Below are 57,671 nucleotides of genomic sequence, written 5' to 3' on the forward strand. Positions count from 1 at the left end.
AATTGTATATGTTCAGAATCCTGACGGAAGTTGGACTCCAATTAACGGAAGAGACGGAAGAGACGGAAGAGACGGAGTAGACGGAAGAGACGGAGTAGATGGAAGAGACGGAGAAGTAGGAGTAGGTTCTGGAGTAGGAGCTCCTGGGCCAGCAGGTACGCCTGGCGCTCCCGGAAAAGACATCAAGATTTATACGGATACTGAAACGAAAATTGTATATGTTCAGAATCCTGACGGAAGTTGGACTCCAATTAACGGAAGAGACGGAAGAGACGGAAGAGACGGAGTAGATGGAAGAGACGGAGTAGATGGAAGAGACGGAGAAGTAGGAGTAGGTTCTGGAGTAGGAGCTCCTGGGCCAGCAGGTACACCTGGCGCTCCTGGAAAAGACATCAAGATTTATACGGATACTGAAACGAAAATTGTATATGTTCAGAATCCTGACGGAAGTTGGACTCCAATTAACGGAAGAGACGGAAGAGATGGAGTAGATGGAAATCAAGGTATCCAAGGTGTAAAAGGAGACCAGGGAGATCAAGGTATCCAAGGTGTAAAAGGAGACCAGGGAGATCAAGGTATCCAAGGTTTGAAAGGTGATCAAGGAAATCAAGGTATCCAAGGTTTAAAAGGTGATCAGGGAGATCAAGGTATCCAAGGTTTAAAAGGAGACCAGGGAGATCAAGGTATTCAAGGTTTAAAAGGTGATCAGGGAGATCAAGGTATTCAAGGAGTAAAAGGTGACCAAGGTATTCAAGGTATCCAAGGTTTAAAAGGTGACCAGGGAGATCAAGGTATTCAAGGTGTAAAAGGAGACCAGGGAGATCAAGGTATCCAAGGTTTGAAAGGTGATCAAGGAAATCAAGGTATCCAAGGTTTAAAAGGTGATCAGGGAGATCAAGGTATCCAAGGTTTAAAAGGAGACCAGGGAGATCAAGGTATTCAAGGTTTAAAAGGTGATCAGGGAGATCAAGGTATCCAAGGAGTAAAAGGTGACCAAGGTATTCAAGGTATCCAAGGTTTAAAAGGTGACCAGGGAGATCAAGGTATTCGAGGTATCCAAGGTATCCAAGGTATTCCAGGAGAAGCTGCAGGAAAAGGAGATAAGGGAGATCAAGGTATCCAAGGTATCCAAGGTTTAAAAGGTGACCAAGGAAATCAAGGTATCCAAGGTTTAAAAGGTGATCAGGGAGATCAAGGTATCCAAGGTTTAAAAGGAGATCAGGGAGATCAAGGTATTCAAGGTTTAAAAGGAGACCAGGGAGATCAAGGTATCCAAGGTTTAGCCGGAGTAAAAGGTGACCAAGGAGATCAAGGTATTCAAGGTCTTAAAGGAGATCAAGGTATCCAAGGTATTCAAGGTCTTAAAGGAGATAAGGGAGATAAGGGAGATCAAGGTATCCAAGGTATTCCAGGAGAAGCTGCAGGAAAAGGAGATAAAGGAGATCAAGGTATCCAAGGTCTTAAGGGAGACAAAGGAGATCAGGGTATCCAAGGTATCCAAGGTCTTAAGGGAGACAAAGGAGATCAGGGTATTCAAGGTATTCAAGGTTTAACTGGAGCAACTGGTGTAGGTCTTAAGGGAGACAAGGGAGATCAAGGTATCCAAGGTCTTAAGGGAGACAAAGGAGATCAAGGTATCCAAGGTATTCAAGGTTTAACTGGAGCAACTGGTGTAGGTCTTAAGGGAGACAAAGGAGATCAAGGTATCCAAGGTCTTAAGGGAGACAAAGGAGATCAAGGTATCCAAGGTATTCAAGGTTTAACTGGAGCAACTGGTGTAGGTCTTAAGGGAGACAAAGGAGATCAAGGTATCCAAGGTCTTAAGGGAGACAAAGGAGATCAGGGTATTCAAGGTATTCAAGGTATTCAAGGTGTCGCTGGAATTGGTGGAAAATCTACTGCTGGAACAAATGTAACAATTACAGGAACTGGAACAGCTGCAGATGCATACGTGATAAATGCCGTAGTGCCACAACAAGCAATTGACGAATTTACGGCTACTGCAGGACTAGTAACATTTACACTTTCAGCAACGCCATCATCTTTGTCTAAAGTGAAAATGCACATTAATGGAGTTCGTATTGATAATAACGCGATTGCACTAAGTGGAAAAGTAGTTACTTATACACCGGCAAGTAATGGTTCATATAGCTTGATGGCTGGTGATAATATTATTATTGATTATTTAAAATAATATTCTAAAGCTTAAAATACACACTCTTTTAGGTAAAATTAAAAGAGTGTGTAAATCTAAAAGAGTGAAAAAATGAAAAAGATATTATGTATGCTTTTGCTAGCCCCAACTGTTTATATAACGGCACAAACTTCAGAAACACCAGAAACCGTGGTTACTCAAAATGGAAAAAAAGTTACTTTCTTTCCAAATCTTGAACCAGCTTGGTATTTAGGTGGAAATGCAAATGGTGCTTTAAAGTCAATTGGAACGAAAGACAACTTTAATCTTCCATTTATGACTAATAATACAGAAAGGATGACTTTAACGACCGGCGGTTTTTTAGGTCTTAATACAACTACGCCCCAATCAGCATTTAATATTGTTAACGATAATGTAGGTGATGGGTATGATGATCTTAGTATAGTTTCATATGGTGATAATTATTCTGGAGCAATCTTTTTAAATAGCGCAAAGAACACAAAAGCTGATCCTAAAGCGATGGATGTAAATACAGTAATGGGTACTATCGCATTTAGAGGTTGGAATGGCACAAGTTATTATGATGCCTATTCAGGAATAAGAGGTTATTATATGGGTACTAAAAATAGTGATTTGAGGTTTTATACTAGTAATACGGAAAAACTAAGAATCACGGATGTTGGAAATGTAGGTATAGGTCGTCAAGATCCTACGGTAAAGTTAGATGTATATAACCAAACAGCTGGAGCTGTAAAAATTGTAGATGGTACACAAGGCGCTGGTAAAGTACTTACTTCAGATGCAAATGGTTTGGCAACATGGCAGTCGCCAGTAAGCGCTAGTACCTTTATCGCACCACAAGGAACTAATCTTAAACTTACTTATGATACATGGAACTATTCAAAACGATCTTTATCACTTTCAAAAGGTAGATGGATTATTACCTTAACAGATAGAAGTTTTGGTTTTGCGCCAGGAGCTACCTATGCAGATATGATTGCAGGATGGTCTTCAAGTGCTAGTAGTTATATCCCTTCAACTCTTTTTGCAAATGGTGGTCATACTTGTGTATCAACTCAGGCAGTTCCATCTGGAAATAAATATCTAAATTGGAATTATACATTTGTTATAGATGTTACAACTCCAACTACGATATACCTTTTCTTTAATATTTCTTCTGATGTTAGAACGGGTAACGTAAGCATCTATAATGGAGAAGGAGGACTTTATTCAACCGCATACGGAGCATTAATTGCACAAAAAGTTATGGAATAAAATGATAATATAGCCATAGAACGTTGCCCTAATATAATTTGATCGATACGTTTTTTAAGAGAATCAATAATTTTTGAATTTAAAAAGAAACATTAAAAAATGAAAAACCTACTATATAGTTTAATGTTGATGCAAAGTTTTTTTACGATTGCACAAACAAATCAAATAGCAGTTAGCCCAAACGGAAAAAAAGTGAGTTTTTTTCCAACTCAAGCCCCAGCCTGGTATTTAGGAGGAAATACGAATGGTGCTGCTGAAGCAATAGGAACTAAGAATAATTTTGATTTTCCATTTTCAAGTAAAATAGATAGTGGTGGTTTGTTTGGTTGGCAGACTATGAAGTTGACAACCGATGGTTTCTTAACCTTTGGCTCAAGAAAACCTGAAACGGTGTTACATATTGTTGATCATCTAAAAAATGATGCTTATGATGATATTAGTGTAGAAACACATAGTAATACAGCTACTCCACATTTGTTTTTAAACCGTGCACGAGGTACTAAGGCTGCTCCCGAAACATTAGCTGCAGGGGATAGGATTGGGGGGGTAATCTTCAGAGGATTCGATGGTTCTATAGAAGCAAATAGTGAGACACCTTTTGTTTTTAGTGACTTAGATAATTCTGGTGTACTTAAAGCATATGGAGGTATAAAAAGTTATTATACAGGAAATTCACTCAGCGATCTTAGATTCTATACTACAAATAAAGAAGCCGCAAGGATTACAGATAATGGAAATGTTGGTGTAGGAAGTGTTAATCCAGGTGCAAAACTTGAAGTAAATAATGGTACAACAGCAGGTGCGGTTAAAATTGTAGATGGTACGCAATCTTTGGGCAAAGTACTGACTTCAGATGCAAATGGACTAGCAATATGGAGTGAGCAAGCAATTACAACTATTGTAGGAACAAGGCCAAGTACTTCGATTGATTTTTCAGCTGGAAATACTGAAAATGCTATCGGCGGTTCAATCAATTTGCCTGTTGGCAATTGGCTTGTAAATATTGGCTTGCTTGTTAGGGCCAAAACAGGAGAAAGTGTCAAACCCAATACATGTTATACTGGGAGGTTTACCTTATCGAGTAGCAATACACAAAATATTCAAACCGGATTTAGTTTTATTGGAAACAATTTGATTTTTCAAACTACCAGTACAGGAACAAAAGTTCCGTCTAATTATCCATTATTTGCATCAGGAGTTATTAGAGTAAATATTACAACACCTGTAACCTTATATATCTGGAATGCAGCATCAAGTCATACGGTTTACGGATGTGGCGAAATTGGATCCATAGGAAATAATGGTGAGAATTACATTTATGCAACCAGAACACAATAGATAATTAAAAAAGAATTTTTGAATTATACATTGAATTAAAAATGAAAAAAATACTATACAGTTTACTATTAATGCAAAGTTGCCACATGATTGCTCAAACTCAAGAAACTGTGGTTACGCCAAACGGAAAAAAAGTTACCTTTTTCCCGACTACATCACCAGCTTGGTATGTGGGTGGCAATACAAATGGATATATTGGGTCACTTGGAAATATTGATGATTTTGATCTTTCGTTTATAACAAATAATAAAGTCAGGATGACACTAACAAAAGAAGGTTTGTTAGGAATTAATACAACTACACCCGCAACAGCATTAAATATTGTCAATGATAATTTAGGTGATAATTACGATGATATTAGTCTGGTTACATATAATGGTTTTGGTAGTACTGAGGCAGCCCCAAATCTTTTTTTAAGCCGTTCCTTAAACGTTGGTGGTGGTGGTGAACTTTGGGAATTAGCAATAGGAGATCTGATTGGAGGAGTGGCTTTTAGAGGATTTAATGGTTCTAATTTTGACAAAGCCTATTCAGGTATGAGAAGTTATTATACAGGACCTTCACGCAACGATCTCAGGTTTTATACCAGCAATAAAGAAGCTGTAAGGATTGCAGATAATGGAAATGTAGGGATTGGAAGTATTAATCCAACTGCAAAACTTGAAGTAAATAATGGTTCAACAGCTGGGGCAGTTAAAATTGTAGATGGTACACAAGGTTTAGGCAAAGTACTCACTTCAGATGCAAATGGTCTGGCAACATGGAAAGATCAGGCAGTTACAATTATTGAAGGAACTAGGCCAAGTACTTCAATTGATTTTTCAGCTGGAAATACTGAAAATGCTATTGGAGGTTCAATCAATTTGCCTGTTGGCAACTGGCTTATAAATATTGGCTTGCTTGTTAGAGCGAAAATAGGAGAAAGTGTCAAACCCAATACATGTTATACCGGAAGATTTACTTTATCCAGCAGTAAAACACAAAATGTTCAGACAGGATTTAGTTTCGTTGGCAGCAATTTGATTCTTCAAACGGCCAGTACAGGAGTAAAAGTACCACCTAATTATCCACTATTTGCATCAGGAGTTATTAGAGTAAATGTTACATCACCAGTAACCTTATATATATGGAATGCAGCATCGAGCCATACTGTTTATGGATGTGGCGAAATTGGATCAATAGGCAATAATGGCGAGAATTACATTTATGCAACTAAAACGCAATAGATAATTAAAAAAAGAAATTTTAAGAAATATATTAAATAAAGATAAAGTGAAAATGAAAAAATTACTATATAGTTTATTATTACTGCAGAGTGCTTTTATAATGGCACAAACTTCTGAAACAGTAGTTACGCCAAACGGGAAAAAAGTTACTTTTTTTCCAACTCTCTCGCCAGCTTGGTATGTGGGAGGTAATACAAACGGTGCTTTAAAATCATTAGGTACTAAAGATAATTTCAACCTTCCGTTTATAACAAACAACGTTGAAAGAATGACATTAACGACTGCTGGTTATTTAGGTATTAATACAAATGCACCATCATCGGCAATAAATATTGTTAACGATAATATTGGTGATGGTTATGATGATCTTAATATAGCTTCATATGGTGTTGGATATTCTGGATCTATATTTATTAACAGTGCAAATAATACTAAAGCTAGTCCTGCAGCGATGGATGCTGGTACTACAATTGGTCAAATAGCATTCAGAGGTTACAATGGATCAAATTATACAGCAGCATTTTCGGGAATGAGAGCTCATTATATGGGTACTGCAAATAGTGATCTTAGATTTTATACTAGTAATGCAGAAAGACTAAGAATCGAGGATGGTGGAAATGTAGGTATTGGTACTACTAATCCTTCTGTAAAACTTGAAGTAAACAATGGTGCAACAGCAGGTGCAGTTAAAATTGTAGATGGTACACAAGGTTCTGGTAAAGTATTAACTAGTGATGCAGATGGAAAAGCAACTTGGCAATCTTCTGTAAATGGTTATGTAGGAAGTATAACGCTTGGAAATGGTACAGGTTATGTACTTAGAGGAGATGGTGATTGTACTATTGATTCATATGAAACGGAAGGGATTACAAGCTCAATTAAATTAACTCCTGGTATGTACATTTTATATTGTACATCTATGCCTTATCATTATCCTATGTCAGCAGCACATGAAGCAGCAGGAGATAAGGAAGCATCAGGTATTAGTATTATTCCCGTAGCAACAGGGGGATTAACATTAAAATCTACTGGACTTTATACTGTTAATACTGCTATAAGAACTTATACAAATAATGTTACACCTATTGTTATTGAAGTGTTGACTACAGGAAATTTTGCACTCCGCTTTATGCCAAGACTAGATTGTCAGCAAGCTGCATTCAATTTTAGTGCAATGTATTTCACAATGAACATTTTCAAGGCTTAGATTCATAAATATCCTTAATGCTTTTTTTGCTAACAGTAAGCTATTTTGTGAGAACTGATATCCTTTTATCCCTTTAGTAAGTAAGATTTTCCATTTGCTAAATGGAAGATGTAGCATTATGTCCCATCACGATGTTTTTCCGTCTTCATTGGATTATAGTTGCAAGATGGCTCCTTTACTTTTGTCCTGTTAAAAACAAGTTGGATTTGTAGTTGACGGTCAGTAAAAAGTTTTTTAAAAAAGAAAGGTAATGGGAAAAAGGATGAAAAATATAATATGTGCAGTAATGCTTACCATAGGAAGCTCTGTGATTGCACAAACAAAAAAAATTGTTAGTACATATGGTGAATTGTTAGATTATCCACCATCATCAATAGTTTCAAACTCTTTAGATGGGGTTAATTTAACAACTACCGTTAATGGTGTTACAGGATCCCCTGTTGATATCAGTGTTATTGAGCCATGGTGGGTAATGGAAAAATGGGAATTGCCTGCAACTTCGATGTTTCAAAATATTTGGCATGCTGGAAGTGTTGGTATTGGTGGAGGTTATGATTATTTAAATTCAAAATATAAATTTCAAGTATCTGGAAAGTCTATTTTTAAAAGAACAGGTACGTGGCCAAGATCAGTATTAACTATTGATGATGGGTATCAAAAAGAGGGGTATGTGTATACAACTGATAAGGATGGTAATGGAAGCTGGCGCGAGAATGGTGTGCTTCTGGTTGAAGGGATTGTGGGTGGCGACCCTATCAATTTTCCTGCTGGAGGGGCAGATAGCTGTCTTCTTTCATGGCGAATTACTTTGCCAAAAGGAAAATGGCTTGTGAATATGGGCGTGTTGATTAATCCTAAGATTGGAGAGACTACAGTGCCAAATAGTAATTATGCAGGAAGATTTACACTATCATCTGATTATACTTACATATACAATTCATTTAAGTTTTACGGAAGTAAATTTATTTATAATACAGCTTCTACAGGCTCAGTTCCTGGAAAATATCCCTTGTTTGTATCGGGTGTCTTTAGGGTTGAAAATACCAGTGATGACCCTATTCATATTTATGTATGGAACAGTTCTTCTGTAGGAGGAGCTAAAGGAGGAAAAGAGATAGGAGGTATTGCCAATGACAGTGAAAATTATTTTTACGCTACCAAATGGACTGATGGTGATTTTTTTGCATATCCAGAATGATGTCTTTAACGAATTATAAAATGTGTTAAAAAATATTGAAATAAAATTAACTATGAAAAACAACAAAAAAGAAATGCTTCTCTCAATGACTGCTGTCTTTATGACGTCGTTGGGATTTGCTCAAACAGTAAATACTGGAGAGTTGTTTATTGCCTCAGGCACTCTAATGAATAGTATGCAGGAAGTAAACAATACAGCTACAGGAGAAATCGTAAACGATGGTGATTTGTATTTATACAGTCATTATAACAACGACGGACTTGTAGATTTTTCGCCAGAGGTTACAACTGGTATTACAAGAATGCGTGGTACATCTGGATTTCAAAATATTTCAGGCAGTGTCCCGATGATGTTAAATAATATTGAATTTAATAATAACAATATACAGCCAGCTTTTCATCTTTCAAATGAGATTAGAATTTCAGGTCAGGCAGCATTTGAAAATGGTGTTGTAGATAATGAAGAATATGAAGGCCTCGTAGTATTTGAACCAAATGCAACCCATATCAAGGTTCGCAACGAAAGTCACGTAGATGGATTGGTACAAAAAAATGGTAAAAGTGCCTTTACATACCCAATTGGAGATGGAGGATATTATCGTCATGCCCGTATCTCAGCGCCACAAAAAAATGAAGATGCTTTTACAGGTAAATATTATTTGAAGAATTCAGATTTTGAATATTCACATAATAGCAAAGATGATAAGATAAGCATTATAAACAATGCTGAATATTGGACTCTTGATAAAACTGCAGGCAACGATAATGTTTTTCTTACCCTGAGCTGGAATGAAGACACAACTCCATTTGAGATTTACGGTGCTCCCTACGATGAAATTCATATTGTTCACTGGGATGAAAGCAAAAGAAAATGGATAGACCTTGGAGGTGCTGCTAATAGTGCAAGCAAAGAAGTAAGTATGGTAGTTGATCCGCTGCAGTCTTACGGGATATTTACTCTAGCACGTGTCAAAGCAGAACTTAGTGATCTTGTAATATACAATGCTGTATCTCCAAACGGAGATGGAATGAATGATTATTTCAAAATTGATGGAATTAAGAATTATCAAAATAATACAGTAGAGATTTATAATCGTTGGGGAGTAAAAGTTTTTGAAACTAAAGCTTATGATACAACAGGTAATACTTTTCAAGGATATTCAGAAGGTCGTGTTACTATAAATAAAGATAAAAAATTGCCTGTAGGAACCTACTTCTATATTATTAATGTTCAAGATTATAAGGAAGGAAAAGATTTTAAAAAATCGGGTTACTTATACATCAGTTATTAAAAGTATTGTGGGATATGATATCCATGATTGACTATAAATGTAAATGAAGATGTAATCTTGGATATCACATCTTTATGCTAAAATAATTTAAAATGAAATTAAAAAACAAAATACAGAAATATATACTTTTATTTTTGGTAGCTGGGTGTGCAATGACAGCAAATGCCCAGCAGGAGTCGCAGTTTACCCAGTATATGTACAATACAGTAAGTATAAATCCCGCTTATGCAGGATCTAGAGATGTATTGAGTATAAATGGTTTATATAGAACCCAATGGGTTGGATTAGAAGGAGCGCCAAAAACGGCAACATTTTCTTTGAATACTCCTGTAAATGATAGAGTTGGTTTGGGAGTTTCGGTACTTAGTGATAAAATTGGACCATCAAGCGAGACCGGTGTGTCTGCAGATTTCTCATACAACATCGTATTAAATGATACCTATAGATTGTTTTTTGGACTTAAAGGAACAGCAAATTTTTTAAACATTGATTACAGTAAATTGGAAATTTATAACCCAGAAGATCCAAATATGCAGCAAAATCTTGATAAGAAATTCTCGCCAAACGTAGGTGCAGGAGTCTATTTGCAGTCAGATAAGGCTTATGTTGGTTTGTCTGTTCCTTCAATTCTAGAAACAACGCAATATAATCATGGGGCGGTTTCACATGTTAAGGAAAAAATGCATGCTTATCTTATAGGAGGTTATGTGTTTGATTTATCAACAGAAGTAAAATTTAAACCTGCTGTTTTATTAAAAGCGACAGTTGGTGCGCCTTTGCAGGCTGACGTATCGGCAAACTTCCTGTTTAGTGATAAGCTGACATTGGGAGTTGCTTACAGATGGGATGCAGCTTTTAGTGCATTGGCTGGTTTTCAAATTACTCCAGGCTTAATGGCTGGTTATGCTTATGATTTCGATACTACAAATCTGGGTAATTATAATTCTGGTTCGCACGAGATTTTCCTTCGTTTTGAAGTATTTAAAAACAATCAACGCATTTTTAACCCGCGTTTCTTTTAAGAATTATAAGCCATAGAAATCATGAAAAAAAAGAATATATATGTTTTAGGAGCATTTTTGATTTGTCTTACCTCATTTTCACAAGGGAAAAATTCAAAACTTGGGAAAGCTGATAAGTTGTATGAGGAAAGAGCTTATTTTAAGTCCATTGAAGTTTATGAGAAAGTAGCTGATAAAGGTTTCAAATCTGTTGAATTGTTCGAAAAATTAGGAGATTCATACTTTTTTAATGCCGAATATGCAAAAGCAAATAAATGGTATGAGGAATTATTTAAATTATCAACAGATGTTGCGCCAATTTATTATTATAGGTATTCTCAAACCTTAAAATCAGTTGGTGATAACAACAAAGCTACTGAATATTTAAAAAAATTCTCAGAATTAAATGCTTCAGATAATCGTTCATTGCAATATGCGAACAACAGCAATTATCTTGCAGATATAACAGATAACTCTAAAAGTTATGTTGTTGAAAATGCTAGTATTAACAGCAGTTTTTCAGACTATGGTGCATCTATTTATAATGATAAATTGATTTTCACTTCTAGTCGTACACCTGAAGATGTAAAATCTAAAAAAGATAATTGGACTGCAGATTACTATTCATCATTATATTCTGCTTCATTGTCAAAAGATAATAAGGTAAGTAATGCTGAATTTTTTGCAAAGGAAATTCAGACCAAGTTGCATGAGTCAGATCCTGTTTTTTCTAAAGATGGAAAAACGATGTTTTTTACAAAAAGTTATGAAACAAAAAAGACAAAACTTAAAAAAGCGGTAGTTCTTAAGATATACAAAGCAACTCTTGTCGATAATAAGTGGTCAAATGTTCAAGAATTGCCTTTTAACAATGATTTGTTTAGCTGTGCACATCCTTCACTTAGTCCGGATGAGAAAACATTGTATTTTGCGTCAGATATGCCGGGCGGATATGGCGAGACTGATTTGTACAAAACTACCATCGATATAACAAATAATACTGTTGGGCTTCCTATAAATTTGGGAAGTAATATTAATACACAGGGTAAAGAAACTTTTCCTTGGATAGGTTACGATAACAAGTTGTATTTCGCATCTGACGGCCACCTTGGGCTTGGAGGGCTTGATATTTTTGTAGCAGAAAATGGACAAGAAAATTATAATCAGAAAGTGATTAATATTGGACAGCCAATCAATAGTAAATATGATGATTTTGGCTTTATCAAACTTCAGAGTTCCAATGCAGGATTTTTTACTTCCAATAGAGAAGGAGGTATGGGTAAAGATGATATTTATCTTTTTAAAGAGCAAGCAGGAAAGCTGAATATTAATGGCCAGGTAATTGACATAATGACAAGTATGCCGATTGCAGCAGCTCAAGTTGTAATCTTTGATAAGAATCATAACGTAATTGGTACAACAAATACTGATAATTTAGGAGGTTTTTTAGCTACTATAGATCCAAAAAAAGATGGTGTTTTTTATGTTAAAGTAGAATCTCCGGACTATGAAATAAAAGAAGTTGAAGTAATTACAAAGGAGATCGATCCTAAAAAAGGAATAGTTTTAACGGTTACAAAAATTAAAACGCCTTTAAATCCAGGTACTGATTTAGCAAAAGTATTAAATATTAAAGAAATATATTTTGATTTGGACAAGGCAAATATTCGACCTGATGCAGAAGTTGAACTTCAAAAAATTGTTCAGGTATTGAAAGAATTTCCAAATATCAAGATTGCAGTCCGTTCACATACAGATAGTAGACAAACTAATAATTACAATATGAATTTGTCTGAGAAAAGAGCAAAAAGTACACGTGCATATATAGTAGCAAAAGGAATTTCTGGAAGCAGGATAACAGCAAAAGGCTATGGAGAAACAATGCTTCTTAATAAATGTTCTGATGGTGTTGAATGTAGTGAAGCAGAACATCAGTTGAACAGGCGTTCTGAATTTATAATAGTTAAATAGTTATTATAGTTTGTTTTTTAAAATCAGGAACTGAAAGTATTAAAATGAATATTATTCGTTTCTGATTTTTATTTTAAAGGTTATAAAAAAAGCTGTCAAGTTTATACTTGACAGTTTTTTTTTATTCTGCTTTTTTTAAATGGAATAATGTTTTTTGACTAAAATTCTTATTTAATTAACTGAAGAAAAAGCTTATTGCTTAATTTTTAGATAGTTATTGTGTAATTAATGGTTATTTGTTAAATTTAATGTGCAAAATATAAATACAGATTATGTTAACCATTAAGCATTCTTATGGCGCAGATTTGGACTGGATTGAATCATTTGCTGCAAGTTTTGGGGGTAAAATAGAGGGGAATTTTATTAAGGTCCCAGAGGAAATAAATACGGGTTTCAGATATTTTATTGATTGCGGTGATGATTTTGTTATTTATTATATTGATGTTGTTTATAAGACAGAAATACATTTTATTCAATCCCATACAAAAAGCGATTTTATCTGTCTATATTATAATTTAACAGAAGGAAAGGCTGTAAAAGCATTTAACGACTTTTCTTTTAATATGGGGAGATTTGGATATGATTTGGCCTTAATTGATAGCACATTGGAAACAGATTTTTATGTTGCTCCAGATGCAAGATCTTTTGGGATCTGCATTTTTGTTAAAAAAAGCAAGCTTAACACATTTGCACAAAATAATGTTTTGTTTGCACAAAATGTCGAAAAAGTAATGAATCCGGAGAAAAATACTTTTATCAAATTTGATAGAATGTCTCCTGAAAGCTTTCATTTGCTATCTGATTTAAGAAAATTGGAAGTCGGCAGTGCGGTCTTTAACTTAAATTTAGTTGCCGCGGCATATAGTCTTGGTGCAAATTATATGAATCAGGTGTTTAACAACACCATTACTACCGAGAAAGTAAATAAGGATGATCTTTCTAGCATCATTGCAGTACAGGCTTATTTGCACGAAAATGTTGACGGTTTTTTCCCATCTATAAAAACGATGGCTGATAAAGCTTTTATGTCTGAATCAAAATTTAAAGCCTTATTCAAAAAGATAACCGGTACAACACCTCATTCTTACTTTATGGATAGTAAGCTGAGAAAAGCGAAAGAACTTCTTGAAGAGAAGAAATATACGATATCGGAGACTTGTGATGAATTGAAATTCACTAATTATTCTTATTTTATTTTTAAATTCAGAAAGCATTTTGGAATATCCCCAAATACATTTATAAAAAAATTATAGCATTATGTATCGAAATAATCAATTTTATTGTGTGCATCCTGATTGGCAGCAACAATATGCAAGTGAGTATAATGCGGATATATTAGAAAACAAGATATTGCAAATATCGAAAGATCTGGGAGAAGGGCATATTTTTTATGCACAGGCGATACCAGGAATGGCTATATTGTATATAGACTGTAAAATTAACCAGCCTCTGCAAGTAAGAAGGCTTGAAGAAAATACCTATCGTTATATTTTTCACTATGATTTAAGTGATGGTACTAATTTTTTGATAATAAATAATAAAAAAAATAAGGTTGGGATTAAAGTCAATAAAGAAATATCGGTTTTTAATAATCAAATAGAAAGCTATTTTGAACCAGCAGTTGGAAAGCGAACTTTTGTACTTCGTCTTTTTGTCGATCAAAAGCTTATGGGGGAGTTTTTAGAAAGTATTCCAGGTAATGATAATTATGATGAACTGAAAATAAAACTAGCTGGAGCTAAAAATGGTATGTTTTCTGAGAGTATAGATGCAAATAGTTTGTTATTGTTTTTATCAATTAAAGAAAGATCAATGTTTGAAGAATCATTTCATCCTTTTATTAAAGGAGTATCTCTGCAATTGCTAAGTCTTTTTTTTAAAAAAATAACGAATCCAAACTTAGCAGAAAGTAGTCATGCAATAACACAAAGAGACGGTTTAATTAATGCTAAAAATTATCTTTTAAACAACCTAACGGAGAAATTTCCATCAATTTCTTTTTTGGCTGAAATTTCAGGGATGTCTCCAACCAAATTTAAAATCTTATTCAAAAAAGAATTTAATGATACTTGCAAAAACTTATTTATCCAAGAAAAAATGAATCTTGCAAAAACGATGTTGACAAGTGGCGAAAATAATAATTTAACTGAAATTACTTTTGAATTGAATTTTAGTAAGATTAATCAATTTTCATCTTTGTATTTTGAAAAATTTAATAAAAAACCTATAGAAGATTTTGTAAAAAAAAGAAAGGAAGATGCTGAGTGAATTGATGTTTTTATTGTTTTAGCTCAAATAACAACTATAGATGTATTTAAAAAAAATGTCCTCAAATAGTATGTTACTTTTGAGGACTAATTCTGAAGACAATATATTATTTTTAAAACCATGGTTTTTTTCCAACTTGATACGTTTGGTAAAACTCTTCATCAGTTTTTGTCAAATACATTATTCCCTCAATGAATCCAATAAAACCACCAAGGCCACAGGTAACAAAAGTTGCTACTATTTGAATGATCCCTTCTTTTTTATATCCTAAATAAAATTTGTGGACACCAAATGAACCTAATGCAATTCCCAGAACACCTGCTGTAATTTTTTTATTTTCAGACCTACCGTTTTCAACTTTTGTTTTTTCCATTTTATAACATCTTAAAATTTCCTACTCTTTGGATTTTCGGTTCCTCCCTATTTTAAGGTGCAATATTATAAATGGATGGACTTTTAGATTGGATTTTGGGGCTTTTTTTCCATCAATAAAAGACATTTTTGCTTCTTTTGTAAAGCTTTATTTAGCGATAATGTTGCATGTCTTCAGATGTTTATGTTAAGGCTATTTGATACAGTGCAGCATAATAAAAAAACAGAGCTTCATATATGGACTCTATTGTTTACTTCACGGAACTAATTTTAACTGGCGGCTTAATCATTCTCTTAAGCATCCAAAAGAGACAAAATAAGGTTAGTATTGCAGTTAAAATTAAAAGAGGCATGTATCCGATTTTTTCAATAAAATAGACATACCATTTTACAAGTCTTGGTCCCGCTGATCGATATTCTTCACGACTGTATGCGTAATATGTTATGAAACTTCCAACTCCGGCTACAAAAAGGGTAATCAATCCTGGAGTAACGGATGCCTCGAGCGAGGAAAGATATCTTTCTTCTCTTTTAAATCCCAATGAATTGAATTTGTTTTCGAACGATTTTTCTGCTTCTTTAGCGATTTGCGTATTTTGAAAACTGATTTGATCATATGATGTCTTGTCGGCTCTTTTAACACTAAACGATATGTATGAATCGTTTTCTGGTTCAAATTCATATTCGTAAACATCATTTATATTTATGAAGTTATCATAGTGGGTTTCATTAATTATTCCCTTGTCTATTTTTTCAATACAAACTTCCGCGTCTGATTAGGTTAAATCTCCAATGATATAATCCTTATAAATTAATACAACGTGTTCTCCTTTTCCATTAAAAATTGCTTTACTTTTTGAATCTGAATTCATGTTTCTATTTCTATTAAATTTATTAGTAATGAATTTTATTTGAGTATATAGTCACTTTTCTAATAGTTTTATCGTTGTGAATAAAATGTTTTGTAAAACATGGTTTTTAGAAAAGCTTTTTGGGATCTGCTATTTCATATGTTTAAAATAAAACGCAAGGGAAATATTAAAAAAGCGTAGAAAACAAGGTTGCTGCAAACATGATTATTATAAAACAAGCTATATTGACTCCTAAAACTTTTAAATATTTATTAACTGGAGATGTGGTTGTTCTAAAAAGGGTATAATTAATAATTGTTGCTGCTCCTCCTATAAAACCTCCAATTGCACCTCCGCTTAGTACTAATACTATTGGTAATGCGCCAATTACATATTCGTACCATTTTAATTTGCTGGCCATAGGATATTTTTTTTCCGCAATTGTTAATGTTTTTGCAGAAATATCTGGAAAACTTCCTTTTGGAAAGGCTTTCACGATTTCCTGATTAGTAGTTGTAATAAGAAAGGGCTTGCCTTTTTCTTTGCTTTGTTTAACGATAATTCCATTTTGCTTTAATACTGATTTTCCAGTAAAAATATTTTCTTCGTATTCAAAATGATCATTTGGGAAATCAGGAAGTGTAAACTTAAAATTGTTTTTCATTTTACATGTTTATTTGCATGCCAATGTTCTCTAAATGAGTACAAAAGTATTTTGATTTATATTTTGCAAATATATTTTGACTTACTAACAGCCACATGAAGTATGGGTTTAAAAAATATAGAAATAAGCCTTAATTGATCGAATTTAGATTGGGTTTGAATTCTGTTTATAATAATGATTGATGAAGATGTTTCGTTTTATTTGGATATTCGTTAAACGGAGTTATGATATATTGGTTGTTTATCTATCACTATCATATCTTCAATTGTTATTTTCAACGTCCCACCATCGATCATACGATTGTGCTGTACGAAAGGCAAGTAAAAGTGCTACAATTGTTCCTGTAATTGTTGTTATTGATGAGGGAATTACTATTTTGGCAAGAAATGTGAAATGATCTATTAAAGCTATAATTGCAGCCATATATTGCAATTAATAAAATATCCTTCCAAATGTGTTTTAAAAAGTACAGAATGGATTTATAAGTTATTTTAACTACCATTTTAGTACGTTTTTATTAGATATGAGTAATATAGATATTTGCTTTTTCTAAATTATTGTTGACGATTAATTTCAAAAAAAAAATTTCTTATAATTTATTGATAGCTTTTTTTCTTTATTCGTTTTTACTTGTAATAAATGATAATTGACTTTTATTCTTTTGTTAGTAACATATTTTTTGAACAAATAGTTAATAGTATAAAGATACAATTTTGGTTTAAAATTAAATCAAAATATTTACTATTAAGTGTGTAATTATTTCGGTTTTTCCATCATAAAAACAAATATTCAATTATCTGTAATTGGTATAGAAAATATAAAAGCCTTTAGTTTATATAAGGAATTATATAGACTTATTTTAATTTTTTTAAGTCTTTGTCTGTCATTTTCAAAGATGATTTGTATTCTACTTTTGTCAAAATATTTATAGTAAAATAAAAAGATTGTTAGAGACTTGTTTACTAATAGTAGATATAAAACTGTATCAATTTTATGAAGAGTATAAATTTAATATTTTGAAAAATGAAGATGTTAAAAAAGGAAAATGTTTTAATACACGATGAGAAAAGAGTTTTCTTGAAGTTGTTTAAAAAGGAACTTTCAAATCAGTTTAATTTTAGTGAAAATTCTGTCTTGGATAATGATCAGTCAGAAAAAAGTGAACGTTATATATCTGTTGTTTATAGTAAAACCGAATTAATTGATTTTTTGCGAGTGACTCCAAAAGGTACAAATATCTTAGTGTGTCTATTTAATGAGGAACTTTATGACAATGGCTCATTTATGCAGGAAATCAATAGTCTTGTCTCATTAAAAAAATATGAAACAAAACCTGGTATAATTAGAGAGATCCAACAACATTTTCAAAAAACTCCAGAAATAAGAGAACAGTTAATTAAGTCTGGACTTGAAGCTTCTTATATCAGAGAAGCACATTTTGACGGCTTTTACAAAGCGCTTTTTCTTTTTTCATAATTTTTAATCTACAGTTATTAATTCTTTTTGCATTGAATTTTTTTCCTCGCACTTATATTTTATTGTAAGTAAATAGTTATGATTTTGAAAATGAAGGTATTGAAATGTCTTAATAGCTTTCTTTTTTGTCTTTTGCATCTCGTTGTAGTTTTTTGTTTGATTTTAATTTGCAGAATATTTTTAATTTAAAAACATGAAAAAGATTATTTTAACAGCGTTTGCTGTTTTTCTATGCGGATTTGTAAAGGCACAAGAAATTAAATATGGTATTAAAGGAGGCTTGAATGTTGCGAATCTCTCGGAAAATTTTTATGCGTCTAACTCACCAAAAACGGGATTTCATATTGGAGGTTTTGCACAGATAAGATTGTCAGAAAAATTTGTTTTTCAGCCAGAGGTCTTATTTTCTACACAAGGTACAAAAGTAGATAATGCAAGTATATATGACGGTCAAAATAGGTATTTTGGAAGTGTAATTCAGAACTTGAATTACATAAATGTGCCGCTAATGTTTAAATACTATGCTATTGAAAAATTTTCTATTGAGGCCGGCCCTCAAATAGGTTTTTTGACATCAGAAACAACTAAAATAGAAGTGCATGGTGTTAACGAAACTAAAATTGACGCAAATAATTCTTATAAAAACTTTGATTTTGGTTTGAATTTAGGGGTAGGTTATGATATTACAAAGAACATTACCGTTGGAACGAGATATAATTTAGGACTATCTAATATTGGAAAAACAGTTGTGGAAGGATATGGACCTCCTAAGGCGCATAATAGAGTATTTTCATTGTCCGTAGGTTATAAGTTTTAATTTTTTTACCAATCTTACTCTATAAATGAAATGAGCAAAAGATTTATTACTTCTTTGGTAATGAAATTTTTTAGAAAACGAATAACGCTTATTACGGATTTAGTATCCAAGATAAGCGTTATCGTTTTATTAGTGTTTATAATTTGAGCATATACATATGTTTTTGTGCTTGTTAGGAATGTTTGTTTATCAACTATAATTGTTTGCTTTACTAGTTCGTCGTTTCTTTATATTTAATTATATGAACTCTTCAAAAATTATTTTGGAACTCATTTGGAAAAATTAATGATTCCGAAAAAAAAACAAACATATGTTGCCACGAAACTAATTAGTTATTTTTTTTTGATCCAATAATTCCTGTACTTCCAAAACATTTTCTACTTTGTGATTTTTTATCTTAAATATGACAGGAACTACTAATGTAATTTCATTAAATATTTTTCTGTCGACAGTAATGATGGGAAAGTTTATTTTTAATTCAGATTGTGTTTTTTTCCATTTTTCTTGATCTTTATATTTGGAAGTAATACCAACAATATTGATAGAATATTTTTCTTTTAATAGATTGATCTTTGCTATTGCCTTCTTACAATGAATACAAGATGGAGAGAAAAAAAACAAGTATTGAGAATCATTGATTTTTTCATTGTTTATGTTTAACTCTTCGACTGTAAAGCCAATTTTCTTTTTTGAGAAATTCTCAATATAATAGGTATTATATTTTAGTGATAAGAAGACAATTATTAAAGCGGTCATTGAGGCAATAAAAATTTTTAATAAACTTTTATCTTTATTGTATTTGGCATTTTTAAAAATGTAATACGATAGCAAAATCAGTACAGCATTTCTAAGCAAAAAAAGCGAAAAACTATCTGGATTTAAAAAATAAATTCTGCCAAAGCATCGACATGATTCTATTTTTAAGAAAAAATGTCCAATCGTATTAGCGATTGTCATTAAAATGACAAAAACAATAGAAAGAAAAGCAGATTTTTTCAAGAATAAAAGAAAAATAAAGCATACAGCGAAGAAAATTTCGCTAAATAAAATGATATACGATATGTAATAAGGAAGCCCATACTTTTTCATCGTTAATTCAAAACTACTTAGATCAAAATATTTGCCAATGGCTGAGAGTAAAAATATGGCTCCTAATAAAACACTGCAAAATGTTACCAAATTTGATTTACTAATTAAAAAGTCTTTCATTTTTGTTTTTTAAAATAATTAAACAATAGGCGAATAAGTAACATATAGAAAACCACTGGTATGAGTAAGTGTGAAACATTTGACATGCTTAAAGAAACTTCTCGGTTTATCACTTTTGTTGCATAAGTAAAAATATCTACAGGAAAAGTGATTAGAGAATTAGGATTTAAGATAAAAAGGTAAAATAAAAATATTACTATAAATGAATTACTAATAAGGGCATAAACTAGTAAAAAAAAGTCCTTTTGTTTCATTTCAATAACAAACTTATTTTTTATAATTTTCTTTAATAACCCATTAGATTTCTCTCTAAGATTTGGTGTTCTTATATAATCAGAAAGAACCCAATAACCGTCTGTCCTGAAGAAAGGGTTTAGGTTATACAGCGTTTTAAATAAAATAATTGAAGAAATTATAAGCAAAGGCTTGATTGCTGTTATAATGCCAATTATTACCAATAATGTACCAAGTAATAATTCAAAATAAATACCTGCCAGATTTACAATTATTCTTTTGTTGACGTCAAATTTCCATGCGCTCGAAACATCAGCATATAATACAGGTGTAAAGAGGTAAAAACCAACCCCGATACCACTATGGCTTCCGCCAAATTTGTATGTTGCTGATACATGACCAAGTTCATGAAATAAGCTGCTTATAACCATTATTGCAAAGTAAAGCGTAAAGTATTCAAATGAAACATTTTTTATATTTCTTACGATTTCATCATAATTTAAAACAAATGTTAATGAAGTTATTAAGAGAGATATAGTTATCAAAAATTTTAGAGCCTTATTAGAAAAAAGAAATAAAAAAGGTTCTGATATTATTTTTGCTGTTTTGGCATTAATTACAATAAAATTTAATTTTAAATAAGAAGGCTGTTTCTTTACATTGAAAGTTGTTTCTTTATTTTCGATAATATTGCAATTACCAAGTTTGTTATACAACAATTCATAGACTAACTCATTGTCAAGCTGCGTTTCGAATTTTTTGTTAAATCTGGTTACGATTTGAGAAATTTCACTGCGATTATCTACTAATTTTAATAAGTTGAACATTTGAGTACTAATCTTAAAGTGAAAATTACTTTCGGTAAGCGTAACTATGTATTCGTTATCTCTTTGAACAATGTCTATTTCAGGATTAATTTTTGGAACTAAATTGGCATATGTTACCATTGTTACTAGAAGTTATTATAAGTTGTTAAAGTGTTTAAAACATAACTGGAGCTTATTACTTTGCTTTTGTACGGTTCATTTAATTTTGGCTTTATAAAAGGAACTGCTTCCCAGGAACCGTCCTGTTGTTGTGTATTTTCAAGGAATGCTATTCCTTTTGACAATGTTATCTGATTGTTTTCTAATTTTTCATATAACATAAGAGTACTCAAAGCTAATGCTGTACTTAGAGGATCAGGATGACCTGCTGAACTCATGGCCCAACCACCATTTTTTTGTTGGCTTTTAGTAATATAGTCTCTGGTTTTTAAAAGTATTGGAAGATATTTGTCGTTTAAATCCGGGTTGTTTCTCAGCACTTCAAAACCTAATCTTACACACAACATTGTTCCGTACTGCCATCCATAATACCATCTTGAATTCCAAAAAGAGTCATTTTCGATTTTTGAAAAAATATAATCCGTGCCATTTTCGATCACGCTTTTGTATTTTTCATAGCTGCAGATACTCAAAGCATATAAAAAATTAGCCATTACGTCGATATCAGGACCAGATCCCCATTTTGTATCATTAAACTTTTTTTGTGTTTTTTGTTTCTCAGTTTGATTTTCTTTGGGAATTATCCAAGTTTCAATTCCGCCCGTTTTTTCATTGTAACAATCATCAAGTAGAATTTTGATGCCATTGATGCAGTAATCATCTACAATATTTTTTTTGTTATTTTTAATAAAGACCTGCATCATTTGTCCTAAATCATCTGCATCGGGAGCTATTTCTTTAACCGATGGAAAATAACTCCAACAACCAACTTCATCATTGTTACGATTTTTAAAAAGATAATTGATTTCATTGCTAATTACCATTGACAGATCAATTTTGTAATTTGAATGAATGTCAATTAAATTATTAGTAATAATACCTCTTTGAAATATATCTGTTATATGTAAATCTTTATCATTTTTGAATCCTTCATAATTCGACAGAACCATTATGTGTTTCACTTCAGGGTAGTCTTTTTCCCATTCTTTTATCAGGTAATTAAGTCCTAGTTCGATTATTGAATTTTTATTAAACTCATACTCAAATGAGTTAATTTTTATTGAATTTTCTTTAATTGATGTTTTAGTTTTAATTATGGTGAGATATTCATTTATACTCGAAATAGCTGATTTAGTCTCTCTTATTTTTCCAGAAATTGCCTCTAGCCAAGTATTTTCGCCAGCATCTTTTGCTGTAATTAGAGCTTTTTCATAATAAGAAAGGGCTAAATTGTATAAATCAGAAGCTGTATTACTAATGTAAAAGATTTTCTTTAACTCTTTAATATCTGTAAAATTCTTTCCGTTTTTGTTCAAGAAAATATAAACGGCAAAATTAAATTCTTTATTTGCATAGTCTTCGATAAAGTCTTCTATATCGTCACTGATCTGAAAACCAATCGAAAAATACTTATGAGACTCCATTAATTTTTCGTAGTTTGTTTTTTCTGTATTATCGCTTAGAATAAACAATGCGTCTAACGCAATTTTCCCTAACGCAGATTTAGCATCACATAATTTTTCATATTCAGCAAGAGAAACTTCTGATTGGTGAAAAAGTTCTTTTCCAATTTTAGAAGCTTTAAAAACATCTTTTTTCCGTAAATTCCAACAGCTCCAGAAACTTTTATTTAACCCGAACAAACTAGTTAATAATTTTATAGATTCTTCTAAGAATATTCCTGAAAGAAGTAAATTATTATGTTTTGTATCCTTATCTAAAGAGGCATCCAATAATAAAGAATAAATGTAGCAAAGATAGCCCGCAATGTTTAGCAATTTTACCTTTGCTTCTTGATCTTTGATTGTGAAACTGTTTTGAAAAAGTGAAGCATATTCAAGATAAAACGAAGGATTATTGCCTAATTCACTCGCTTTAAGAATTATAGAAATTGTTTCTTTATCAAAGGGTAGTTCCTTTATGTATGAGATGAAGTTCTCTTGATGCACGGGGTTATTAATTTTCATTTATTTGATATTTTGCAAATAATTGAATTCCTAGTCCCATATTGTATTTCTCTTTTTTTGAATTCCATTTTGTCAGATTATTGGAACGTCTATATACTGGACCACAAAACACATTTGAACTGAAATAAATTATTTTCTTTTCTTTTGGATCTAAATTTTCTTTCTCAACAACATTTATGCATTCAATAGAAACTAAAAAGTCATTTTCAAGAATTAGATTGTTATTTTTTAGATCAATATCTACATCACCAGTTTCTACAACTTCCATAATAATATCAGCGTCGTTAACTCTTACTTTTTCAATATCAACATCATTATTTGCATTATAAAAATTAATTCGAAAAGTTCCTTTTTTATAGCCTAATTCAGCAATTTCAAAATGAATTTTTTCTATTTTTATTTTTTTATTTTTTTGAATTTTGAAGAATTTGCCTACTTCAGCACCTAAATTTCTAGAAGAGAATCCAACAAGTATATGTTTGCTTAAGCTATTATTTCCTAATTTTTTTTCTGATGTAAATTTCAGGGGCTGAATTTTCACTTCATCTAGCAGAAAATTCAATTGTGTCATAACAATTTCAATAGGAGTATCTTTGGCAGGAGTTACTGATTTTGTTTCATATCCCATATGTGAAACGATAATTGCAGCGTTTTCCTGTAAAGATTTATCATTGATTATGAAATCGCCATTTAAATCAGTGACTGTTCCTATAGATGTATTTTGAACACCAATATTTACATAGGGAATTGGTTTTCCTGCAGAATCAACGCATTTTCCTTTGAGTTGAGACAAACATAAATTCGATTTTAAAATGATTGTAAAAAGTATTAATAATTTCTTCATTTGTTCTTAAGTAAAAGATATAATGAAACAACAACGTTTTTTATAGCATCTAGGAGAACTATAAAAAAGTTGTTGTTCAATTAAGTATTAGTAAACCTTGTTGTCAAAGTAATTAATGGTAAGTAATTTATTAAATTGTGCCAATAAATTATTCTACTTCTTCAACTGGAGTTTGTTCACCGCAGGTGCTTCCAGGGCAATAAGTTATCCATCCTTTCATTTCAAGACGGGCTTCTAATTCTTCTACAGAAAATTCAGTGATTAAGTTTTGTTCTCTATTCATTTTTATATTTTTAAAAAATTACTATTGTTGCTCTTCTACAGGATGACAGTGAGATGCGTCATCGCAAGCTTCGATTGACAACCATCCTTTCATTTCAAGACGAGATTCTAGTTCTTCAATAGAAAATTCGTTTATTAAATTTTGTTTTGATTTCATAATCTGTTTTTTTAAAATTATTAATTGATTTGATTGAGGTTGGAATTTAGATTTTATTACTCATCTATAAGTATTATTCTTGTTGCTCACCTCCGGAACATTGTTCGCCAGGACAATCCTTAATTGTAATCCAAGCGGTCATTTCAAGTCGACATTCTAATTCTTCGACTGAAAATTCATCCATTAACTTTTGATTTGTTTTCATGTTGATTTTCTTTAATTATTGATTTTGTAGTTCTTCTGGATTATGACAATGTGAAGGATCATCACAAGGCACTACTTCAACCCAAGCTTTCATTTCTAAACGAGATTCTAATTCTTCTATAGAAAAATCTTCAATCAATTTCTGGTTATTCATCTTAGTTTAATTTTAATGGTTTAATTTATTTTTAGTTCAATTTCGCAATTGGCCAATTTAAAAGAGCATAAATTTTACGTTATAATTATGCGTATGAAACGTTTCAGGATTCAAAACTAGATTAAGTGAAAAGAGATTACAAATGCTGTATATCGAGATTCGGGAATTTCGATATGTAATTCAGGAATTTTGACAAAAAAATGTTTTTAATTCACTGATTATATATATTTTGGTGTTTTAGGTAATTTTAGTATATAACTTATTTAGCTTTTTTTTTTTAGGTGTTTTAAAAGGAGATTAATAAAAAACTTAAAAACAGAAAACATGATGCAAGTCTATGTTTTTTTTGAAATCATTTTTTTTAAAAGACCAAATACCAAGTAAAAAAATAGCAGAGGAATAAATAATTTACCTACTTCATCTAAAGAAAAACGAGCGTTTTTTGAAAATAAATTTGTAATGAAATTTTTACTGTTTCGAGGAAAATATAAAATCGAATCTGGGTTTTTTATAAGTACAAAGTATAAAAAGAAGAAAATAAAACTAACACTTATTAAGCCATACAGTAATAAAAAGTAATCCATTTTGCGCCACTTTGTTTTTGGGGTAAAAATGAGTTTTATTCTCAAAAAACCGTGAAACATTAGATTGGGCTTTTCTAAGGCATCAGATAAAATCCAATATCCATCACTTCTGGCAAATGGATTTAAGCTATGAAGTATTGAGATTGAAAAAATACATGCTAGAATAATTAGGGTTTGAAAATTAAAAAATGCGCCTATTGCAATTAAAAAGACAACATAAACGATTTCAAAATACATTCCTGCCATGTTTACAATAATTCGTTCTTTTTTAGGTAACTTCCAGATATCGGTAACATCAGCAAAATATACAGGCATAAATAAATAAAACCCTCCACCTATACCGCCATGTTTAGCGCCATAGTAATGTGCCGCGGAGGCATGACCAAATTCATGAAATGTTACACCAATAAAACTTAATATAAATAGAAACAGCCATTCAGATTTTGCCATACTGGAATGGAGTATTTGATCACTGAAGAAATAAAAGCTAGATATTAATGTTAAAAGAGATAGAAATAAAATGGTGATTAAAGCCTTTGGCAGAAATAAAAATTTTAAATATTGAGTCAATTTTGAGACTGTTTTTTCATTGATAACAATGAAGCTTAGTCTTAGATAAGCAGGTTTTAGATCAGGTTTTATTTCTACATTGCTTTCTATAATTCCAAATTTTGCTAATTTTTGATATAAAAAATCATTTGCAAAATCTTTGGTTATTGTTGAGTTATATTTTTCATTGTATTCCAGAATAATGACATCTAAGCTTTTATGGTTGTCTATAAGCTGCAAAAAAGAATACAAATCCTGAGAAATTTTTATTCTATGATCATAAACAGTTTGATGAATAAAAAAGTCATTTTTATTAATGGGGTTAAACGTAATATCTTTAGAAAGTTTTGGAATTAGATTCGGTTCCATAAATGGATAAGGATTTAAGAATTGATGATGTTGTAAAGAGTCTGTTAAATTCTTTTGCACGTACGTTTATTCCATAATTTGCAACAGGAAATTTCGAATTAATTGGGTTAATGTCTTTTGCGTCTGGAATTTGCAATGCATTAGAATTTTCCCAAGATCCATCAACAAATTGATTTTTAAGTAAGAAAGAAATTGATTTCTCTATCACTAAATCCAAACTATTGTCAGATCGCAAAAGCAAAATTTCGACAGCTAAACCTGTATAAAAAAAATTCTCCCCATAGTTATCTGAAAAACTTCCGTTTGCATTTTGTTTCATTTTTACTTGATCAATAATAAAATCCAATTTTTCAGTTTCTTTTATCAAATGATACGTTTTTGCCAAATAGTAGTATGTATAAATGTCGTTTGTCCACCAATACGCTTTAATTCTATCCTTGAGGTTTATGTCAAAGTAAGCTTTGATTTTATGGTATTCCTGGCTTTCTAAATCTTGGTTTGCTAAGAAATAAAAGCTAACCGCACTGACACAATTGTGGTTTGAAATCCATCCTGTAACATCAGTAATATGTTTATCATTCAGGGTAGTAATTAAATTACTGCTTTTCGAATAAGTTGAGAATGCTCCTTCTGTTTTTTGAAATGACTTCCATCTTGACAAGAGTTGGTTATCAATAGTTTTGTTATTTAAAAAATAAGACAGAAAAACAAAATTTGTAGAATCAGAATCTTCAATCCATGTTGTATTATAACCCCATAACGTTTTTGAAGGATTGTTGTTTAAAAATTGCAAAGCTTTTGTTATTTCATCCTTAAAGAGGAGTTTTAAAGATGAATTCTCAGAAATTTTGGACAAAATAAAAGCTGTAGACCATATATTGCTTATTCCTCCCTGGTTTACATATTCCCGCCATGTTCCGTTTTCCTGCTGCTTTGATTTTAAAAAAACAATAGCGGAATGAATGCTGTCTTTAAGTGAAATGCTGCTATTTTTTTTATTTGATAGATTTATTTCAGAAGTTAGAATTTCTAAATAGGTATCAATCTCAATTATAGCTGTTGCAAAAGTTCTTTTCGTATCCAGTAAAATTTGTTTCCATTTTGGGACATCAATTGTCAAAACAATTTCTAACGCTTTCTCGCAATACTCAATTCCAAGTTGATACATTTTTTTTGAAATACCTCTTACATATAAATATTTTTCTAAAATTTCAGGATCATTATTAGGTACATTTTGCTTTTGAAGGCTATAAATCGCCCAGTTAAATTGTCCCTTTTTTAAGTCTTCCTTAAAATCTTGTATATCATCATTAATTTGAAAAGCTACTGAAAAATATTTATGAGAAAGTAATAATTTCTGGTATAAAGAGGCATCTTTTTGATTAAAGCTAAATAAGCTGTCTATAGCGATTTTGCCAAATGCAGCTTTTTTATCGGCTAATATTTCATATTGCTCAATTTTCACCATTTCTTTTTTCGAAAGTTCCTTTTCAAGATAAACGGCCTGTAAATATTCATCTTTGCGAGTGTTCCAAAATTTCCAGAAATCATTTTCTATTCCGTAGATAGAGGTCAAAATTTTAATGCTTTCTTCTTGGCAAACTGTTATTAGTGAAAATTTAGATAAATCTTTTTCATCAATTAAACTGTCGGTAAATAATGTTGCCTGATAATATAGATAACCAGCAATATCCAGCATATTCAATTCTTTTTCGGATATAGAAAATGCAGTTGCAAACAAGGAAGGATAATTTTGATAATAGTGAGGGTTTTTATTCATAAAGCCCTCATCTAATATTAATTTTTTTAAATCATTAGAAATATTTAATTGCTGAATATAATTATGAAATTTCATTTTATTTATTTTCTATAAAATCAGTTTCTGATTGATTTAAAATTATCGAATTTGCAGTAGTCACGGTTTTGGCGGGTAAATTTTGATAAATAGGTTTTGAAAGATCGATTAAACCATCATTATCTACTTTATTAACAGGAGTCTCTTTTAAAACATAAATCGAGTTTGCAAAAACGGAAGAATGTAACTTATTGTCATATGTAATAGAACCTTCTATTGTAGCTTCAAAAGATTTTAAGCTCAACACATTATTTGCTGCTTTATAGAATGTTAACTTGACTGCGGTATTTTTTGTTTCGTTTGTAGTTTCTTTTTGATTTTCCTTAATAATCTTTTTAGTTAAATTATTTTTGAATTCTGTGATTGTTGCAAAATCTAATATTGCTTTGGTGTTTTTATCAAACGTAATTTTTCCTCTGGATCGCTTAGAAACGTCTTTTAAATTTTCCCATTCAGATTCGAAGGATACAATAATTTGATCAGCTGGTGATTGTTCTACTGTACTGGCAAGGTTTTTATTGTATTTTATAAAATCTGTGAGATATGTGTTTAGATAAATAGAGTTTATTAACGAATTAGGGACTATATATCCGCTTTTATTTTCATTGATGCGAGGGACATCAACATAAATATTCAAAGGGATATTTTTATTGTAATCGATCGTTCCTAATCTAAGTTTTAAATCGCTATTATTTTGAAGTTTATATGTTTTGCCCCACCAGTTTACTTTAGTTAAGATTAATCTTTTTAATTGATTGTCAATCAAAACCGTTTCTTTAAAATTGCATTCTTTCTCAAATGGAATAGCGACATACAGCTTCTCGTAATTATCCAAAACAAACTGTAATGCCTTGTTCAAATTAAATGATTTTATAACAATTTCATCTAATTCAACTACTTTAGGTATCATAAAAACGGTGTCAGAAACAGCCATTTTTTCAATATCCAAAACAACATCTTCAAAACCCAAACTTGATATTTTTAAGTTAGAATTTTTAGAAGTTATGTATGATTTTCCTTCAGTATTGGTAAACGTTCCTTCATTTAGGTTTACATATGTAATAATTGCATTTTCAATAGGCAATTTGGTCGTTTTGTCAAAAACGAATAGTGTTTTATTTTGCGAAAGTGCAATTTGAAACGTATTCAATAATAAAATTATAATATATGTTTTGCCTAATTTAAAGATTTTCATAAATGTTTATATAAAGGTTAAAAAGGGAATAAAATAGAATATTCCCTTTATTTTGAAATGCCAAATAGATTATAAATCTACGACAACATAAACTCCGGTACCTTCATATGAAGCTCCAAGTTTAGCGCTGTCTATCCACTGAAACTCATATCTTTTTTCTAATTCTTCTACTTGAAATTTTTCGATTAATTCATTTTCTGTATTCATGATCAGTTATTTATTAAGTTAATAATTAATTCGGTTACTATTTTTACATCAATGATGTCGATTATACATCTGTTTCCCATTTAATCGTACCAGAATCTGTTTTTATAGATCCTCCAACACTTTCAATCCATGCAAATTCATATCTTTTCTCAAGCTCTTCTACTTGAAACTTTTCTATTAATTGATTTTCGTGGTTCATATTACTACGTTTTATTTGTTAAACATTAGATTTATGATTTTTTGCCATATTGCTCAATTTTTCGGATTTTTGATACAGCAAAATCAGTCTTTTGTAATTGGCCAATTACATTAAAAAAAGATGCATTTCTTACAGTGACGTCTAACCGCAAAAAATGTAATATTTTCTTGAATTCAAAACTAGATAAACAGCAATATGCAAACAAATGCACTATGTCGAGATTCAGGAATTTCGATATGTAATTCAGGAATTTAAAGATATTTTACTGTTAAGTTTCTGAAAAACAGTATATTGTATAAAATATTAAGATTCGTTATTTATTTGCTTATTTCTATTGAGATAGCCTATTTTTGTACCAAATCATTATTTTATGGCCTTGAATAAATTGTTTAATTTTTCCTTAGTTTTATTATTTCCTTTCTTGTCGTTTTCGCAAACTTCACAAAAAGACCTTACAAAATTATCTTATAAAGAACTGAACAATCTATATTTTGATAATGAGAATAATCCCAAAAAACAGATTTTGTTCACCAATGCCTATATGGCAAAAGCAAAGAGAGAAAATAATAATATAGCAAAGGCCCGAGGTAATTATCAAATAGCATTGTTATATTACCTGAAAGATGAGAATAAAGCCATTAGTTATTTAGATAGTGTTATAAAATATTCAAAGAATACAAACGATAAATTCTTTCCCGCGGCTGCATATTGCGAAAAAGCAGATTTTCTTAAGAAACAATTTAAGTTTAAGGAGGCTATGGATAATTATAATTTAGCCGAAAAAATAGCGCTTCAAACGAATGTTGATTATTATTATGTAGTACGTGAATATATAGGTATTACAAAATCTGAAGATTTAGGAGAATATAATGAAGCTTTAGCAATTTACAAGGAATGTTATGATTATTACAAGACAAAAGAATATAGAACAGACAAATATGCTAATAATTTTCAGGATATAATTTTTGGAATTGCAGACTGTTATAAATCATTGCAAAATACAGATTCAACGACATATTATAATAAGTTAGGATTTAAAGAATCAACGATAACAAATAATGTATCGTTAAAGTATGTTTTTGTATTAAATGAAGGAGCAAATCAAGTATTAAAGAAAAATTATCATGTAGCGCTAGACAGCATCAATAAGGCTTTACCTCAAATGATAAAGTATAATGATGTGGGTAATACTTTAGCTGCGTATTTTTATTTGGGAAAAGCTTATAGTGGTATTGAAAAAAAAGACATAGCTGCCAAAAACTATCTTAAAGTTGATTCAATTTACTCTAGAACAAAAGAAATAACTGCAGAATTTATAGATGGTTATCCGTTTTTGATTAATTACTATAAAAGCATAGGGGATAAAGAAAAGCAGCTTAATTATATTTCTAAATATATGATTATTGATAGTGTTTTGCATAAAAATTACAGGAACCTAAATAAATTGGTACGAAACGAATATGATATTCCACATTTAATGTCTGAAAAAGAAAGTATTATTTATTCTTTGAAAAAAAATAATTTGCGATATTATTGGGGAATCGGGGTACTACTACTGGTGATATTGACTGTTTCAATATTTGGATTTTATCAATTTAATCTTAAGAAAAAATACCGTTCTCGATTTGAACAAATAATGGATAAATCCTCAGAGAAAAAAAATGAACAGGATAATCCTGATAGCATTCAAGTTTCTACAGTTTTTTTCAAAAAGGATAATATTGGCATTGCAGAAGAATTAATTACAGAAATTTTAGAAAAATTAAATGATTTCGAAAAAGCAAAAGGTTTTTTAAAATCAGATATTACAATACAAAATTTATCTTCACTTTTTGAGACCAACAGTAAATATCTGTCTAAAATTGTCAATACCTATAGAGATAAAACGTTCATCCAATACATAAACGATTTGCGAGTAGAAGATGCAATTGAGAATTTAAAAAAGGATTCTAAGCTAAGAAAATATACTGTTCATGCGCTTGCTTTAGAATTTGGTTTTAATAGCGCAGAGTCATTTTCGGCTGCCTTTTTCAAGAAATCAGGAATAAAACCAACGTATTTCATAAAACAATTGGAAGATTTATCTGAATATAAAAAATTGAATAACAATTAGTTGTCTTATTTTGATTTATCGAAATTCAGGAATTTCGATAAATCAAAATAAGATTTGTAATTATCTGTAACCCCAACAATTTATATTTGTACGATAACCATAAATTTTTTAAAAATGAAAGAAAGTAAACTGAAAAAAGAAATCAAAAAATTTGATTTAGATAAAATGGAAGTTGCCAAATTAAAAAACATGCATTTAATTATTGGAGGAGGAGGGGATGACCCTATTGATACTAATGATAAAAAAGGAGGTTCATCAAGAGATTGTGCTCAGAGTAACTAAGGAAAAGTTAAATCGAGCCTCTCTAAAACTAAAGCTCCATAATTAATAATTAGTCTTTTAAACTTAATTTGTTACTTAAGCAGGATACTAATTAATCTTAAAAGACTAATAAAATGTTTCCACACAAAATATGAAATTATTCTGCAATATATTACTGCTTATTCTCCTTATCAGCTGTCATAGCACAAAAAAAATAAATAGTTCTAAGCAAGTACCTTTACAAACAAAATTTTCAAATTCAGAGCTTGAAACTTGGTATCAGAAAGATTATACCTTAGATGGCATTCCTGGAATTTCATTAGATAAATGGTATAATCAAAACAAGAAGAAACAAAAAAACACTGTTACTATTGCGATAATTGATACCCAAATTGATATTAATCATGAAGATTTGAAAGGACAACTTTGGACAAATGTTAAGGAAATTCCAAACAATAATATAGATGATGATCACAATGGCTATATAGATGATGTGAATGGATGGAGTTTTACCGGAACTAAAAGCGGAGGTTATGTGGTTTGGAATAATTATGAATATGTTAGAATAGTACGAGAATGGGGGCCAAGGTTTAAAGGCAAAACTGAAAATGAGATTTTGAATAAAGATTTGCCTGACTACAAGGAATATCTGCGAGCCTCAAAAACGTTTGATTCTAAAGAAAAATATTACAGAAATTGGCACAAATCTCTAGTCTTTAATATTGAAGTATATCCTGTAGTCAAAGATACTTTAAAGTATTTTTTTCCAAAAGAAGATTATACCTATCAGCAGTTGGACAGTATGTATAAAAAATACAAAATAAATGATAAAAAATACAGACAAAGACGTGATGATAATGACAGAGATTTAGGAGCTCTGATTGATTATAAGATGGGCAATTTAGAAGTTAATGATAATAAGCTGGAAGATATAGTTGATAAAAGAATACAACTGGATTCGATATTATTAAAAAATTTAAATGTTGACTATAATGAACGTTTATTGATTGGTGATAATCCAAATATTCTTGAAAAAGGTTATGGCAACAATAATATAAGCAACAATAAAGCTGGACATAGGTCAATACAGGATCATTGTACTAAAATGGCTGGAATAATTGGAGCAAATCGAATAAATAATATTGGTGTAAAGGGTATCTTGCAAAATGTAAAAATCATGCCTTTAAATATTTCGCCATCTGGAGATGAGCATGATAAAGATATTGTAATGGCAATATATTATGCGGTTGACAATGGTGCTAAGGTAATTAACATGTCATTGGGTAAAGAATTTTCCCTTCATAAAGAATGGATGTTTGATGCTTTAAAATATGCAGAATCCCATAATGTTTTAATAGTTCACAGTGCGGGAAATTTTGCTTTTGATGTAGATAAAAACCCAGAGTACCCTAGTGATGTTGCTTTTGATGGTACTCCTGAAATTTGTAATAATTTCATTAATGTTGGTTCCACAACTTATAAGTTAAACGAATATTTTGTATCAGATTTTTCAAATTATGGGAAAGAAAATGTTGATTTATTTTCTCCCGGTGAGGAAATTTACACTACAGCTTCGGGTAATATCTATAATTCTGATTCAGGAACTTCTATGGCTGCCCCGATGGTATCGGCAACAGCAGGTTTAATTTGGTCCTATTTTCCAAATCTTACTGCCGCTGAGGTAAAACAAATCATTATGGATTCAGGAAATACATATGATATTGAAGTTATTGTTCCAGGAAGTAAAAATAAAAAAGTGCCATTTTCTGAATTGTCTAAATCAGGTAGAGTTTTAAATGTTTACAATGCCATGAAATTAGCTGAAAAAATGGACCGAAATAGAAAATGATATCGAATATAAAGATTACATCCTTTGATGATTACGTATTAAGAACGCCTTTATTTCCATTGTCTTTATATCTTAACACAGTAGAAAATTATTCGATCGAAAAAGCAAAACTGCAATATCAAAACCCAATAGTTAGAGAAGCTATAAATTTAGCTTCTCCAGATTTGAAAAAAGAGTTAGATAAATGGGTTAAAACAGATTCAAACCTATCGGTTAAAAAGGCAAAAAGATTAGAGTATACATTTCTAAAATATTTAGCCAGAATGTCCTCCAGATGTACGCCTTTTGGCCTTTTTTCTGGTTGTTCTGTGGGGCGAACAGGTGCTGAAACAAGAATTATTTTGGAGGATTCTGAGAAGTTCGAACGTTTTACTCAATTTGATATGCAATTTTGGATAATGTTGCTTCAAGAAGTTTCCAAAAAAAAAGAAGTTGTACCACATTTAAAATATTATCCGAACAATAGTATTTACAAAATTGGAGATTTTTATCGTTATACAGAATACAAAAGTATAGATACAAAGCGAGAACATAGTATTTCGGCGCTACGAGAATCAAGGCTATTAACTGAATTGCTTGATGCTATAAAAGAAGGAATGACAATTGAAGAAATGGTCTTGCTTTTGTCGGATGATGAGGATGAAAAACAAGAAGCTCAAAAATATGTTTTAAAACTTATCGATTTTCAATTTTTAGTAAGCGAGTTAGATGCTGTCGTTACGGGAAATAAGGATTGGGACAGAATATTTGCCGTTTTGAAAAAGATTCCTGCAGTCGAGAGAGAGTATCAGCTACTAGAAAAAACTTTAAAACAGCTTAGCGTTTTAGATGAAAAGCTGGTCCCTCCCGAAAAAATATATCAGGAGATTAAAAACAATGTTCAACAACTAGGAATCCGATTTGACGAAAAATATCTTTTCCAAACAGATTTAAATACAAATACCTCTGTAAATACTTTAAACAAAAATATTCCCAAAAAAGTTCTTCGGGCAATTGAGTTTTTAAATGGTATTCAAACAAAACAGAAATTTAAGAATCAGGAAAATTTTAAAAAAGCATTTATTCAAAGGTATGAAGGCAGAATTATGCCATTGACTACTGTTTTGGATACTGAAATAGGAATTGGATATCTCCAGAATAATGATATGAACGACAGCCATGAGATTTTGGAGTTTCTTTCAGTTAAGACTAAAGGTGTTGAGCATGAAAATGAAATTTGGACACCTTATGATTTTATTTTGCAGAAAAAACTGCAAGAGTGTATGTTGAAAGGAGGAACAGAAATTACATTAATTGAAAGGGATTTTTCAAACTTCAGTCGCGATTTTAATAATGCTCCGGTAACATTTTCTGTAATGTTTGAAGTTTTAAATGAGGAGAAAGTAGTAATCGAATCATCCGGTAATATAAGTGCGGCTAAACTTTTAGGTCGTTTTTGTAATGGCAATCTTTCCATCCATAAGCTAACCAAAGAGATTATAGAAAAAGAAGAAGTTTTTTATTCCGATCAGATATTGGCAGAGGTTGTTCATATTCCTGAATCAAGGACAGGAAATATTTTACGTCGACCTATTTTGCGAAAGCACGAAATTAGTTATTTGGCAAAGTCCGGAGTGCTTGAAAATGATACGATTAATTTGAATGATCTGTGGGTTTCTGTAGATAATGACACAATAATATTATTTTCAAAAAAACATAATAGAGAAATAATTCCGTGTTTGTCAAATGCTCATAATTTTTCTAAGAGTTCATTACCTATTTATCACTTTTTATGTGATTTACAATCTCAACATATAAAACCAATTTATTCTTTTGATTGGGGAATCTTAAAAAAACATTATAGCTATTTTCCAAGAGTTACTTATCATGATACTATTTTATCAAAAGCCAGGTGGGTTGTAGAAAAAGACGAAATGATACATTTTTCTAAAATGAATGATAAGCAACTTAAAGTTGAATTTTTAAACTGGAGGTCTCAAAGAAATATTCCTCGTTATGTCAATTGGGTAAATTATGACAATACGCTTTTGTTTGATTTTGAAACTCAGATAGGAGTTGACTTATTCTTAAATTCAGTCAAAAATAAACAAGAAATCATCTTGGAAGAATTTTTGTTTGCAAAAAAATCTGTCGTACAAAATAAGAATGCAGAGATTTATTGTAATCAATTTATATTATCATTTTACAAAGAATAAAAAATGCAAAGAGATTTTTTCTTGGGAAGTCAATGGTTGTATTATAAAGTCTATACTGGTGTTAAAACTGCCGACTTAATTTTATTAGAAAATCTTGAACCAGTTATAGCTGAGTTGGAATTAAATAAACAAATAAAAAGATGGTTTTTTATCAGGTATAATGATCCGGAGGCGCATATTAGGCTAAGGTTTTTAGTTGATAAAACCAATGATTTATTAACAGTTATTAATGCTCTGCAGCCAATATTCAGCCAGTTAATGAAAGATAATTTGGTCTGGAAAATTCAGACAGACACTTATCAGAGAGAAATTGAAAGGTATGGCTTTAAAACAATGGATGCCTCAGAATTCTTTTTTTGGAATGACAGTAAGATGATTTTGCAATATTTACTTCTTCAAAGTGCTTTTTCCGAAAGAGAAACACCTTTATTTTTTAGTTTTTTGGCAATAGATTCATTTTTAAATTCATTTGAGCTATCAGCTTTAGAAAAACTTGCATTGATGGATAAACTTCAAATCGCTTTTAAAAAGGAATTTCAAATTGATAAAGCTCAAAAAAAGAATTTAGATTTAAATTATCGGACATTATATCCTAAGATAAAGTGTTTTTTAGAAACTTCAAATAAAAATGATTTTCCAGAGATTTTTTCTATTATTATGGAAAAATCAAATAATATTAAAGAAGTAGTTTCAAATATCAGAAATGAAATTGAAATTCCGCTTAATGACTTTTTATCAAGTCATATTCATATGATGCTTAACAGGCAATATACTTCTAAACAAAGAATTTATGAACTACTTATTTACGATCATATGTATAGATATTATAAAACTTTAAATTATCATAAAAATGATTTTTAATAGAGTTTTATTATATATAATAGAAGCAGTATAAAACAAAAAACCTGCGAATCCTAGGATTTGCAGGTTTTACTATTTTAATTTTATTTGTAAAGAATTCTAAGTATTAAACTTTATCAAAAAAAAATCCTAATCAAATGATTAGGATTTTTGTGGGGAGAGCAGGATTCGAACCTGCGAAGTTCACACAGCAGATTTACAGTCTGCCCTCGTTGGCCGCTTGAGTATCTCCCCGATCTCAGCTTGTTGTGCTTTGTTGTTCTTAGCGGTGGCAAAGATAGGAACTCTTTCTACATTTCCAAACAAAAAAATGACTTAATTTTAAGTTATTTTAAAGTTATTTTTTAATTCGTTGGAATTGAAATAAATAAAAAAGGAATCTTATTGAATATTTTTTCATTTATTTCAAAAAGTAAGATTATTCTTAGTGTAATTTTGTATTTTATATAGTTGATTCAGGATGTGTAAAAGCTGTCAGCTATTATTCTTATTGGCAATTTTAAATAAAAATTGAGAAAATAGTATCTAATTTAGGATCGTTTAATAATCGATTTATCATAAAAAAAATTAAGCCATCTTTAAAATATTCTCTTGGCTTCATTTTTTTTAATGTACTTTTTAAAAATATTTTTTTCTAAAAACTATTAGATAAAAAAAAATCTCCACTAGGGAGATTTTTTTATTCTGAATATTTGATATTATTTAGCTAAAAGCTCTATAATTTTTGCTTTCAATTCTGGACCTCTCAAATCCTGAGCGACTACTTTTCCTGATGCATCAAGAATAAAAGTTGCTGGAATTGATTCAACATGATATTGTGCAGCAATTGGTTCATCCCAAAATTTTAGGTTCGAAACATGTGTCCAAGTTAAACCATCTTTTGCGATAGCTTCAGTCCACTTGCTTTTTTCTTTATCTAAAGAAACGCCAATAATGTTTAATCCTTTCGAATGTAGCTCTTTATAAATAGCAACTACGTTCGGGTTTTCTTTTCGGCAAGGACCGCACCATGATGCCCAAAAATCTACAATAGTTACTTTGCCTAAACTTTCTTTAAGCGAAACCATTTTTCCTTCAGGATTTGGTGCAGAAAAATCTGCTCTTCATTTAGCGCTGCCAACAGGAGGAGCTGATGCACCTACAGCAGGCAATTTTGCTTGACCAATTTTTGTTTTAGCTTCTTTACCAGGAGTTGTGTTTTTAACTTCCTCATCTAAAGAGTTATAAATGCTTTCTACTTTTTTAGCATCTGCAGTTGGATCTTCAGACATTCCTTTTACGATTAGAGCAGAAATGAAAGATTTTGGGTGAGATTCAGCATAAGTAATATACTTCTTTTTAGTATCATTCTGAACTTCTGTTTGGATTTCCATGTATTGTTTCATCAAGCCATTGATAGTTGCTGTATCTTGAGCTTGTTGAGCTTGTTGCATTTTAGCAGTATTGTTTTTTTGAAAATCTACTAATTTTTTAGAAGTTTTGTTAAGCTCGTCTTGGAATTTTACAAACTCTTCGTTGTTGTAAGTTCCAGTAATTTTAGATTTGTGGATGCTGTCTTTGTCAATAGCGATTGCAATTTCTCCAGTTTCTAAGATAAATGGAATTGGTGCATTAGCATCTTGAAGAATTAAAGTATGAAAAGCTGGTTCAGTTACTTTTCCTTTTATTTCGAATTTTCCGTTTTCAACTTTTACAGTATCAAGGGCAACCGTCATGTGCGTTACTGGATCTTGACCTTGAAGGATGATAGTTTTTCCGTTTGCAATTCCTGTTGCAGTTCCTGTAATTAGATACTCTCCGTCTTTAACTTTGCTGCATGAAATAATTGCTACAGAAGCTGTAAGTAAAAAAAATATTTTTTTCATTATAAATATTAATTAGTTAATTGATTTGTGCAACAAAAGTATTTAAAAATATAGAACATCAAGAATTTTGTAACCTAAAATTTTGTTATAGTTTTTTATGCTCTAAAGTCCCTAAAATCAAGCGATTTGCTTGTTTTATATGTTTTGAAACTATTAATTGTGTATTTATTTTGAATGAAAATAAACAATTTAGCATTTTTAAGGCATAAAAAAAGCACTCCGTAATGAGAGTGCTTCTAGGTATATTTTTGATCAAAAACTATTCTTGATTTGTTTTCTTTCTCCAAGTAAAAGAATTCAGGATATGTCTTTTTGCAAATCTTCCTGGTGAATCAGCATTTACCATTTTCACGTAAGTTGCTTTAGGAACACTGATGTATTCGTAAACACTTCCGTTAGAGAAATCAATAATCAAACGACCTTCAACAAATTTGTAATCTGTGATTGTGCAAGTTGAAATTGTTTCTGTGTATTCTGGTAAATTAAGTTTAATAGTATCAGGGTGAATACTTACTAAAAAGTGGTAAGCTTCGATGATCGTTTTACTTTTTTCTTCTGCCTCTTTTAAACCAGCTTCATTTCCAACAAATTTATCAGGATGAGATTCTTTCATCGCATTACGATAGATTGTTTTTAAATCTTTTAACTCTGCAGTTTTCTCTACGTTTAGTAACTTACGGTATTCAACTATTTTTTTCATAAATAAAAGGTAACTACTTGTCTATTAGTTTGAAATCGATATTAATTAGTTCAAATCGACAAATTTTTTGCAAAGGTACACTTTTTTTTAACTTTTCAGTTTTCATCTAAAAAATATTCTAGAATGCTGAAAAAATTTAACCGCAAAGAACGCAAGATTTTTATATAAATGGTTTTTATAAAACGCAAAGTTCGCAAAGCTTTGTATTGATAAAGTTTTGCGAACTTTGCGAATTTTTAAGCGTAATCTTTAATAAAAAACTTAGCGTGCTTTGCGGTTAATTAAAGCATTTCAACTTGAAACCTGAAACCTGAAACCTGAAACAAAAAAACTTATTCCGGCTTATGATTAGCCTTATCAAAGTTTCTAGATTTCTTTGGATATTTATCGTAGCTCATGTCGCTTGGGTTTTCAATAACCGACTTTATTGTAATCCAATCACCAACATTAAATTTTGCCTGAACCATTTTATAGTCTAAAAGATACGCGCCGCAGAAATAATTATTGTTTTCATCTTTTTCGATAATACCGGTAAAAACTCCCTTTTGCGGCATTTTTTGTTCTAAATCTTTAGACATCTTTTTTTTATTTAAAATTGAAGATGCAAAGTTAATCAATTTAGGTTTGTTTTAGGGAGTTCGTGACAATCTCAGTATATTTGCATATGCAGAAAAATTTCAAGCCTCATCCAAATTCGTTTAAAAATACTTTTTGTGCTTTTCATGAAGTGCTTCCAGATCGAATTGAAGGTTTGAAAAAACAATTTGAAAGTAAAGCCGGAAGTACTTATTATTATACTGAAGAAGGGATGTACCGCGTTTCTAACCATTGGGGAAGATTGGCAAACAGTAAATGGCGCTTGATCGCCCGAGAACCGGAAACCGAATCAAAAACAAAAATTGGTTTTGCCAAATGGAACGAATTTTATCCAGATAATGCCGAAGAAAAACTATATTATATAGAAGCCGATTTCGATAAAAACCTTGCCAATTATCAGCATAAAAATAATCCGGAATATGACGGAAAAGCGATATTGAGAACGAGTTTTGAAACCACAAAAAGATTAAAACAAGTCCGAAATTTGCAGCAACTGACTTCCTGGGCAAAATATTTTGATTACGACGATATTGATGATTTAAGAAAACAGATTATCAACGAACTGATTTTTACAGAAAAAAGTTTAGAAGAAATTAAAAGAGAAATATAATGGGACGCAATAACGAAAGGAATATCAAAAAGCACAATGACAAATTGCACAAAGCCCAGGCAAAAGCAAAACAAGCTGAAATTTCACGTAAAGAAAAGCTCAAAGAAATTGTGAAAAAATTCAACGAGAATAAAGAGTAATAAATATAGTTTCAAGTTTCAGGTTGCACGTTTCAAGTTGTTGGAACGAAAACCTGAAACCTGAAACTTGAAACAAAACAACAATGAATACAAAATTTGAAACATTAAAAGCAGACGTTCAGGAAATCATTGATTTGATAGCTGCAAAAAACGACAGAGAAGCAAATAATAAATTGCTTGAAGTAAGCGAAACATTAGACGAAATGATTGATTTTGCTGAAGAAGATGAGGAAGTAAGAGAAATCAGCCGTTATCAGGTTTTGCTAAATCAGCTTCATGTGAAAATTAACGGAGAAGAGCAGGTTGATGGCGATGCATAAATGCTTTTGTGATACAGGATTATTGTTTGAAGATTGCTGTGGATTGTATCTTCAACAAAATCAAAAAGCACCAACCGCTTTAGCGTTAATGCGTTCAAGATATTCGGCATACGCAGCACACAACGCGGATTATCTTTTAGAAACCACTTATATTTCTGAAAGAAAATATTATTCAAAAGCTGAAATTCTGAAATGGGCAACAGCGAACAAATGGCAAAAATTAGAAATTCTGAGTTTTACTGAAAACACTGTAGAATTCAAGGCTTATTTTTTAGATGCCAATCAAAAACCGCAAGTTCATTATGAATTCTCAACTTTTAAATTTGAAAATGACGCATGGTATTATGTTGATGGAAAGTTTGAATAATTAATATATCTAACACTGTTAGTCCTTAATTTTGGTTAGATATTTTAACTAAAAATTAATAAACGTTTCGTTTTTCATAATTCTAAAAAGATGTAATTTTAAAATTATGAAAAACGAATTTAAAAAAGGTTTTTATTTTAAGTCGTACGAAGCCCCATTTCAGTCTCCGTTTGAGAAACTTTTTGGTATTTTCAAAGAGCTGATCACCCATACTTCGGGAGATTTTGACGAAGCAATCAACTGGCTTCGGGAGCTAGACAAGGAATATAAACTGACCGACGAGAACTACACAATCGATGATTTTATCGAAGATTTAAAAAAGAAAGGTTATATAAAAGACGAAGTCAAACAAGATGGTTCAAATGGCTTTGGAATAACAGCTAAAACAGAAAGAGCAATTCGTCAGCAAGCTTTAGATCAGATTTTTGGGAATTTGAAACGTTCCGGAAATGGGAATCATAAAACAAAACATGCCGGAAGTGGAGATGAACATACGGGGGAATTCCGTGAATTTAATTTTGGAGATGGTTTAGAGCGAATTTCGTTGACCGAGAGCCTTCGAAATGCTCAAATCAACAACGGCGTAGAAAGTTTCATGCTGACAGAAAATGATTTGGTTGTTGAAGAAACTCAGTATAAAGCACAAATGAGCACGGTTTTAATGATAGACATTAGCCACAGCATGATTTTATACGGCGAAGACCGAATCACACCGGCCAAAAAAGTAGCGATGGCTTTAGCTGAATTAATTACAACACGTTATCCAAAAGACACGCTTGATATTTTGGTTTTCGGAAATGATGCCTGGACAATTCCAATTAAAGATTTGCCGTATTTGCAAGTTGGACCTTATCACACAAATACAGTTGCCGGACTTCAATTAGCAATGGATATTTTACGTAGAAAGCGAAATACGAATAAGCAAATTTTCATGATTACGGATGGAAAACCAAGTTGCGTTCGTGAGCGTGATGGTTCTTATTATATGAACAGTAACGGTCTTGACGAATATATCGTGGATAAATGCTACACGCAGGCACAACAAGCCAGAAAATTACATATTCCGATTACGACTTTCATGATTGCAAACGATCCTTATTTACAGCGATTTGTGAATCATTTCACTGAAGCAAATCAGGGAAAAGCATTTTACACCGGAATAAAAGGTCTTGGTGAAATGATCTTTGAAGATTATGAAACGAATAGGAAAAAAAGAATTAAATAAAAGTTCTAAGTTGCTAAGATTCTAAGGAGCTGAGGTTTCTTTTGGTACGTGCCAAATATAATAGAGACACACTGTTGCGCCTCTACGCATGTGGTGACAAATATTGTTCATCAAAATCATAAACAAAAACAATTCAAATTATACATTTCAACAAAATGGAAATAAACAATATAAAAACTTTAGGTCAATTAAAAGCCTCTGGATATAAAAGCACAAGCATTAAGGATGAATTGCGAAATAATCTTCGTGAAAAAATAAAGTCAGGAAAACCTGTTTTTGAAGGCGTTCACGGTTTTGAAAACACAGTAATTCCCGAATTAGAGCGTGCCATTCTTTCTCGTCATAATATCAATTTATTAGGACTTCGCGGACAGGCGAAAACGCGTTTGGCGCGCAAAATGGTAGAATTGCTGGATGAATACATTCCGTTTGTTGCTGGTTCAGAAATTAATGATGATCCGTTGAATCCAATTTCAAGATTTGCTAAAGATCTAATTGAAGAAAAAGGCGATGAAACTCCAATTTCGTGGCTGCACAGAAATGAGCGTTTCTTTGAAAAACTAGCAACACCTGATGTAACTGTTGCCGATTTAATTGGTGACGTTGATCCAATAAAAGCAGCGAATTTAAAATTATCATATGCAGATGACCGCGTGATTCATTTTGGAATGATTCCGAGAGCCAACCGCAGTATTTTTGTAATTAACGAATTGCCCGATTTACAAGCCAGAATTCAAGTAGCATTGTTTAATATTCTGCAAGAAGGCGATATTCAAATTCGCGGATTTAAATTAAGAATGCCTCTTGATATGCAGTTTGTATTTACTGCAAATCCAGAAGATTATACTAACCGAGGAAGTATTGTAACGCCTTTGAAAGATAGAATTGGTTCACAAATTTTGACACATTATCCAGAAACAATAAAGATTGCCAGAACTATTACAGAGCAAGAAGCGAAACTAGATGAAAGTCAAAGTGAAGTGGTTTATGTACCAGGTTTGGCAAAAGATATTTTGGAACAAATTAGTTTTGAAGCGCGCGAAAGCGAATACATCGATAACAAAAGCGGTGTTAGTGCCCGAATGAGCATTACAGCTTTTGAAAATTTAATTAGCACAGCAGAACGCCGTGCATTAAAATCAGGAGTAGATAAAACGGTTTTACGCTTGTCTGATTTTATGGGAATCATTCCGGCGATTACTGGAAAAGTTGAATTGGTTTATGAAGGAGAGCAGGAGGGAGCGGCTGTTGTGGCGCAGTATTTAATTGGTTCTGCAATCCGAACTTTATTTCCTGAATATTTCCCTAAAATTGAAAAATTAGAAAAACCCGGTGAAAAAACACCTTATTCTGATTTAATCGAATGGTTTTTTGCAGAAAGTGGTTTTGAATTATTAGACGATGCTTCAGATGCAGAATATAAAGCTATCTTAGATGAAGTAACACCGTTAGATATTCTGCTTAAAAAATATCAGCCTGAACTGGACAAAAAAGACCAATACTTTGTCAAAGAGTTTGTTTTATGGGCATTGGTAGAATATAAAAAATTGAGCAAAGATCGTTTTGCAACTGGACATCAGTTTAAAGATATGTACGGAAGTTATATTAGTAAATTATAAATTGATAATTGATAATTGTAATCTTTAAACCCGACAGATTTTTAAAATCTGTCGGGTTTATTATTTTTAAAAACAGGATTACCAATTTTAATTAGTCTACCTTGCTGCGTTGGCTGTATTTGCAGTTTTTCCCAAAAAAGAAATGGATGATAGTTTCGAAGATTTAATAGCAAGTTACGTAGAGAATAAAATTGGAATATCAGAACGTTTTATGAGTGATGCTTTAGCAGATAATCTCAAACAAAATTTAATCAATTTAAATAATGAAAGTCTGCTATTGACAGCAGGAATAGGGAATTCTGAGAAGTTTGCTCTAGACGGAACCATTAGAAAAGATGTAATTTACTGGCTTGATAAAAAGCATAATAATGTTTTCGAAAATGAGTTTTTTGACATAATTGATGCTTTCGTACTTTATTTAAACGAAAGTTGTTTTGCCGGAATTACGGGTTACGAGTTCCATTATTCTTTATACGAAAAAGGCGATTTTTATTTAAAACATCTCGATCAATTTAAAAATAATTCGAGTCGTAAATACTCAATGATCAGCTATCTAAATAGTAATTGGAAAGAAAGTGATGGCGGAGAATTAATGATTCACCAAAACAAAAGTCAGCAGAAAATTTCGCCAGTTCAGGGCAAAACGGTTTTCTTTAAAAGTAATGAATTGGTTCATGAAGTGCTAGTAACTCAAAATACCCGAATGAGTATTACAGGCTGGCTAAAAAGCGATTAAATTTTTCACATTAAAATATCTAAATAACTATTTTTGATTTCAAATAAGAAGTTAAAATGACTAGTAAATATATTTTAAAGCTTAATAATGAAATTATTGGTTATACAAAATTTGAATTTTCTGATGTTCCAATGGGAGTAATTCATGGAAAAGTTATATTGGAAGGAATTGAATCTCCCTATAATTTTTTTAAAGACCATTGCACTAAATTTGACGTTCAGATAAATTCAGATTATCCCGAAGATGAATTTATTGCTACTGTTATAATACCTCAATTAGAGGTATTTCTAGAAAATGGTAAAAAGTTGAAAGGCTGGGGTGGATCAATTTCTGGCGTTGGAAAAGATGATTTTGAAATCCAATTTTGTGGAATTACTTCTGAAGTAATGCAAACCGAATTTAATCACCATTTCTTGAAATATTATAGTAAAAAATAAAACATCGGATGGATAAACCTTATTTTTGCAATCAAAATTCAATTTATGTTATTTCTAGTTTTAAGTATTCTATGCAGTGTTACAGTTGGTGTTATCTTCAAAATCACCCGTAAATACAATACAAATGCAATTCAAATCATTACTTTCAATTATGTAACAGCATTATTATTATGCTATTTTACTTTTAGTCCAAATATTATTGAAGTTCATGCAGATGCACCTTGGAATATTTATGCTGCAGTTGGTGTTTTGTTACCAATTGTTTTTCTGTTTTTGTTTTTTTCGATAAAACATATGGGAATCGTAAAAACAGATGCGGCACAACGATTGTCACTTTTTATTCCAATAATTGCTGCTTGGCTTATCTTTAAAGAAGAATTTAATTCTTATAAAGTTATAGGACTGGTAATTGGGTTTGTAGCGCTTTTATTCATCTTAAAAAAGCAATCTGGAAACAATGAAAATAAGTGGATTTATCCAGCTGTAGTGTTTTTGGGTTTTGGGATAATCGACATCCTTTTTAAACAAATAGCACTTTACACGGCTTTGCCATATACAACGTCATTATTTATGGTTTTCGATATTGCATTGGCAGTATCATTATTGATTGTGATATATGATGTGGTGCTGAAAAAGGAAAAACTTCAAGCAAAAAATATTCTTTTTGGAGCTTTGGTAGGGATGTTTAATTTCGGGAATATCTTGTTTTATTTAAAGGCGCATAAAGCTTTCGCAGAAAATCCTTCAACAGTTTTTGCGGGAATGAATATGGGAGTCATTATTTTAGGAAGTCTCGTTGGTCTGCTTTTTTTCAAGGAAAAACTATCCAAAATTAACTTCATCGGTATCTTTTTAGCCTTAATTGCCATTATTTTTATTGTTTTCTCACAATTAAACTGATTTTCTTTAATAGTATAAAGCCTTAATTTACAGTTGTTTTTAAAATATTTTGAAAAGTTTTTAAAATAAACTCTACTAATTCGATAGAATTTATAAAATATATTTATAAATTTGTCTCAACAATGAAAAACTATAGTCTAAATATCATCCCGTTTATGTGCAGCTTGACGATGTGCTGCATGTCAAACAATGCGATGAAATGGCGTTAATAGAGAAAGTACTTGTTAGTTATTTTTTTTTTAGCCTTTCATGCACCAATGAAAGGCTTTTTTTAGAACTATTAATAACCATATATATGAGATCAAATAGAAATACAAATATTATGATGCATTGCTGCTTGATGAAAATTCCTTGTTGCACTTGTAGTTACTGCCGATTTTATTTCATGAGTTTATAATATGATGCCCCAAATCAATAACTAAAATTTTAAAACTTAAAAAGATGAGTTCAGAAATTATAAAACAGAATCCGTTTCAATCGATGATTGATCGTTTTAATATAGCAGCCGATATTCTTAATCTGGAAGAATCAATAAGGCTGAAACTGCAACGTCCTGAAAAACAAATTGTAGTGAATTTTTCAATTACACTAGATAATGGAAAACAGCAAAATTTTGAAGGATATCGCGTCATTCACAATACGGCATTAGGCCCTTCAAAAGGAGGAATTCGATATGATACCGCCGTAAATCTTGACGAAGTGAAAGCTCTTGCGGCATGGATGACTTGGAAATCGGCCGTGACGGGAATTCCTTTTGGAGGAGCAAAAGGCGGTATTATTTGTGATCCAAGAACACTTTCTAAAACCGAATTAGAAAGAATTACAAGAGCTTATACAAAAGCCTTAGCAGATATTTTTGGCCCTGAAAAAGATGTTCCGGCACCCGATATGGGAACTGGACCAGACGAAATGGGCTGGCTGATGGATGAATTTTCAATAGTACACGGGAAAACAATTCACGCGGTGGTTACAGGAAAACATTTACATTCGGGCGGTTCTTTAGGAAGAGTAGAAGCAACAGGAAGAGGCGTTAGCATTATAACTTTATTGGCGCTTCAAAAATTAAAATTGAGACCGGCAAGATCAACGGTTGCAATTCAGGGTTTTGGAAATGTTGGATTGCATTCGGCTTTATTTTTATTCGAAAAAGGATTGAAAGTAGTTGCGGTGAGTGATGTTTCTGAAGCATTTTATAATCCTGACGGAATCAATATTCCGGAATTGATTTTGTATTATAATCTAAATAACAAAAGCATAAAAGGTTATCCAAATTCGGTTGCAATTAAGCACGAAGAATTATTGCTTTTAGATGTCGATGTTTTGATTCCGGCAGCAAAAGAGGATGTAATTACGCAGAAAAATGCGGCAGCTATTCGTGCCAAAATTATTGTGGAAGGCGCAAACGGACCAGTTTCATCTGATGCTGATAAAATCTTGCATGAAAATAACGTTTTGGTCGTTCCAGATATTTTAGCAAATGCTGGTGGCGTTACGGTTTCTTATTTTGAGTGGCTTCAGAATTCGCTTTTAGAATCCTGGAGAATTCACCAAATTAATACACGCCTTGAAGATATTTTAGAAAAAGGTTTTGAAACGGTTTTCAGAACAGCATTAAAATATAATGTTACACCGAGAATTGCGGCTTACATTCTTGCTTTGCAAAAAGTAGCAGACACGCAATCTGTTAAAGAAGTAGCTTTGGAAGCTCCAAAATTCAAACAAAATTAGAAATTGGTTCTAAAAGATAAAGATCATTTTTGATAGTTGATATCATTTTGAAAAGTAAAAAATGAGATGACTTTTGAAAAGATCTTTATCTTTAGTTTTATAACGAATTGTATTTTAGTTTTATAAGAATAAAAAGAAATAAAAAAAAATGGAACACATTAATTTTCTTGCTTTCGCAATGCCGGCTTTTTTTCTGTTTTTGTTTTTAGAATATAAGTTGGCTCAGCACAAAAAAAGACCAGAAATTTTTAACTACGAAAGTTCGGTTTCAAATATTAGTATTGGTATTGCAGAGCGTTTAATTAATTTATTTATTGCAGCAAGTTTTTATCAGCTGTATTATTTTATTTATAATAATTACAGACTTTTTGATATTCCGAGTAACGTTTTAGTTTGGCTGGCACTTATTCTCGCGACTGATTTTGTTTGGTATTGGTACCATCGATTGGGACACGAAGTAAACTTTTTCTGGGCCGCGCATATTGTTCATCATCACAGTGAAGAATTTAATTTTACGGCCGCAGCCAGAATCACTACTTTTCAGGCTATAGTGAGAACTGGTTTTTGGTGCATACTTCCTTTTGTTGGTTTTCACCCAACAATGGTTATCACCATGCTGATTGTTCATGGCGCTTATTCTTTTTTTACACATACACAGATAATCGGCAGAATAAAATGGCTGGAATATGTTTTTGTAACGCCTTCTGTTCATGGCGTGCATCATGCTTCAGACGAAAAATATCTGGATAAAAACTACGGCGATATGTTTACCTTTTGGGATCGTATTTTTGGAACTTTTCAGGAAGAAGAAGAAAAACCAAAATACGGTTTGACGCATCCATTAAAAAGCTACAGTTTCCTTTGGCAGCATTTTCATTATTATTTTGAAATATATGAATTATGGAAACGCTCAAAAGGTTTTAAAGCAAGATGGAAAGCTGTTTTTGGAAGTCCCGCACACATGGATCAGGACATTCGCCCGATATTAGAAAAGCGTTTTTTGCAGGACAAAAGCAATCCGCATCAGCGGTTGAGATTTCGAAATTATCTTTATATCCAGCTTGGGATCTGTACTTTGATCTTAACTGCTTTTACTTATTATTTTGATTTACTAACTACGCTCGATAAAGTTTTTGTTTTGTCGGTTATCATCATAACATTAATTAATTGTGGTGCGTTGTTGGAACAGCGAAAATGGATTTATTATCTGGAATACGCTCGTATTTTTATGATTACAACTTTCTTTTTATACGAAGAGAATTTGACTGTATTCTTCTTTATTCCGCTTGCGGTAATGATTTTTGCAGAGCAATTATTTTCGCTCAGCAGATATTATCAAAATATGATTTTGCAGTTAGAAACTTCGGAATGACATTAGAGCAAAGAACCAAGATAAAAGAAAAGCGACATCTAAAGTGTCGCTTTTCTTTTTGATTAGTTTGTCATTTCTCGTTCCTCGAAAGGACAAACAGTATGGGGAACTTTGGTAAAAAAAACTTAGTACCTTAGAAGCTTAGCATCTTAGAACCTTAAATAGTTTTTATCGCCATAATTTTCTCTTCAAAAGTATCTTTAAAGTCAGATTTGCTTTTAATTCTGGTTTTGTAGGTATAAATGGTAGCTACAGAAAGTTCCAGAAATTCTGCCATTTGATTGCTATCCTGAATTCCTAATCGGTATAAAGCAAAAATTCTTAATTCGGTGTTTAAAAGTTCACCTTTTTTGACAATGCATTTGTGGTCATTTGGAAACAAATGATTAAAATCAGTTACAAAAGTTGGGAATAGTTTAAGGAAAATTTCATCGAATTGGTGAAATAAATTTTCACGTTCTTCTTTGACATTATAGCGTTTTAAACTCGCAATAACTTCATCGGTTTTTTTGGTGATGATTTTATGGAGCGTACTTTTTTGAATATGGTCAATCTTATTAATGAAAGCCGAAGTTGCTTTAATAAAATACGTAATATATTCTTCTTTGATCGCATTTGCCTCGCTTAAACTAATGTTCATTTCCTGAAGCTGCGCATAAGACGAAGCCATTATTTTTCTGGCTTTATTTCTTTCTTTTAATTGTTTGAAGATAATAATCGAAAACAAAACAATAATAAAAGTCAATATCGTCAATAGAATAATGATTCTCTCCAGTTTGTCATTTTTCTCTTTTACATTATTCAATTGCGCTTTTTCGATAATAGGTAAAATCGACGAAATTTCAATTTTGCGATGTCTGGCATTGTAGAAAGTCGCGTCATCCATTGCAATATTGATATATTCATTGGCTTTGTCCAAATACCCCATTTTAAAAAGTTCATTGGCAAGATTTCGGAGCGCAACTGTTTCTTTTGTAGCATTTTTGACATCGGCGATTGCAGCAAGCGCCAGATATTGAATCGCTTTTTTAGTATAACCTCTTTCGGAATAAATATAACCAAGACTTGAAGTCGCAATGCCATAATAATCGGGTGGAAGATTATAATTATTGATCCAATAACTGAAGGCAAATTCGGCACCGCGCCAATCTTGTTGTTTTAGTCTTTTTAAGCTTTCGGCTGCCCAATATTCGTTGGTATTAGTTCCAATTAATTCTAAAGCTTTTTTCAGGAAATGATTTCCTTGCTGTACATAATGAATATTAAAACGTTGATCTTTATTATAATCGGCTAAATCGTAATACGCTCGGGCTTTAATATTGTAGTATTCGAATTTGTTTCTTGAATCCAGTTTTTGGTCGTCAACGACATTCAAAGTATCAATTGCCTCCTTGAATAATCCAGATGAAAGAAGTACAAAACCTTCCTTAATTCGGCTTTTGGCCAAAAATTTAGGATCTTTTAAAACAATCGCTTTGATTTTTGCTTCTTCTAAATAATAATAAGCCGAATCATATTTAAACGATTTATATTCATCAAACAATGACATATAAGTATTGTAAAGCTGTTCATTGTTCTGACTTACTGTAAATTTTGATACATTTCTTTTTAAAGCTTCAATTTTTCGATATTTCTGTTTTAAGTAAACATCTTTTTTAAGAAGCACTTTATCTAATTCTTCTAAAACAGGATTTGTCTCTTTCGCAGTTAGAGAAAAACCTACAATAAAAAAACATAGAATGAAAATTCTCTGCATGGTTTTGTGTTGGTTTAGGGTAAAAAATCTTTTTTTTGGTTTGTTCGAGTTAATTCGTTTTTTAATTCGGGATAAGCTTGAGCGGGCTTATTAAACAACTTTCAGTTTTTTAAAACTTCTTTGTTACAGAGCTTTAAAATGTGGTTAAGCATTCAAAAATAAGACATTAATGTTAAAAGCAGTCTAATTATTTGCAATTATACAATAAAAACCAATTATATATATGCATAGTGAAAAAAATATCGCTTTTAATTTTCATATTGTCATATTTACCATCATTTAATAGCATATTTTCATCTAAACAGCATCTTGATTTTTTGAATTACAAAAATAATTTAAAATATTGATTATTAGGTATTTATGTTTAAAAATGTTTCGATTATATCTTGATTTTTCTCAGACATTTTTTTTTAGATTTATTTAACATCTAGTTTCGTTCTGTCTTTTATGAGACAGAAAAACTAACAAACAAACCACAAAATTTATGAGATGTAAAAGTATTTATTGGTTAGCTGTTGTTATGGGTTTAATGGCCACTGGCTGTGATAACACCGACGACGGAAGCTCCGTTGATCCAATTACCCTTTATGAGAAAGTACAAGGAAATTGGGGATTAACGAATTTGAAAATGGTTGATGAAGTTGCGAAAGCAAACAAAGTCGAACCAAACGAAGAAAACTTGAGTACGTACTTTAATTACGAAGATTTTAAAATCAAATTCAACGTAGATGAAAAGAACCAGCCAACAAGTTATGAAGTAACAGGAAATGTTCCTCCATTATTCGCTCCAAAAGGCTACTGGGCATTAAGTTCAGATTTTCAGCCAACTAATTTGGGCGTAACAAAAATCTATTTGTACAGTGATGTTCAGAAAACGCTAAAAACAGATGAGCTTAAATTATCATCAGTTCCGGGAAGCAATGAAGAAATGGAATTCCAATTAATTCATTCTTCTGGAGGTTCTCCGTTTGTGTCTTACGTGTTTAAATTAAATGCTATTAATTAAAAAGTAATATGAAAAAATTTATATATACAATTTTACTTGCCCTTTTGATGGCTCCTAATTTTACGCAGGCACAAGAAGCCGCTGGAGCTGTAGGCAGTATGTCATCATTTCCTGTAGTTTACAAGTATGATGAAAAAGTGACTTGGTACTTTGATCTTTCAGGAACCACTTTTGCAGAGACTGAGGATGTTTATATTTGGATTTGGTCGCCATCTGAACCAGATGCTGGGCATTGGGAAAACTCTTCAGATTTTGCTAAACTTAAATATGAAGGAAATAAAATCTGGAGTTTTACTTTGACTCCAACACTTTATTTCTCTAAAACACCTGATGAAATTGCAGCAAGCGCTGGATTTTGGTTTCGTTTGAAAAACAAAAATGGATCAAAACAAAGTGATGTAGCGAATATGCCTTATACTGATTTTTCTTCTTTCTATACGGCAAATGAATTAATCAGATCGTATCCAACAAAACCTTTGATTGATAAACCGGTAAGTATTTTATTCAATTCGAATTTAAAAGATGGTTTTGCAGGAGTTCCAAGTGTTCATTTTCATTCAGGATTAAACAATTGGGCTGTTTTACAGGAATATCAGGCATGGATTCCAGAAGTATCTGAAAAGACAAAATTGAAAGATCTTGGAAACGGTTTTTACAGAATGGATTTGATTCCGCAGCAATATTACAATCCGCCAGCAGGTTTTGTTATGGAAAATATTACTTTCCTAATGGTTGCGAAAGACTGGACGACTAATTCTGGCGACCAAATTATTTATGCAGGAGAATTTATTCCGCCACCACCGCCAAGTTTTAGTTTTTTCCCATCGGTTATCAGCCAAAAAGATTTTCTTGGAATGTCAAGAAAAAATAATGAAGTGGGTGTAAACAAACTTATTTATACCATCACGGCAGGAAGCAAAACAATATCTGGTGAGTTTACAGGAGGTACAGCTGAAATAAAAGGATTTGTCAATTTAGTTTCAGAATTAAATGGTGTTCAGGGTTTAAGTGAGATTCATGTTTTGGTAAAAGACAACAAAGACAAAACAATCTCTGATACTTCTATACCTCTTAAAACTTTAGACAAATAATTCTCTATCAAATTAAAACATCAATTCTAATGAATAGTAAAAATAAAAAAATAGTCCTGCATCAAATGTGGACTACTAAAACTGCAGTATTCATGATTTTCATGCTTTTTCTTTCGGCAGGAATGTTTGCTCAGGAAAAAAAGCAGGTATCAGGAACTGTGTATGACAATACAGGAACTGTATTGCCGGGCGCTTCGGTAATTGAAGTGGGAACAAAAAATGCAACCACAACAGATTTTGACGGAAAATTTACTTTGACGGTAGCCGTAGGAGGTTCGATTGAAGTTTCATTTATTGGATCAACAAATCAGAAAATACAAATTACTTCTGCAACTAAAAACCTTGATGTTCGTTTACAAAATGACGGTTATCAATTAGCCGAAGTTCAGGTTGTAGCTGTTGGTTACGGAACTCAAAAGAAATCTGATTTAACTGGAGCAATTTCAACTGTAAAAGCTGATGATTTAGTAAAAGGAACTATTTCATCTACAGAACAGGTTTTGCAAGGAAAAGTAGCAGGTTTAAATGTTATTCGTCCTTCGGGTGATCCTGCAGCAGGCTCTACATTGCGTTTGCGTGGAGGAACTTCTTTAACTGCGAGCAACAATCCTTTAATTGTAGTTGACGGAATTGCTGGTGTTGATATCAACATAGTTCAGCCTTCTGATATTAAAACGGTTGACGTTTTGAAAGATGCTTCTGCAACTGCGATTTATGGTTCAAGAGGAGCAAACGGAGTTATCATTATTACTACAAAATCAGGAACAAAAGGAGTTTCGGTTACGTATAGCGGATTATCAAGCATTGGTTATGTAACTGATAATTTAGATTTATTATCAGCAAATCAATGGAGAAATTATGTTCGCCAAACTAATAATAAAGATGCTGTAGATTATGGTGCAAATACAAACTGGCAAAAAGCAATTGAGCAGACAGCTATTTCACAATCACATACTTTAACTATTAATTCGGGTAAAGCTGACAGCGGTTTCAGAACTTCACTTTCATACTTAAATAATGAAGGAGTAATTAAGAATTCTGGTTTAGAAAGATTAAGCGGAAACATTAGCGCTTATCAATATCTGGGAGACAATAAAGATGTAAAATTTGACACGGGATTATTTGCTAATATCGATAAATGGCATCCAGTTGATTACAGAATTTTTGAATATGCTTATAACTTGAATCCGACAATTCCGGTTTATACGCCAACTGGAGAATTTTCATCTGTAGCACTTAATCAATACTTTAATCCAGTTGAACTTTTGACAAACAGAACTGTTGATAATGAAAGACACAGACTTTTAGGTTATTTTAAAACGGAAGTTAAATTTTTGAATGATTTCTTGGCTGTTGCTAATATTTCGTTGGAGCATAATGCAGTTAAAGGAGGCACTTATAAACCAAGTTATGCTGTTCTAGAAGGAGCTACAGAAGGCGGTTATGCTCAAAGAACATATGCTGAATACACCAATGCGCAAGGCGAACTTTATGTGAATTACAATAAAGTAATCGACAAACATACTATCAGCGCACTTGCAGGATATTCTTATTTAGAGAATATTTATCAAGGTTTTGGAGCACAAAGAAGTGGTTTTGTAACGGATGCTTTTAGCTATAATAATTTAGGTGCAGGTTACAAATATCGTTTAGGCGATGTGTATTCGTATAAAGGAAAATCAAATTTGGTTTCATTTTATGCTCGTGCAAATTATTCTTATGACGGAAAATATTTGCTGACTGCAACAGTAAGAAGAGACGGTTCAAGCCGTTTTGGAGAAAACAACAAATGGGGAACTTTCCCGTCAGCTTCTGTGGCTTGGAAAATTTCAAATGAAGGATTTATGGATTCGACAAAAGGCTGGCTTGACAATTTAAAATTGAGAGTTGGTTATGGAGTAACAGGTAATCAAGACGGAATTGGAGAGTACAAATCGCTTTCTATTTTAGGAGTTGGAAACGATAGTTACTACGATCCTATTACAGGAACTTGGAGTTTGGCTTATTCACCACAGCAAAATCCAAATCCGGATTTGAAATGGGAATCAACTAAACAATTAAACATTGGTTTTGATTTTACACTTTTCAATAGAATTTCGGGTTCATTTGAATGGTATTCTAAAAATACGGAAGATTTATTATACACTTACGAAGTACCTCAGCCACCTTATTTAGTTGGAACTATGTTGGCAAACGTTGGTGAAATGTCAAACAAAGGAGTTGAGCTTACTTTGAATGCTGATATCATCAAAGGACCAAAATTCAATTGGAATGCTAATTTGACACTTGGGCACAACGTTCAAAAAATCGAAAAATTATCGAATCCAACGTATAAAACAGATGTTATTTACAGCGGTTCTTTACACGGTTTAGCAGGTATGTCTGGACAATATTCTCAAATTATTGCTGAAGGTTATCCTGTTGGAACTTTCTGGGGATTCAGAAATGCTGGGCTTGATTCAACTGGAAAAATTCAGTACTATAACAAAGCAGGAGATGTTGTTGCAGAAAGCGCTTTAGTAGATGATGATAAAACAGATTTAGGAAATATTCAGCCAGATTTGACATTAGGAATCGGAATGAATTTTACATACGGAAATTTTGATCTTGGAATCAGCGGTTACGGAATGTTTGGCCAAAAAGCATTAAACGCAACAAACATGATGCTTAATGATCCAACAAGATTGCCAGCTTATAATGTTCCAGATGATTTCTTAGGAAGCGGAATAACATCTTCTCCAAAATATTCAGATTACTGGATTGAAGATGCTTCTTTCTTCAGACTTCAGACCGTTTCTTTTGGTTATACGATGCCTCTTGGCTTGCAAAAAAAGTCAAAACTTAGAATTTATTTAATGGGAGAAAATCTTGCTGTTTTCACAAGTTATAAAGGTGTTGATCCAGAAATTGGCTTAAATGCGCAAAACGGCGTAAACGGTGTTATTGACCAAACAGGTTTAGCATCTCCGGGTATCGACAGATATAACAACTATCCTAGACCAACAACAATTTCTGTTGGATTAAATTTCTCGCTGAATAACTAAGCGAATTAACTCAAAAATAGAACAAATGAAAATCAAAATAACAGCAGCAATATTGATAAGCATGCTTTTTACGATATCATGTACAGATTTAAGTGAAGACTTATATGATAAAGTAGAGGATGGAAATTTTGGAAATACTTCCAAAGAAGTTGATGCATTAGTTGGAGGGGCTTATTCTTCTCTGAGAGGATTCGCTGACGGAATATCAAACAATTACCCAACTTGTGAATATGTATTCTTTTTAACTGAAACTGTTTCTGATGAAGCTACAATTCCTACCAGAGGAACAAACTGGTACGATGGCGGACAATATCAGGATGCTCAAAAACATACTTGGAAAGCGGATAACCGAATGATTCTTTCGGCTTGGCGTTACAATTATACCGGAATTGCAAAGATCAACTCCATCATTTATCAAATCGATAAATCGTCTTTGTCTGATACTGCAAAAGCTCCGATTTATGCTGAATTAAAAGCTTTAAGAGCATACTATTATTACAATCTTTTAGATTTATTTGGAAATGTGCCAATTGTAACCAACTTTGAAGACACTTCACTTCCATCAAATTCTACAAGAAAACAAGTATATGATTTTGTTGAAAAGGAATTGACAGATGCTCTTCCGCATTTAAATTCAAATGTGGTGTATTCTAAAATGACTAAAAATGTAGCGTATTCTTTATTGGCAAGATTATATTTAAATTCTGAAGCTTTTATCGGAACAGCACGTTGGCAGGATTGTTTGAACATGTGCCAAAAGATTTCTGGTTATTC

52 protein-coding genes, 1 tRNA gene and 1 pseudogene (1 of these 54 running past the window's edge) are annotated in these 57,671 nt (G+C 31.7%); 33 read left to right on the forward strand and 21 right to left on the reverse strand.

Features of this window, described 5'->3' with window-relative positions; genetic code table 11:
* From FN795_RS19135 to FN795_RS19185, 11 genes are all read left to right on the forward strand, one after another.
* The coding region (locus FN795_RS19135; RefSeq protein ID WP_208743583.1) for a hypothetical protein at positions 1–2,194 on the forward strand (2,194 nt) is incomplete at its 5' end.
* 72 nt (positions 2,195–2,266) lie between these two features.
* Complete coding sequence (locus FN795_RS19140) at positions 2,267–3,430, forward strand: hypothetical protein (protein WP_142452096.1); 1,164 nt, start codon at positions 2,267–2,269, stop codon at positions 3,428–3,430.
* Between the two features lie 99 nt (positions 3,431–3,529).
* Positions 3,530–4,768 carry a hypothetical protein gene (locus FN795_RS19145; protein ID WP_142452097.1) on the forward strand — a complete coding sequence of 413 codons (1,239 nt, stop codon included), beginning with the start codon at positions 3,530–3,532 and terminating at the stop codon, positions 4,766–4,768.
* 41 nt (positions 4,769–4,809) lie between these two features.
* A complete protein-coding gene (locus FN795_RS19150; RefSeq protein WP_142452098.1) occupies positions 4,810–5,994 on the forward strand; it encodes a hypothetical protein in 1,185 nt (394 codons plus the stop codon).
* A 52-nt stretch (positions 5,995–6,046) separates the two neighbouring features.
* A complete protein-coding gene (locus FN795_RS19155; RefSeq protein ID WP_142452099.1) occupies positions 6,047–7,201 on the forward strand; it encodes a hypothetical protein in 1,155 nt (384 codons plus the stop codon).
* A gap of 250 nt (positions 7,202–7,451) precedes the next feature.
* On the forward strand, positions 7,452–8,399 hold the full coding sequence (locus FN795_RS19160) for a hypothetical protein (RefSeq protein WP_142452100.1): 948 nt from the start codon (positions 7,452–7,454) through the stop codon (positions 8,397–8,399).
* Positions 8,400–8,451: 52 nt separating this feature from the next.
* Positions 8,452–9,690, forward strand: a complete 1,239-nt coding sequence (locus FN795_RS19165; RefSeq protein ID WP_142452101.1) for a gliding motility-associated C-terminal domain-containing protein — start codon at positions 8,452–8,454, stop codon at positions 9,688–9,690.
* Positions 9,691–9,782: 92 nt separating this feature from the next.
* Positions 9,783–10,712 carry a PorP/SprF family type IX secretion system membrane protein gene (locus tag FN795_RS19170; RefSeq protein ID WP_142452102.1) on the forward strand — a complete coding sequence of 310 codons (930 nt, stop codon included), beginning with the start codon at positions 9,783–9,785 and terminating at the stop codon, positions 10,710–10,712.
* A gap of 21 nt (positions 10,713–10,733) precedes the next feature.
* On the forward strand, positions 10,734–12,662 hold the full coding sequence (locus tag FN795_RS19175) for an OmpA family protein (protein WP_142452103.1): 1,929 nt from the start codon (positions 10,734–10,736) through the stop codon (positions 12,660–12,662).
* A gap of 272 nt (positions 12,663–12,934) precedes the next feature.
* Entirely contained in the window at positions 12,935–13,915 is a 981-nt protein-coding gene (locus FN795_RS19180) for a helix-turn-helix domain-containing protein (protein WP_142452104.1), read from the forward strand.
* 4 nt (positions 13,916–13,919) lie between these two features.
* Positions 13,920–14,930 carry a helix-turn-helix domain-containing protein gene (locus FN795_RS19185; protein ID WP_142452105.1) on the forward strand — a complete coding sequence of 337 codons (1,011 nt, stop codon included), beginning with the start codon at positions 13,920–13,922 and terminating at the stop codon, positions 14,928–14,930.
* 112 nt (positions 14,931–15,042) lie between these two features.
* Here the strand turns inward: FN795_RS19185 and FN795_RS19190 are convergent, their stop codons facing one another.
* From FN795_RS19190 to FN795_RS21465, 3 genes are all read right to left on the reverse strand, one after another.
* Positions 15,043–15,303: a TM2 domain-containing protein gene (locus FN795_RS19190; protein WP_142452106.1), complete on the reverse strand. Its 261-nt coding sequence runs from the start codon at positions 15,301–15,303 to the stop codon at positions 15,043–15,045.
* A gap of 1,037 nt (positions 15,304–16,340) precedes the next feature.
* Positions 16,341–16,817: a hypothetical protein gene (locus FN795_RS19195; protein ID WP_142452107.1), complete on the reverse strand. Its 477-nt coding sequence runs from the start codon at positions 16,815–16,817 to the stop codon at positions 16,341–16,343.
* Between the two features lie 261 nt (positions 16,818–17,078).
* Entirely contained in the window at positions 17,079–17,240 is a 162-nt protein-coding gene (locus FN795_RS21465) for a bestrophin family ion channel (protein WP_154275369.1), read from the reverse strand.
* Between the two features lie 600 nt (positions 17,241–17,840).
* Between FN795_RS21465 and FN795_RS19200 the strand changes: the two genes are divergently transcribed.
* On the forward strand, positions 17,841–18,293 hold the full coding sequence (locus tag FN795_RS19200; protein WP_142452108.1) for a hypothetical protein: 453 nt from the start codon (positions 17,841–17,843) through the stop codon (positions 18,291–18,293).
* A gap of 193 nt (positions 18,294–18,486) precedes the next feature.
* Positions 18,487–19,110 carry a porin family protein gene (locus FN795_RS19205; RefSeq protein WP_142452109.1) on the forward strand — a complete coding sequence of 208 codons (624 nt, stop codon included), beginning with the start codon at positions 18,487–18,489 and terminating at the stop codon, positions 19,108–19,110.
* 324 nt (positions 19,111–19,434) lie between these two features.
* On the opposite strand, the gene FN795_RS19210 is transcribed toward FN795_RS19205, so the two are convergent.
* The 12 genes from FN795_RS19210 to FN795_RS21480 form a co-directional block, all read right to left on the reverse strand.
* On the reverse strand, positions 19,435–20,319 hold the full coding sequence (locus FN795_RS19210) for a MauE/DoxX family redox-associated membrane protein (RefSeq protein ID WP_142452110.1): 885 nt from the start codon (positions 20,317–20,319) through the stop codon (positions 19,435–19,437).
* Positions 20,316–21,500: a zinc metalloprotease gene (locus FN795_RS19215; protein ID WP_142452111.1), complete on the reverse strand. Its 1,185-nt coding sequence runs from the start codon at positions 21,498–21,500 to the stop codon at positions 20,316–20,318. Before FN795_RS19215 ends, FN795_RS19210 begins: the two co-directional genes overlap by 4 nt.
* Before the next feature lie 5 nt (positions 21,501–21,505).
* Positions 21,506–23,506: a prenyltransferase/squalene oxidase repeat-containing protein gene (locus FN795_RS19220; RefSeq protein ID WP_142452112.1), complete on the reverse strand. Its 2,001-nt coding sequence runs from the start codon at positions 23,504–23,506 to the stop codon at positions 21,506–21,508.
* On the reverse strand, positions 23,496–24,350 hold the full coding sequence (locus FN795_RS19225) for a carboxypeptidase-like regulatory domain-containing protein (RefSeq protein ID WP_142452113.1): 855 nt from the start codon (positions 24,348–24,350) through the stop codon (positions 23,496–23,498). Before FN795_RS19225 ends, FN795_RS19220 begins: the two co-directional genes overlap by 11 nt.
* Before the next feature lie 148 nt (positions 24,351–24,498).
* Positions 24,499–24,633, reverse strand: a complete 135-nt coding sequence (locus tag FN795_RS21630) for a hypothetical protein (protein ID WP_262711392.1) — start codon at positions 24,631–24,633, stop codon at positions 24,499–24,501.
* Between the two features lie 21 nt (positions 24,634–24,654).
* Complete coding sequence (locus tag FN795_RS21635) at positions 24,655–24,789, reverse strand: hypothetical protein (RefSeq protein WP_262711393.1); 135 nt, start codon at positions 24,787–24,789, stop codon at positions 24,655–24,657.
* A gap of 220 nt (positions 24,790–25,009) precedes the next feature.
* Positions 25,010–25,147 carry a hypothetical protein gene (locus FN795_RS21470; protein ID WP_154275370.1) on the reverse strand — a complete coding sequence of 46 codons (138 nt, stop codon included), beginning with the start codon at positions 25,145–25,147 and terminating at the stop codon, positions 25,010–25,012.
* 335 nt (positions 25,148–25,482) lie between these two features.
* A complete protein-coding gene (locus FN795_RS19230; RefSeq protein ID WP_142452114.1) occupies positions 25,483–26,649 on the reverse strand; it encodes a peptidase, M50 family protein in 1,167 nt (388 codons plus the stop codon).
* Positions 26,618–28,504: a prenyltransferase/squalene oxidase repeat-containing protein gene (locus tag FN795_RS19235; protein ID WP_142452115.1), complete on the reverse strand. Its 1,887-nt coding sequence runs from the start codon at positions 28,502–28,504 to the stop codon at positions 26,618–26,620. Before FN795_RS19235 ends, FN795_RS19230 begins: the two co-directional genes overlap by 32 nt.
* A gap of 1 nt (position 28,505) precedes the next feature.
* Positions 28,506–29,699 (reverse strand): carboxypeptidase-like regulatory domain-containing protein, encoded by a 1,194-nt coding sequence (locus tag FN795_RS19240; RefSeq protein ID WP_142452116.1) that lies wholly within the window; start codon positions 29,697–29,699, stop codon positions 28,506–28,508.
* Between the two features lie 69 nt (positions 29,700–29,768).
* Positions 29,769–29,906 carry a hypothetical protein gene (locus FN795_RS21475; RefSeq protein ID WP_154275371.1) on the reverse strand — a complete coding sequence of 46 codons (138 nt, stop codon included), beginning with the start codon at positions 29,904–29,906 and terminating at the stop codon, positions 29,769–29,771.
* Positions 29,907–29,967: 61 nt separating this feature from the next.
* On the reverse strand, positions 29,968–30,105 hold the full coding sequence (locus tag FN795_RS21480; RefSeq protein ID WP_154275372.1) for a hypothetical protein: 138 nt from the start codon (positions 30,103–30,105) through the stop codon (positions 29,968–29,970).
* Positions 30,106–30,475: 370 nt separating this feature from the next.
* Here FN795_RS21480 and FN795_RS19245 point away from each other — a divergent pair, with 370 nt between their 5' ends.
* The 5 genes from FN795_RS19245 (at position 30,476) to FN795_RS19260 (ending at position 37,384) form a co-directional block, all read left to right on the forward strand.
* Entirely contained in the window at positions 30,476–32,218 is a 1,743-nt protein-coding gene (locus FN795_RS19245) for a helix-turn-helix domain-containing protein (protein ID WP_142452117.1), read from the forward strand.
* 114 nt (positions 32,219–32,332) lie between these two features.
* The gene (locus FN795_RS21485; protein WP_154275373.1) at positions 32,333–32,500 is read left to right on the forward strand and encodes a hypothetical protein; all 168 of its coding nucleotides are present in this window, start codon (positions 32,333–32,335) and stop codon (positions 32,498–32,500) included.
* 130 nt (positions 32,501–32,630) lie between these two features.
* Entirely contained in the window at positions 32,631–34,328 is a 1,698-nt protein-coding gene (locus FN795_RS19250; protein WP_142452118.1) for a S8 family serine peptidase, read from the forward strand.
* Positions 34,325–36,523, forward strand: a complete 2,199-nt coding sequence (locus FN795_RS19255; RefSeq protein WP_142452119.1) for a lantibiotic dehydratase family protein — start codon at positions 34,325–34,327, stop codon at positions 36,521–36,523. Before FN795_RS19250 ends, FN795_RS19255 begins: the two co-directional genes overlap by 4 nt.
* Before the next feature lie 3 nt (positions 36,524–36,526).
* Positions 36,527–37,384, forward strand: coding sequence for a thiopeptide-type bacteriocin biosynthesis protein (locus FN795_RS19260; RefSeq protein ID WP_142452120.1), 858 nt, complete (start codon positions 36,527–36,529; stop codon positions 37,382–37,384).
* A gap of 153 nt (positions 37,385–37,537) precedes the next feature.
* Here the strand turns inward: FN795_RS19260 and FN795_RS19265 are convergent.
* From FN795_RS19265 to FN795_RS19285, 5 genes and pseudogenes are all read right to left on the reverse strand, one after another.
* Positions 37,538–37,618 (reverse strand) — tRNA-Tyr (locus tag FN795_RS19265).
* 464 nt (positions 37,619–38,082) lie between these two features.
* Positions 38,083–38,469 (reverse strand): annotated as a pseudogene (locus FN795_RS19270) (peroxiredoxin family protein); the annotation flags it as partial.
* Positions 38,470–38,487: 18 nt separating this feature from the next.
* Positions 38,488–39,249, reverse strand: a complete 762-nt coding sequence (locus FN795_RS19275) for a DUF4369 domain-containing protein (protein WP_142452121.1) — start codon at positions 39,247–39,249, stop codon at positions 38,488–38,490.
* A 259-nt stretch (positions 39,250–39,508) separates the two neighbouring features.
* Positions 39,509–39,949: a KTSC domain-containing protein gene (locus FN795_RS19280; protein WP_035650904.1), complete on the reverse strand. Its 441-nt coding sequence runs from the start codon at positions 39,947–39,949 to the stop codon at positions 39,509–39,511.
* Positions 39,950–40,281: 332 nt separating this feature from the next.
* Positions 40,282–40,527 carry a hypothetical protein gene (locus FN795_RS19285; RefSeq protein WP_142452122.1) on the reverse strand — a complete coding sequence of 82 codons (246 nt, stop codon included), beginning with the start codon at positions 40,525–40,527 and terminating at the stop codon, positions 40,282–40,284.
* Between the two features lie 86 nt (positions 40,528–40,613).
* On the opposite strand from FN795_RS19285, the gene FN795_RS19290 reads away from it, so the two are divergent.
* From FN795_RS19290 to FN795_RS19335, 11 genes are all read left to right on the forward strand, one after another.
* A complete protein-coding gene (locus tag FN795_RS19290; RefSeq protein ID WP_142452123.1) occupies positions 40,614–41,156 on the forward strand; it encodes a hypothetical protein in 543 nt (180 codons plus the stop codon).
* Positions 41,156–41,296: a hypothetical protein gene (locus tag FN795_RS21490; RefSeq protein ID WP_167498100.1), complete on the forward strand. Its 141-nt coding sequence runs from the start codon at positions 41,156–41,158 to the stop codon at positions 41,294–41,296. Before FN795_RS19290 ends, FN795_RS21490 begins: the two co-directional genes overlap by 1 nt.
* 83 nt (positions 41,297–41,379) lie before the next feature.
* Positions 41,380–41,616 carry a hypothetical protein gene (locus tag FN795_RS19295; protein ID WP_142452124.1) on the forward strand — a complete coding sequence of 79 codons (237 nt, stop codon included), beginning with the start codon at positions 41,380–41,382 and terminating at the stop codon, positions 41,614–41,616.
* Complete coding sequence (locus FN795_RS19300) at positions 41,603–41,983, forward strand: YchJ family protein (protein WP_142452125.1); 381 nt, start codon at positions 41,603–41,605, stop codon at positions 41,981–41,983. The genes FN795_RS19295 and FN795_RS19300 overlap by 14 nt, the downstream gene beginning before the upstream one ends.
* A gap of 106 nt (positions 41,984–42,089) precedes the next feature.
* Entirely contained in the window at positions 42,090–43,208 is a 1,119-nt protein-coding gene (locus FN795_RS19305) for a vWA domain-containing protein (RefSeq protein WP_142452126.1), read from the forward strand.
* 155 nt (positions 43,209–43,363) lie between these two features.
* Positions 43,364–44,827, forward strand: coding sequence for an AAA family ATPase (locus FN795_RS19310; protein ID WP_142452127.1), 1,464 nt, complete (start codon positions 43,364–43,366; stop codon positions 44,825–44,827).
* A 142-nt stretch (positions 44,828–44,969) separates the two neighbouring features.
* Positions 44,970–45,563: a 2OG-Fe(II) oxygenase gene (locus FN795_RS19315; protein WP_142452128.1), complete on the forward strand. Its 594-nt coding sequence runs from the start codon at positions 44,970–44,972 to the stop codon at positions 45,561–45,563.
* Between the two features lie 56 nt (positions 45,564–45,619).
* Entirely contained in the window at positions 45,620–46,000 is a 381-nt protein-coding gene (locus FN795_RS19320; protein ID WP_142452129.1) for a hypothetical protein, read from the forward strand.
* Between the two features lie 45 nt (positions 46,001–46,045).
* Positions 46,046–46,900: a DMT family transporter gene (locus FN795_RS19325; RefSeq protein WP_142452130.1), complete on the forward strand. Its 855-nt coding sequence runs from the start codon at positions 46,046–46,048 to the stop codon at positions 46,898–46,900.
* A 441-nt stretch (positions 46,901–47,341) separates the two neighbouring features.
* Positions 47,342–48,628, forward strand: coding sequence for a Glu/Leu/Phe/Val family dehydrogenase (locus FN795_RS19330; RefSeq protein WP_244290007.1), 1,287 nt, complete (start codon positions 47,342–47,344; stop codon positions 48,626–48,628).
* A 148-nt stretch (positions 48,629–48,776) separates the two neighbouring features.
* Positions 48,777–50,000 carry a sterol desaturase family protein gene (locus FN795_RS19335; RefSeq protein ID WP_142452131.1) on the forward strand — a complete coding sequence of 408 codons (1,224 nt, stop codon included), beginning with the start codon at positions 48,777–48,779 and terminating at the stop codon, positions 49,998–50,000.
* Between the two features lie 157 nt (positions 50,001–50,157).
* Here FN795_RS19335 and FN795_RS19340 read toward each other — a convergent pair whose 3' ends face one another.
* A complete protein-coding gene (locus tag FN795_RS19340) occupies positions 50,158–51,756 on the reverse strand; it encodes a DUF6377 domain-containing protein (RefSeq protein ID WP_142452132.1) in 1,599 nt (532 codons plus the stop codon).
* Positions 51,757–52,240: 484 nt separating this feature from the next.
* On the opposite strand from FN795_RS19340, the gene FN795_RS19345 reads away from it, so the two are divergent.
* The 4 genes in view from FN795_RS19345 to FN795_RS19360 are tightly spaced (at most 29 nt apart) and all read left to right on the forward strand, a layout consistent with a single transcriptional unit that may run on beyond the window.
* Positions 52,241–52,762 (forward strand): DUF5004 domain-containing protein, encoded by a 522-nt coding sequence (locus FN795_RS19345; protein ID WP_142452133.1) that lies wholly within the window; start codon positions 52,241–52,243, stop codon positions 52,760–52,762.
* An 8-nt stretch (positions 52,763–52,770) separates the two neighbouring features.
* Positions 52,771–53,853, forward strand: a complete 1,083-nt coding sequence (locus tag FN795_RS19350) for a hypothetical protein (RefSeq protein WP_142452134.1) — start codon at positions 52,771–52,773, stop codon at positions 53,851–53,853.
* A gap of 29 nt (positions 53,854–53,882) precedes the next feature.
* Positions 53,883–56,897: a SusC/RagA family TonB-linked outer membrane protein gene (locus FN795_RS19355; RefSeq protein ID WP_142452135.1), complete on the forward strand. Its 3,015-nt coding sequence runs from the start codon at positions 53,883–53,885 to the stop codon at positions 56,895–56,897.
* Between the two features lie 25 nt (positions 56,898–56,922).
* On the forward strand, positions 56,923–57,671 hold the 5' portion of the coding sequence (locus FN795_RS19360) for a RagB/SusD family nutrient uptake outer membrane protein (RefSeq protein ID WP_142452136.1). The gene runs 754 nt beyond the window's last position; only the first 749 of its 1,503 coding nucleotides appear in the window; it begins with the start codon at positions 56,923–56,925; its stop codon lies off the right edge, out of view.

Origin of the sequence: Flavobacterium resistens, assembly GCF_900182645.1 — a bacterium.
In the GTDB taxonomy this organism is placed as follows: domain Bacteria; phylum Bacteroidota; class Bacteroidia; order Flavobacteriales; family Flavobacteriaceae; genus Flavobacterium; species Flavobacterium resistens.

Excerpts from the sequence above, each read along its gene's own strand:
- FN795_RS19140 (WP_142452096.1), top strand. The coding sequence starts at position 2,267 with ATGAAAAAGATATTATGTATGCTTTTGCTAGCCCCAACTGTTTATATA.
- FN795_RS19145 (WP_142452097.1), top strand. The coding sequence starts at position 3,530 with ATGAAAAACCTACTATATAGTTTAATGTTGATGCAAAGTTTTTTTACG.
- FN795_RS19150 (WP_142452098.1), top strand. The coding sequence starts at position 4,810 with ATGAAAAAAATACTATACAGTTTACTATTAATGCAAAGTTGCCACATG.
- FN795_RS19155 (WP_142452099.1), top strand. The coding sequence starts at position 6,047 with ATGAAAAAATTACTATATAGTTTATTATTACTGCAGAGTGCTTTTATA.
- FN795_RS19160 (WP_142452100.1), top strand. The coding sequence starts at position 7,452 with ATGGGAAAAAGGATGAAAAATATAATATGTGCAGTAATGCTTACCATA.
- FN795_RS19165 (WP_142452101.1), top strand. The coding sequence starts at position 8,452 with ATGAAAAACAACAAAAAAGAAATGCTTCTCTCAATGACTGCTGTCTTT.
- FN795_RS19170 (WP_142452102.1), top strand. The coding sequence starts at position 9,783 with ATGAAATTAAAAAACAAAATACAGAAATATATACTTTTATTTTTGGTA.
- FN795_RS19175 (WP_142452103.1), top strand. The coding sequence starts at position 10,734 with ATGAAAAAAAAGAATATATATGTTTTAGGAGCATTTTTGATTTGTCTT.
- FN795_RS19180 (WP_142452104.1), top strand. The coding sequence starts at position 12,935 with ATGTTAACCATTAAGCATTCTTATGGCGCAGATTTGGACTGGATTGAA.
- FN795_RS19185 (WP_142452105.1), top strand. The coding sequence starts at position 13,920 with ATGTATCGAAATAATCAATTTTATTGTGTGCATCCTGATTGGCAGCAA.
- FN795_RS19190 (WP_142452106.1), bottom strand. The coding sequence starts at position 15,303 with ATGGAAAAAACAAAAGTTGAAAACGGTAGGTCTGAAAATAAAAAAATT.
- FN795_RS19195 (WP_142452107.1), bottom strand. The coding sequence starts at position 16,817 with ATGAAAAACAATTTTAAGTTTACACTTCCTGATTTCCCAAATGATCAT.
- FN795_RS21465 (WP_154275369.1), bottom strand. The coding sequence starts at position 17,240 with ATGGCTGCAATTATAGCTTTAATAGATCATTTCACATTTCTTGCCAAA.
- FN795_RS19200 (WP_142452108.1), top strand. The coding sequence starts at position 17,841 with ATGAAGATGTTAAAAAAGGAAAATGTTTTAATACACGATGAGAAAAGA.
- FN795_RS19205 (WP_142452109.1), top strand. The coding sequence starts at position 18,487 with ATGAAAAAGATTATTTTAACAGCGTTTGCTGTTTTTCTATGCGGATTT.
- FN795_RS19210 (WP_142452110.1), bottom strand. The coding sequence starts at position 20,319 with ATGAAAGACTTTTTAATTAGTAAATCAAATTTGGTAACATTTTGCAGT.
- FN795_RS19215 (WP_142452111.1), bottom strand. The coding sequence starts at position 21,500 with ATGGTAACATATGCCAATTTAGTTCCAAAAATTAATCCTGAAATAGAC.
- FN795_RS19220 (WP_142452112.1), bottom strand. The coding sequence starts at position 23,506 with ATGAAAATTAATAACCCCGTGCATCAAGAGAACTTCATCTCATACATA.
- FN795_RS19225 (WP_142452113.1), bottom strand. The coding sequence starts at position 24,350 with ATGAAGAAATTATTAATACTTTTTACAATCATTTTAAAATCGAATTTA.
- FN795_RS21630 (WP_262711392.1), bottom strand. The coding sequence starts at position 24,633 with ATGAATAGAGAACAAAACTTAATCACTGAATTTTCTGTAGAAGAATTA.
- FN795_RS21635 (WP_262711393.1), bottom strand. The coding sequence starts at position 24,789 with ATGAAATCAAAACAAAATTTAATAAACGAATTTTCTATTGAAGAACTA.
- FN795_RS21470 (WP_154275370.1), bottom strand. The coding sequence starts at position 25,147 with ATGAATAACCAGAAATTGATTGAAGATTTTTCTATAGAAGAATTAGAA.
- FN795_RS19230 (WP_142452114.1), bottom strand. The coding sequence starts at position 26,649 with ATGGAACCGAATCTAATTCCAAAACTTTCTAAAGATATTACGTTTAAC.
- FN795_RS19235 (WP_142452115.1), bottom strand. The coding sequence starts at position 28,504 with ATGAAATTTCATAATTATATTCAGCAATTAAATATTTCTAATGATTTA.
- FN795_RS19240 (WP_142452116.1), bottom strand. The coding sequence starts at position 29,699 with ATGAAAATCTTTAAATTAGGCAAAACATATATTATAATTTTATTATTG.
- FN795_RS21475 (WP_154275371.1), bottom strand. The coding sequence starts at position 29,906 with ATGAATACAGAAAATGAATTAATCGAAAAATTTCAAGTAGAAGAATTA.
- FN795_RS21480 (WP_154275372.1), bottom strand. The coding sequence starts at position 30,105 with ATGAACCACGAAAATCAATTAATAGAAAAGTTTCAAGTAGAAGAGCTT.
- FN795_RS19245 (WP_142452117.1), top strand. The coding sequence starts at position 30,476 with ATGGCCTTGAATAAATTGTTTAATTTTTCCTTAGTTTTATTATTTCCT.
- FN795_RS21485 (WP_154275373.1), top strand. The coding sequence starts at position 32,333 with ATGAAAGAAAGTAAACTGAAAAAAGAAATCAAAAAATTTGATTTAGAT.
- FN795_RS19250 (WP_142452118.1), top strand. The coding sequence starts at position 32,631 with ATGAAATTATTCTGCAATATATTACTGCTTATTCTCCTTATCAGCTGT.
- FN795_RS19255 (WP_142452119.1), top strand. The coding sequence starts at position 34,325 with ATGATATCGAATATAAAGATTACATCCTTTGATGATTACGTATTAAGA.
- FN795_RS19260 (WP_142452120.1), top strand. The coding sequence starts at position 36,527 with ATGCAAAGAGATTTTTTCTTGGGAAGTCAATGGTTGTATTATAAAGTC.
- FN795_RS19275 (WP_142452121.1), bottom strand. The coding sequence starts at position 39,249 with ATGAAAAAAATATTTTTTTTACTTACAGCTTCTGTAGCAATTATTTCA.
- FN795_RS19280 (WP_035650904.1), bottom strand. The coding sequence starts at position 39,949 with ATGAAAAAAATAGTTGAATACCGTAAGTTACTAAACGTAGAGAAAACT.
- FN795_RS19285 (WP_142452122.1), bottom strand. The coding sequence starts at position 40,527 with ATGTCTAAAGATTTAGAACAAAAAATGCCGCAAAAGGGAGTTTTTACC.
- FN795_RS19290 (WP_142452123.1), top strand. The coding sequence starts at position 40,614 with ATGCAGAAAAATTTCAAGCCTCATCCAAATTCGTTTAAAAATACTTTT.
- FN795_RS21490 (WP_167498100.1), top strand. The coding sequence starts at position 41,156 with ATGGGACGCAATAACGAAAGGAATATCAAAAAGCACAATGACAAATTG.
- FN795_RS19295 (WP_142452124.1), top strand. The coding sequence starts at position 41,380 with ATGAATACAAAATTTGAAACATTAAAAGCAGACGTTCAGGAAATCATT.
- FN795_RS19300 (WP_142452125.1), top strand. The coding sequence starts at position 41,603 with ATGGCGATGCATAAATGCTTTTGTGATACAGGATTATTGTTTGAAGAT.
- FN795_RS19305 (WP_142452126.1), top strand. The coding sequence starts at position 42,090 with ATGAAAAACGAATTTAAAAAAGGTTTTTATTTTAAGTCGTACGAAGCC.
- FN795_RS19310 (WP_142452127.1), top strand. The coding sequence starts at position 43,364 with ATGGAAATAAACAATATAAAAACTTTAGGTCAATTAAAAGCCTCTGGA.
- FN795_RS19315 (WP_142452128.1), top strand. The coding sequence starts at position 44,970 with ATGGATGATAGTTTCGAAGATTTAATAGCAAGTTACGTAGAGAATAAA.
- FN795_RS19320 (WP_142452129.1), top strand. The coding sequence starts at position 45,620 with ATGACTAGTAAATATATTTTAAAGCTTAATAATGAAATTATTGGTTAT.
- FN795_RS19325 (WP_142452130.1), top strand. The coding sequence starts at position 46,046 with ATGTTATTTCTAGTTTTAAGTATTCTATGCAGTGTTACAGTTGGTGTT.
- FN795_RS19330 (WP_244290007.1), top strand. The coding sequence starts at position 47,342 with ATGAGTTCAGAAATTATAAAACAGAATCCGTTTCAATCGATGATTGAT.
- FN795_RS19335 (WP_142452131.1), top strand. The coding sequence starts at position 48,777 with ATGGAACACATTAATTTTCTTGCTTTCGCAATGCCGGCTTTTTTTCTG.
- FN795_RS19340 (WP_142452132.1), bottom strand. The coding sequence starts at position 51,756 with ATGCAGAGAATTTTCATTCTATGTTTTTTTATTGTAGGTTTTTCTCTA.
- FN795_RS19345 (WP_142452133.1), top strand. The coding sequence starts at position 52,241 with ATGAGATGTAAAAGTATTTATTGGTTAGCTGTTGTTATGGGTTTAATG.
- FN795_RS19350 (WP_142452134.1), top strand. The coding sequence starts at position 52,771 with ATGAAAAAATTTATATATACAATTTTACTTGCCCTTTTGATGGCTCCT.
- FN795_RS19355 (WP_142452135.1), top strand. The coding sequence starts at position 53,883 with ATGAATAGTAAAAATAAAAAAATAGTCCTGCATCAAATGTGGACTACT.